The sequence below is a fragment of the Streptomyces sp. JW3 genome, assembly GCF_052216785.1.
GTDB lineage: Bacteria > Actinomycetota > Actinomycetes > Streptomycetales > Streptomycetaceae > Streptomyces.
This window is the reverse complement of sequence record NZ_JBQOUX010000044.1, coordinates 1-55734: the sequence shown is the minus strand read 5'-3', so window position 1 is coordinate 55734 and position 55734 is coordinate 1. Positions and strand designations below refer to the sequence as shown.

Here is a 55734-nt window from a genome sequence, read left to right as displayed (position 1 = left end):
CGCAGTCACCGGCTCCATCGCCACCGACCACCTCATGACCTTCCCCGGCCGCTTCGCCGACCAGCTCGTCGCGGACCAGTTGCACACGGTCTCGCTCTCCTTCCTGGTCGACAAGCTCGACGTACGCCGGGGCGGGGTCGCCGCCAACATCGCCTTCGGCATGGGCCAGCTCGGCACCCGCCCGGTCCTGGTCGGGGCGGCGGGCTCCGACTTCGACGAGTACCGCGCCTGGCTGGAGCGGCACGGCGTGGACACCGACTCGGTGCGGATCTCCGAGACCCTGCACACCGCGCGCTTCGTCTGCACCACCGACGCCGACCACAACCAGATCGGCTCCTTCTACACGGGTGCGATGAGCGAGGCCCGGCTGATCGAGCTGAAGACCGTCGCGGACCGAGTCGGCGGCCTCGACCTGGTCTCCATCGGCGCCGACGACCCGGAGGCGATGCTCCGCCACACCGAGGAGTGCCGGACGCGGAGCATCCCGTTCGCCGCCGACTTCTCCCAGCAGATCGCCCGCATGAACGGCGACGAGATCCGGATACTGCTGGACGGGGCGACGTACCTCTTCTCCAACGAGTACGAGAAGGGGCTGATCGAGTCCAAGACCGGCTGGAGCGACGAGGAGATCCTCGGCCGGGTCGGCCACCGGGTCACCACGCTGGGCGCGCGGGGCGTGCGGATCGAGCGGGCCGGCGAGCCGGTCATCGAGGTCGGCGTCCCCGACGAGGAGCGCAAGGCCGACCCCACGGGCGTCGGCGACGCGTTCCGGGCCGGCTTCCTGTCCGGTCTGGCGTGGGGCGTGGGGCTTGAGCGGGCCGCGCAGGTGGGCTGCATGCTGGCGACGCTCGTCATCGAGACGGTGGGGACGCAGGAGTACCAGCTGCGGCGGGGGCACTTCATGGAGCGGTTCACGAAGGCGTACGGGGACGAGGCGGCGGGGGAGGTTCGGGGGTACCTGGGCTGAGTCCGCCGGGCGCGGGGGGCTGGTCGCGCCCACGCGGCGGCAGCCGCATGTCGACACAGCCCCGCGCCCCTGACGTCACTTACCTGGTCCGGCGGATCAAGTAAGCCGTTCCCTTCTCCGCCGGCTCCTCGCCCACGTACTCCTGGTTTCGCATCTCGCACCACGCCGGGATGTCCAGGCGGGCCGCCTCGTCGTCCGCCAGGACGCGTACCGTGCCGCCCACCGGGACGTCGCCGATCACCTTGGCCAGTTCGATGACCGGGATCGGGCACAGCTTGCCCAGCGCGTCCACCACCAGGGCGTCCCCCTCGGTCGAGGTGGCCGGCGCGGGCGCCCCCAGCTTCTCCCGCACCCCCGCCACCGCCCCCGGCAGCACCTCAAGGAACCGTTCGACATCCGCCTCGGCCGCCCCGGACGGCAGCGACACCCGGACGTTGCCCTCGCTGAGCACCCCCATCGCCCGCAGCACATGACTCGGCGTCAGCGTGCTGCTGGTGCAGGAGGACCCGGAGGAGACCGAGAAGCCGGCCCGGTCCAGCTCGTGCAGCAAGGTCTCCCCGTCGACATAGAGACAGGAGAAGGTGACGATGCCGGGCAGCCGGCGCGCCGGATCGCCGACCACCTCCACGTCCGGCACCAGCCGCGGCACCCGGGCCCGGACGCGGTCCGTCAGTTCCCGCAGCCGCGCCGCCTCCTGGGCGGCCGCCGCGCGCACCGCCCGCAGCGAGGCGGCCGCCGCCACGATCGCCGGGAGGTTCTCGGTCTCGGCCGCCTCCGCCGGCGCGAACCGCACCCCCTTGCGCACCACCAGCAGCCCCACCCCCACGGGGCCGCCCCACTTGTGCGCACTCCCCGTCAGCAGCGACCAGCCCCCGGCCACCGGTCCCCAGGCCAGCGACTGGGCCGCGTCCACCAGCAGCGGCACCCCGGCCGCCCGGCACGCCTCCGCCACCTCGGCCACCGGCTGCTCGGTTCCCACTTCGTGATTGGCCGACTGGAGACAGGCCAGCGCGGTGTCCGCGCGCAGGGCGGCCGCGTACGCCTCCGGATCGACCGCTCCCGTCCGGTCCACGCCCACCTGGGTGACCGTCCCGCCCGCCGCCTCCAGGGCCTCACCCGCATGCAGTACCGACGAGTGTTCGACCGCTGACACGATCAGATGACGCCCCACCCGTCGCCGACCGGCCAGCGCTCCCGCCACACCCGTACGCACCGCACGCGTCCCCGACGAGGTGAACACCAGCTCGTCCACCCGGCACCCCACCGCCTCCGCCGCCGCCTCCCGAGCGGCGTCGAGCAGCATCCGCGCCCGCCGCCCTTCCCGGTACAACCGCGAAGGATCGGCCCACCCCTCATCGAGAGAGGCCAACAGAGCCTGACGCGCCACAGGATGAAGAGGAGCGGCGGAGGCAGCATCGAAGTAGGACATACGGCAACGCTAGACGCAGGCTCACCCGAACGCCGGTAAGGGGCGCGGGGAACTGCGCGATCGGCCACAACCCCACCCGCACCCGCCAAACCAGCGAACCACCCCCCTCAGTAGGCACCCCTCCCCGCGAACCCCCGGAGGGCGTCGGCTAGGGTTTGGTCCGCATAAACATCCAAACCCCTGCCCGACGCAGGGCGGCGACCGACCAGCGAGAAGGCCGCAGCCGACCGCGCGGGCGAGACTCTCGGGAAGGCGCTACGTGAGTCCCAACGGCTCCGACCTCCCCCATCGCCCGAAGGGCGTGGGCGGTACCCCCATGCCGCGACGCCCGATGCGGCGGAGGCTGTCGCAGACACTGACCGCGGGCCTGGTCCTGGCGACCGCCACCGGTTGCACCTGGGAGGACTTCCCCCGCCTTGGAATGCCCACCCCCACCACGGAAGAGGCTCCGCGGATCCTCTCCCTGTGGCAGGGGTCCTGGGCTGCCGCGCTCGCCGTCGGCGTGCTGGTGTGGGGCCTGATCCTGTGGAGTGCTTTCTTCCACCGGCGCAGCCGCACCAAGGTCGAAGTTCCTCCGCAGACCCGGTACAACATGCCCATCGAGGCGCTGTACACCGTGGTTCCGCTCGTCATCGTCTCGGTGCTGTTCTACTTCACCGCCCGGGACGAATCCGAAGTGCTCAAGCTCGACAAGAAGCCCGACGTCACCATCAACGTGGTCGGCTTCCAGTGGAGCTGGTGCTTCAACTACGTCGAGAGCGTCGACGGTTCCACCGGTGACGCCAAGACGGCCAAGGAACTGGACGCGATCCCGGACCGCTACAAGGATGCCTTCCCCGACAACGCGGGCGGCACCTACGACTGCGGCACCCCGGGCACCCGGAACGAGCAGACGAACAACCCCGGTCCCACCCTGTGGCTGCCCGAGGGCCAGCGCGTCCGCTTCGTCCTGACCTCCCGTGACGTCATCCACTCCTTCTGGGTGGTGCCGTTCCTGATGAAGCAGGACGTCATCCCGGGCCACACCAACGCCTTCGAGGTGACCCCCAACAAGGAGGGCACCTTCCTGGGCAAGTGCGCCGAGCTCTGCGGCGTCGACCACTCCCGGATGCTGTTCAACGTCAAGGTCGTCTCCCAGGAGCGCTACGAGCAGCACCTGAAGGACCTCGTGAAGAAGGGGCAGACCGGTTACGTCCCGGCTGGCATCGCCCAGACGGACCACGAGAAGAACCGGGAGACGAACAACCTGTGAGCATCCTCAACGAACCCCAGGGTGCCGCGGCAGGGTCCCATTACGCGGACGAGCTGCCGGTCCGGCGCCAGAGGCGCGGCGAAGTCGTCGTCAAGTGGCTGACCACCACCGACCACAAGACGATCGGCACGCTGTACCTGGCCACGTCCTTCGCGTTCTTCTGCATCGGCGGCGTCATGGCGCTGCTCATGCGCGCCGAGCTGGCCCGGCCGGGCCTGCAGATCGTGTCGAACGAGCAGTTCAACCAGGCGTTCACGATGCACGGCACGATCATGCTGCTGATGTTCGCGACGCCGCTGTTCTCCGGTTTCGCGAACTGGATCATGCCGCTCCAGATCGGCGCGCCCGACGTGGCGTTCCCGCGGCTGAACATGTTCGCCTACTGGCTCTACCTGTTCGGCTCGCTGATCGCGGTGGGCGGCTTCCTCACCCCGCAGGGCGCGGCCGACTTCGGCTGGTTCGCGTACTCGCCGCTGTCCGACGCGGTGCACTCGCCGGGCATCGGCGGTGACCTGTGGATCATGGGTCTGGCCTTCTCCGGCTTCGGCACGATCCTCGGCTCGGTCAACTTCATCACCACGATCATCTGCATGCGCGCGCCCGGCATGACGATGTTCCGGATGCCGATCTTCACCTGGAACGTGCTGCTGACCGGTGTGCTGGTCCTGCTCGCCTTCCCGGTCCTCGCGGCGGCCCTGTTCGCCCTGGAGGCGGACCGAAAGTTCGGCGCCCATGTCTTCGACGCGGCCAACGGTGGAGCCTTGCTATGGCAACACTTGTTCTGGTTCTTCGGGCATCCAGAGGTGTACATCATCGCGTTGCCGTTCTTCGGCATCGTCAGCGAGATCATCCCGGTCTTCTCCCGCAAGCCGATCTTCGGCTACATGGGCCTGATCGGCGCCACCATCGCCATCGCCGGTCTGTCGGTGACGGTCTGGGCGCACCACATGTACGTCACCGGCGGCGTGCTGCTCCCGTTCTTCTCCTTCATGACCTTCCTGATCGCGGTCCCGACCGGGGTGAAGTTCTTCAACTGGCTCGGCACCATGTGGAAGGGCAGTCTCTCCTTCGAGACGCCGATGCTGTGGTCCACCGGCTTCCTGATCACCTTCCTCTTCGGTGGTCTGACCGGTGTGCTGCTCGCGGCCCCGCCGCTGGACTTCCACGTCTCGGACTCGTACTTCGTCGTCGCCCACTTCCACTACGTGGTGTTCGGCACCGTCGTCTTCGCGATGTTCGCCGGCTTCCACTTCTGGTGGCCGAAGTGGACCGGCAAGATGCTGGACGAGCGGCTCGGCAAGATCACCTTCTGGACGCTGTTCATCGGCTTCCACGGCACCTTCCTGGTCCAGCACTGGCTGGGCGCCGAGGGCATGCCGCGCCGGTACGCCGACTACCTGGCGGCCGACGGGTTCACCGCCCTGAACACGGTCTCCACGATCAGCTCGTTCCTGCTCGGCATGTCGATCCTGCCGTTCTTCTACAACGTCTGGAAGACCGCCAAGTACGGCAAGCCGGTCGAGGTGGACGACCCGTGGGGCTACGGCCGCTCCCTGGAGTGGGCGACCTCCTGCCCGCCGCCGCGGCACAACTTCCTCACGCTGCCGCGCATCCGCTCCGAATCCCCGGCCTTCGACCTGCACCACCCGGAGATCTCCGCGCTGGACCAGCTGGAGAACGTCGGCCACGGTGACAAGGCCCTCGCTGGCGGCAAGGAGGCCGGCAAGTGAAGATCCAGGGCAAGATGTTCATCTGGCTGAGCTTCTTCATCCTCGTCATGGCGATCGTCTATGGCGTGTGGTCGAAGGAGCCGGCCGGTACCACGGCGCTCTTCCTGGCCTTCGGGCTGTCCATCATGATCGGCTTCTACCTCGGCTTCACGGCCAAGCGGGCCGACGCGGGCGCCATGGACGACAAGGAAGCGGACGTCGCGGACGACGCCGGCGAGGTCGGGTTCTTCAGCCCGCACAGCTGGCAGCCGCTCTCCCTGGCCATCGGTGGCGCGTTCGCGTTCACCAGCGTGGCGATCGGCTGGTGGCTGATGTACTTCTCGGCCCCGCTGCTCCTCATCGGCCTGTTCGGCTGGGTCTTCGAGTACTACCGCGGTGAGAACCGCACCCAGTAGCACACCCGGCCACCCGAAGGGCCCGGACACTCCGCCAGGAGAGTCCGGGCTCCTTCTTTTGGCCCAGCGCGCCACCCGTACGGCTTACCCACCGTGCCGCACCCGCCCAGGCTTCCTACGTTGAGGCCATGAGCCACTCCGTTCACTTCCAGGCCCGCGGGCGCACCGCCGTCGTCGGCTGCACCCTGCTGGTGATCGCCCTGGGGGCGGGCACCACCGCGTGCGGCGGCGGCGACGACGACCCGCTGGCCGCCGCGCCCTACGACGCGGCCGGCAACATCTCCTTCAACGGCCCCAAGGACGCCGGGAAGAAGGCCGACCCGGACAAGCCCCTGGAGGTCGTCGCCGAGGGCTCCGACGGGCGCATCACGGACGTCACGGCCCGGGACGCCACCGGCCGCTACCTGGCCGGCGAACTCTCCGCCGACGGGGCCCGCTGGCACAGCACCTCACCGCTGGCCGCCAACGCCTCCTACACGGTCCGGGTCAGCACCGAGAACGCCGACGGGGCGCCCGGCCGCAAGGTCCTCACCTTCGACACGGGCAAGCCGACCACCAAGAAGCGGCTGGACATCGCCTTCGGCCCGCAGGCGGGCACCTACGGCGTCGGCCAGCCCGTCACGGCCGAGCTGAGCCGGCCCATCAAGGACCCGGCCCAGCGGACGACCGTGGAGCGCGCCCTCAGGGTGGAGTCCACCCCCGCGGTGGAGGGCGCCTGGCACTGGGTGGACGACAAGGAACTGCACTACCGCCCCAAGGACTACTGGCCCGCCCACGCCACCGTCCGGGCCCGCTCCACCCTGGAGGGCATCAAGATCGGCGACCGGCTGTGGGGCGGCCGGGCCAAGGAGCTGAAACTCACCACCGGCGACCGCGTCATCGCGGTGACGGACGCCTCGTCGCACACGATGACGGTCTTCCGCAACGGCGAGGAGATCAAGCAGATCCCGGTCACCACCGGCAAGCCCGGCTTCGAGACCCGCAACGGCGTCAAGGTGGTGCTGGGCAAGGAGCCGTTCGTCCGGATGCGCAGCACCACCGTGGGCATCGCCGAGGGCTCCTCGGAGGCGTACGACCTGCCCGTGCACTGGGCCACCCGGGTGACCTGGAGCGGCGAGTACGTGCACGCCGCCCCCTGGTCGGTCGGCTCCCAGGGCTCCGCCAACGTCAGCCACGGCTGCACCGGCATGAGCACCGGCAACGCCGAGTGGTTCTTCGACAACGTCCGCGAGGGCGACGTCGTCGAGGTCGTCAACTCCTACGGCGACACGATGGAAACCTTCGGCAACGGCTTCGGCGACTGGAACCTCGACTGGGACAAGTGGCAGACGGGCAGCGCCCTGACGGGAGGCACCCAACCGAAGGACACAGCCCGCCTCAGCCCAAGCCTCTAGGGGCGCCCGCCGCCCCTCAGGCCCCCCCACCGAGCTCTCAGGCGCTCTGCAACTTCCGCTGCCGCAAGAGGGACGCCAACGCCGAGGCGAACTCCACCGGCTCCACCGGCAACGTCACCGCCGCGTCCGCCCGGCTCCAGGTCGCCAGCCACGCGTCCTGCGGACGCCCGATGAGCAGCAGCACCGGCGGACAGGCGAACACCTCGTCCTTGATCTGCCGGCACACCCCCATGCCCCCCATCGGCACCGCCTCGCCGTCCAGCACGCAGGCATCGACCCCGCCCCGGTCCAGCTCCGTCAGGACCGCGGCCGGCGTCGCGCACTCCAGGAACTCCACGACCGGCACGTCCGGAGCCGGCCTGCGCCCGGTCGCGAGCCGTACCTGCTCCCGCGTGGTGGAGTCGTCGCTGTAGACCAGCACCGTGACGGTCGGCTGCATGCTTCCTCCGAAAGGTCGTGTCCCGTTGCGCGGGATGCTACTCCCTCCCACACCCCGTCAACAGCGGGCGAAACACGGCTTCCACGGGCCATCCGATGGGCCATCCGGGCAGTCCGGACGGGGTGAACACTCCGAACGGCACCCCCGGGAGTGAGGGCGGGATAAGCGACCGACATAATGTCGGTCGTGGCGACAGCAACGACAGTAGATACCGGGCACGCGCACCCGTCGGTCAACCGGCCGAACCTCACCAGTGTCGGAACCATCATCTGGCTGAGTTCCGAGCTGATGTTCTTCGCGGCCCTCTTCGCGATGTACTTCACCCTGCGATCGGTGACGGGTCCCGATCACTGGAAGGAAATGGCGTCCGCGCTGAACCTTCCGTTCTCGGCGACGAACACCACGATCCTGGTGCTCTCCTCACTCACCTGCCAGCTCGGCGTGTTCGCCGCCGAGCGCGGTGACGTGAAGAAGCTCAGGATGTGGTTCATCGTCACGTTCATCATGGGTGCGATCTTCATCGGCGGACAGGTGTTCGAGTACACCGAACTGGTCAAGAAGGACGGCCTCTCGCTGTCCTCCGACCCGTACGGCTCGGTGTTCTACCTGACCACCGGCTTCCACGGCCTGCACGTGACGGGTGGTCTGATCGCCTTCCTGCTGGTCCTCGGCCGTACCTACGCGGCCAAGAGGTTCACCCACGAGCAGGCGACCGCCGCCATCGTCGTGTCCTACTACTGGCACTTCGTCGATGTCGTCTGGATCGGCCTCTTCGCCACGATCTATTTGATCAAGTAGGCGCGGACCGCTCCCGCGCACACATCCAGAAGCATCGACGCAGAAGATCCTGACACCGGGGTAATCCGTGAAAAAGCTCTCCGCACGACGACGCCACCCGTTGGCGGCGATCGTCGTCCTACTCCTCGCGCTGGCATGCACCGGGGGGCTCTACGCCGTGTTCGCGCCCGCGGACAAGGCGCAGGCCGATGAGACGGCCCAGTCCCTCGCCATCGACGAGGGCAAGAAGCTCTACGCCGTCGGCTGCGCCAGCTGTCACGGCACCGGTGGCGAGGGCACCACCGACGGCCCCAGCCTGGTCGGCGTGGGCGCCGCGGCCGTGGACTTCCAGGTGGGCACCGGGCGCATGCCGGCCCAGCAGCCGGGCGCGCAGGTCCCCAAGAAGAAGAACATCTACTCGCAGGCCGAGATCGACCAGCTCGCGGCCTACATCTCCTCGCTCGGCGCCGGTCCGTCCATCCCCACCGAGGAGAAGTACAGCGACGACGGCGCGGACATCGCCAAGGGCGGTGAGCTGTTCCGTACCAACTGCGCGCAGTGCCACAACTTCACCGGCAAGGGCGGCGCGCTGACGAACGGCAAGTCCGCCCCGTCGCTGGAGGGCGTCGACCCGAAGCACATCTACGAGGCCATGCTGACCGGCCCGCAGAACATGCCTTCCTTCCCCGACACCACGCTGACGGAGCAGAACAAGAAGGACATCATCGCGTACCTGAACGCGGTCAACGGGGACGAGACCGTGGACCCGGGCGGTCTTTCGCTGGGCGGCCTCGGGCCGGTCAGTGAGGGCCTCTTCGGCTGGATCTTCGGGCTCGGTACCCTCATCGCCGTCGCCGTGTGGGTTGCCGCTCGGACCGCAAAGGCCAAGAAGTCATGAGTAGCCAAGACATTCCAGAAGAGAACCTGCCCAAGGCGCAGGACCACCCGCACGGTGAGGTCGCGGACGAGAAGCACCCGTTCGCCGACCCGGGGCTGCCGCCCCACGAGCACCGCGTCCAGGACATCGACGAGAAGGCCGCGAGGCGCTCCGAGCGCGCCGTCGCCTTCCTGTTCACGCTGTCCATGCTGGCCACCATCGGCTTCATCGCCTCGTTCGTGGCGATCGACCACGACCAGTCGATCTACGTCTTCCCGATCGGCCACATCAACGCGCTGAACTTCGCCCTCGGCCTGACCCTGGGCGTGGCGCTGTTCTGCATCGGCGCGGGCGCGGTCCACTGGGCCCGCACCCTGATGTCCGACGTGGAGGTCGCCGACGAGCGGCACCCGATCGCGGCGTCCCCCGAGGTCCGTGCCAAGGTGCACGCCGACTTCAAGCAGGGCGCCAAGGAATCGGCGCTGGGCCGGCGCAAGCTGATCCGCAACACGATGTTCGGCGCGGTCGCCCTGGTGCCGCTGTCCGGAGTCGTGCTGCTGCGCGACCTCGGCCCGCTGCCCGAGGACAAGCTGCGCCACACGCTGTGGAACAAGGGCAAGCTGCTCGTCAACATGAACACCAACGAGCCGCTGCGTCCCTCCGACGTCGCGGTGGGCTCCCTCACCTTCGCCAAGCCCGAGGGCCTGGAGGAGCACGACGAGGAGTTCCAGGACGAGATCGCCAAGGCGGCCCTGATGATCGTCCGGCTCCAGCCGGACAACATCAAGGACAAGCGCGAGCTCGAGTGGTCGCACGAGGGCATCGTGGCCTACTCGAAGATCTGCACCCACGTCGGCTGCCCGATCTCGCTCTACGAGCAGCAGACGCACCACGTGCTCTGCCCCTGCCACCAGTCCACCTTCGACCTCTCCGACGGTGCCCGGGTGATCTTCGGTCCCGCCGGTCACGCCCTGCCGCAGCTGCGCATCGGCGTGAACGACGAGGGTTACCTCGAAGCGCTCGGCGACTTCGAGGAGCCTGTCGGTCCTGCATTCTGGGAGCGCGGATGAGTACTTCTGAGAGCACCACGGCCCGCTCCCGCGGGAAGGCACCGGCCGGCGAACGCGTCGCCGACTGGGCCGACGGCCGGCTGGGGATCTACTCCCTGGCCAAGGCCAACATGCGCAAGATCTTCCCCGACCACTGGTCGTTCATGCTGGGCGAAGTGTGCATGTACAGCTTCCTCATCATCATCCTCACGGGTGTGTACCTGACGCTGTTCTTCCACCCGTCGATGAACGAGGTGGAGTACCACGGCAGCTACGTCCCGCTCCAGGGGCAGCTGATGAGCGAGGCGTTCAAGTCGACGCTGGACATCAGCTTCGACGTGCGCGGTGGTCTGCTGATCCGGCAGATCCACCACTGGGCGGCGATCATCTTCCTCGCCGGCATGTTCGTGCACATGATGCGCGTCTTCTTCACCGGCGCGTTCCGCAAGCCGCGTGAGATCAACTGGCTGTTCGGCTTCCTGCTGTTCGTCCTCGGCATGTTCACCGGTTTCACCGGTTACTCGCTCCCGGACGACCTGCTCTCCGGCACCGGTGTCCGCTTCACCCAGGGCGCGATCCTGTCCGTGCCGATCGTCGGTACGTACATCTCGATGTTCCTGTTCGGCGGGGAGTTCCCGGGGCACGACTTCGTCGCCCGGTTCTACTCGATCCACATCCTGCTGCTGCCGGGCATCATGCTCGGGCTGATGGTGGGCCACCTGATCCTGGTCTTCTACCACAAGCACACCCAGTTCGCGGGTCCCGGCAAGACCAACAAGAACGTCGTCGGCATGCCGCTGCTGCCGGTGTACATGGCCAAGGCCGGCGGCTTCTTCTTCCTGGTCTTCGGGGTGATCGCGGCCCTGGCCGGCATCGCCTCCGTGAACCCGATCTGGGCGCTCGGCCCGTACCGGCCGGACCAGGTGTCGACCGGCGCCCAGCCCGACTGGTACATGGGCTTCGCCGAGGGTCTGGTCCGTGCCATGCCCGGCTGGGAGATCAACTTCTGGGGTCACACGCTCGTCCTGGGCGTGTTCGTCCCGCTGGTGGTCTTCGGGATCTTCCTCGCGGCGATCGCGATGTACCCGTTCATCGAGTCCTGGGTCACCGGGGACAAGCGCGAGCACCACATCCTGGACCGCCCGCGCAACGCCCCGACCCGTACCGCCTTCGGTGTCGCCTGGGTCACGGCGTACATGATCATGCTGGTCGGTGGTGGCAACGACATCTTCGCCACCCACTTCCATCTGTCGATCAACGCGGTCACCTGGTTCGTCCGGGTCGGCTTCTTCGTCGGTCCGGTGCTCGCCTTCGTGCTCACCAAGCGGATCTGCCTCGGCCTCCAGCGCCGGGACAAGGAGAAGGTGCTGCACGGCCGCGAGTCGGGCATCATCAAGCGGCTGCCGCACGGTGAGTTCATCGAGGTGCACGAGCCGCTCAGCCAGGAGCAGCTGTACACGCTCACCGCGCACGAGCAGTACCAGCCGGCCGAGATCGGCCCGGCCGTCGACGAGAACGGTGTCGAGCGCAAGCCCAAGAGCACCCAGAAGCTCCGGGCCAAGCTCAGCAAGTCCTACTACGGTGAGGAGTCGCAGATTCCGAAGCCGACCGTCGAGGAGTACAAGGAGATCACCAGCGGCCACGGCCATCACTGATCTCTGAGCGTCGCCACGCCACGGCGAAGGGCCCCGTCCGGTGTTCGGACGGGGCCCTTCGTCATGCCCCCGGGCTGGATAGGGTGGGACCGACTCTCCCCCGGTTCTTCTACGACATCCCAGGAGCGGCTGATGAGCGCTGTGACCCCCGCTGGAGGCGACACCGCGGCGGGCCGCTCCTGGCCCGCCCTGCTGAACGGACTGCTGGCCGGGCGGGACCTGGCGGCGGACGACACGGCATGGGCGATGGACACGATCATGCGCGGCGAGGCGACCGACGCGCAGATCGCCGGGTTCGCGGTGGCGCTGCGGGCCAAGGGCGAGACCGTGGACGAGATCGGCGGCCTGGTCCGCGCGATGTACGAGCACGCCCATGTGATCGAGGTGCCCGGCGACACGGTCGACATCGTCGGCACCGGCGGCGACGGCGCCAAGACCGTCAACATCTCCACCATGTCGGCGATCGTCATCGCCGGCACCGGGGCGAAGGTCGTCAAGCACGGCAACCGCGCGGCCTCCTCGGCCTCCGGCGCCTCCGACGTCCTGGAGAAGCTCGGCATCAACCTCCAGCTGACCCCGAAGCGGGTGGCCGAGGTCGCCGAGGAGGCCGGCATCACCTTCTGCTTCGCCGCGAAGTTCCACCCGGCGCTGCGCCATGTCGCCGCCGCCCGCGGCCAGCTCGGCATCCGCACGGTCTTCAACTTCCTGGGCCCGCTGACCAATCCGGCCAAGGTCCGCTCCCAGGCGATCGGCGTCGCCGACGCCCGGATGGCACCGATCATCGCCGGGGTGTTCGCCGAGCGCGGCAACTCCGCGCTGGTCTTCCGCGGTGACGACGGCCTGGACGAGCTGACCACCACGGCCACCTCCCGGGTGTGGGTGGTCCGGGACGGCGAGGTGACCGAGGAGGTCTTCGACCCGCGCGCGGTCGGCATCGAGATCGTGCCGGTCCAGGCGCTGCGCGGCGCCGACGCGTCGTACAACGCGGATGTGGCGCGGCGGATGCTGGCGGGTGATCCGGGCCCGGTGCGGGACGCGGTGCTGCTCAACTCGGCGGCGGCCCTGGTGGCCCTGGAGCCCGGCACCGGACCCTTGGCCGAGCAGATCCGGGCCGGCATGGCGCGGGCCGCCGAGTCGATCGACTCGGGCGCGGCCGGGCGGGCGCTGGAGCGCTGGGTGGCCGCCAGCAACGCCTGACCGGCGGCGACCGGCGGATGTGACGTGCGTCCCGCGACCCGGACCCGGGTTGCGGGACGACGATCACCTCGGTTACGTTTTCGACCAGGTCATGAGTGACAGTCATGAGGCCCCGGCCGACTGTCCGGCAACCCTCCGTCCGTGGCGGGGTGCCCCGGGTGAAGACCAGGCCGTGGACAGCAGGGTCCACGGCAAGCGCGGACCCCTCACTCGCAGATCAGGGGTCCTGGTCTCGAGGAGTGTGTCCGACGTGTCCGTCCCCACCGCTGTCTCCGCCCCGCTGGCCGTACTCGGCCGGGACATCACCGTGCCGCTGGTCACCGGCGGCGAGGTCACCTACGCCGCGCTCGACTACGCCGCCAGCGCCCCCGCCCTCCAGCGGGTCTGGGACGACGTGGCCGCCTACGCGCCGTACTACGGCAGCGTGCACCGGGGCGCCGGATACCTCTCCCAGCTCTCCACCGACCTGTTCGAGAACGCCCGCCGCACCGTGCACGACTTCCTCGGCTGCCGGGGCGACGACCAGGTGGTCTTCACCCGCTCCACCACCGACTCCCTCAACCTGCTGGCCGCCGCGCTGCCGGCCGGCTGCCGGGTCTTCGTCTTCGAGACCGAGCACCACGCCTCGCTGCTGCCCTGGCGGCACGCCGAGGTCACCTACCTCGACGCGCCGCGCACCCCCGCGCAGGCCGTCGAGACCCTGGAGCGGGCCCTCGCCGCCCGCGAGCCGCACGGCCCGGCCCTGGTCTGTGTCACCGGCGCCTCCAACGTCACCGGCGAGCTGTGGCCGGTGCGCGAACTGGCCGCCGCCGCGCACGCGCACGGCGCCCGGATCGTGCTGGACGCCGCCCAGCTCGCCCCCCACCACCCGGTCGACGTCCGTGACCTGGACGTCGACTGGGTCGCCTTCTCCGGACACAAGCTGTACGCCCCCTTCGGCTCCGGCGTGCTGGCCGGCCGCGCCGACTGGCTGGCCGAGGCCGAGCCGTACCTCGCGGGCGGCGGCGCCAGCCGCAAGGTCGCCCGGCGCGCGGACGGCGGCGTGGACGTGGAGTGGCACGACGACGCCGCCCGGCACGAGGCCGGCTCGCCCAACGTGATCGGCGCCTACGCCATCGCCGCCGCCTGCAAGGCCCTCACCGAGGCCGGGTTCGACGAACTGGTGGCCCGGGAGCGGTACCTGATCGAGAAGGTGCGGGCGGGCCTCGCCGAGGTGCCGGAGGTGCGGGTGCTGTCGCTGTTCGGCGACGACGCCCCGCGCGTCGGCGTGCTCTCCTTCGTCGTCGACGGCTGGAACAGCTCGCACTTCGCCGCCGCCCTCTCCGCCGAGTACGGCATCGGGGTGCGCGACGGCCTGTTCTGCGCCCACCCGCTGGTGCGCACCCTGCTCGGCAGCGACCCGGGGACCCAGGGCGAGTGCGGGGCGCCCGAGGCCGCGCCCGGCGAGAAGTCCCTGAACGCGGTCCGGGTCAGCTTCGGCGCGGGCACCCCGGACGAGCACGTGGCGCGGTTCGTGACGGCGGTGACGGAGCTGGTGCGGGACGGGGCCCGCTGGAACTACCGTACGGAGGAAGGGCGTTGCGTGCCGGACACCTCTGGTTCCGCCGCCGCCGCGTGACCCGGTAGCCGGGCGCCCAGCAGGATCATCCGCAGCGCCCGCTCGGTGGCGTCGGTGAGGAGTTCCGCGCCCCGGGTCAGCGCCTCCGCCAGCGCCATCGGCGCGGGCAGGATGCCGTGGCAGGCGTCCACCCCCGGCACGTCCTGCGCGCCCTCGCCGAGGGTGCCCGCCAGCGCCAGGACCGGGCGTCCGTGCAGCTTGGCGCGGCGGGCCACCTCGGCCGGGATCTTGCCGCGCGGTGTCTGGTGGTCCAGGGCGCCCTCGGCGGTCAGCACCAGGTCGGCGCGGGCCAGCCGGGCGTCGAGATCCAGGGAGTCCAGCTGGTCCAGGAACACGCCGAAGCGGGGCAGCAGCCGCGCGCCGAGCGCCGCCAGACCCGCGCCGAGGCCGCCGGAGGCGCCGGTGCCGGGGCCGGTGCGCAGGTCCGGGGCGCGGGCGCCGAGGTCGCGGGTGAGGACGTGGGCCCAGTTCTCCAGGGCGGCCGAGAGGTGCTCGGCCTGGGCCGGGGTGGCGCCCTTCTGCGGGCCGAAGACGCGGGCCACGCCGCGCTCCCCGCACAGCACGTTGAACGGGTTGCAGGCGACCAGCAGTTCGGTGTCCATCAGCCGGGGGTCGAGGCCGGACGGGTCGATCCGGGCCAGCCGGGTCAGCTCCCGGCCGCCGGGCGGCAGTTCGAAGCCGTCCGCGTCCAGCAGCCGGGCGCCGAGCGCCTGGAGGGCGCCCGCGCCCCCGTCCGAGGTGCCCGAGTCGCCGCAGCCGACCAGGACCCGGCGCACCCCGGTGTCCAGCGCGGCGCGGATCAGCTCGCCGACGCCGTAGGTGGTGGTGGCGCCGGGGTCGCGCAGGGCCCGCGGGACCAGTGAGAGACCGGCGACCGCGGCCATCTCCACCACCGCCGTGCGCCGCGTGCCGAGCAGCGCGAAGTGGGTGCCGATCCGTTCGCCGAGCGGGCCGGTCGCGGCCAGCGCCACCAGCCGGCCGCCGGTCGCCGCGGCCAGCGCGACGGCGGTGCCCTCGCCGCCGTCCACCAGCGGCACCCGGTCGATCTCCGCGGCCGGCAGCACCCGGCGGACCCCGGCCGCGATGGCGTCGGCGGCGGCCGGCGCGGACAGCGACTCCTTGAAGCCGCTCGGGGCGACGACGACACGGTTCAGGACGGGGTGCGGCATGGCGGGCTCCTCAGCGGGTCAGGGGTACGCCGAGCAGCGGCCACACCGCGGCGGCGAAGAGCAGGACGAGCGCGGCGGTCAGCGGCGCCAGCACGGCGGACAGCCGCAGCAGGTCGCGCGGGGTGTAGGTGGGCACGCCGGGCAGGTCCGCGAAGAGGGCGACCGGTTTCGCGGAGGCCGGCAGGGTGTGGCAGAAACCGGCCGCGGCGGTGGAGGCGAGGGCGGCGGCGACCGGGTTGACGCCCGCTCCCGCGGCCGCCGCGACCACCAGCGGGACCAGCACCGAGGACCGCGCCGACCGGGACTGGAGCACCAGGTGGGCGGCGGTGCTGACGACGACCACCACGGTCAGCAGGGCGGCCGGTCCGAGGTCCGCCGGCAGCCCCGACACCAGCCACTTGGCCGCGCCCGAGTCGGCCAGCGCCACGCCCATCGCCATGGTCGCCGCCATGAACAGCAGCAGCGACCAGGGGACCGTCCGCAGGGCGTCCTTCAGGCGTACGGTGCCCAGCGCGGGGGAGGCGGCGACGACCGCGCCGATCAGGGCGACGACCGCCGGTGACACCCGGTGCAGGGGCTCGCTGCACCACAGCGCCACCACCGTGGCCAGCAACAGGGCGCAGCGCTTCTCCGGCTGGGTCCAGGGACCGGTGACGGGGGACTGCGCGTACCGCTGGATCTCCTCGGGGGTGACACGTACCGGGCCCTGGCGGTCCGCCCGCCGGGTGGTGGTCAGCAGGACGGCTTCGGCGGCCAGGTGGGCGCAGGCCACCGCGAGCGGCAGGCCGAGCAGCAGCCACTCGGTGAAGCCGATCCGGTCCCCGGTCGTCTCCCACAGCACCGACACGGTGATCAGATGCGCGCCCGCACCGATCAGGGTCGCCATCGCGGACAGCAAGATCACGGTCGGGAACAGCAGCGCCAGCATCACGACCAGTCGTTTCCGGTCAGCCAGCGCCTTGGCGAGGACGAGGAAGACCGGGAGCGCGAGCGCCGCGCGGCCCGAGGTGGCCGGCACCGCGAACGCCGTGACGACCAGCGCGGCCGTGGTCAGGTGGACCAACTGCCGTACCGTGCGCGCCCCGCCGGCCAGGAACACCGCCGCGCGGCCCGCCAGGCCGGTCCGGGTCACCGCCGCCGCCAGCACGAAGGCGCAGATCAGCAGCCACACGGTCGGATCGCCGAGGGTGCCGAACAGGGTGTCGCTGCTGATCACCCCGGTGGCGGTCAGGGCCAGGCCGGCCCCCAGCGCGATGTACGTGTCGTCGACCGGGGTGCCGATCCAGGCGCAGGTGGCCAGCGCGAACACGGCGAGGGTGAGGCGGGCGTCGCCGTCCAGGGCGGGGAAGCGGGCGGGTATCGCCAGCGGCGCGCACAGCGACAGCGCCACGCACAGCGCCACCAGCAGGCGGGGAGTCGGTGTCACGGCATCGAGCGTTCCCCCGCGCGGTGAGCCGCCGATGAGCCGCGCATGAAGGAAACTTCACCGGTCCTCGCGGCAGGGCAGCCGGTACCCCATCCCGCGCACCGTCTCCACCGCCTGCGCGCCCAGCTTCTTGCGCAGCGCCCGGACATAGACGTCCACGATGTTGGAGCCGGGGTCGAAGTCGTAGCCCCAGACGTGGGAGAGGATCTGCTCGCGGGACAGCACCTGCCCCGGGTGCCGCAGGAACAGCTCCAGGAGCACGAACTCACGGGCCGTCAGATCGACCGTCCGGTCCCCGGACCGGGCCCGCCGGGTGCGCAGGTCCAGGCCGAGCGAGCCGGACCGCAGCACCGTCACCTCCGGCGCCCGGGCCGCCGTACGCAGCCGGAGCCGGATGCGGGCGAGGAGTTCCTCGAAGCGGAACGGCTTGGTCATCCAGTCGTCGGCGCCGCCCTCCAGGCCGGCCACCGTGTCCCGGACCGAGTCCCGCGCGGTGAGCACGATCACCGGGGTGGTCACCCGGGCCTCGCGCAGTTCGCGCAGCACGGTGAAGCCGTCCCGGCCGGGCAGCCCGATGTCCAGGACGACCAGGTCGAAGCCGCCGGTCAGGGCGTAGTCGTAGCCCGCCTCGCCGTCGGCCGCCACGGTGGTGGTGAAGCCGTTGGCGCGCAGGCCCTTGCGGACGAAGGAGGCGATGCGTTCCTCGTCCTCGACGATGAGGATGCGGTTCAAGGGTGTGCCTCTTCCAGAGTGGTGAGCGTGCCCAGGGTGAGGACGAAGGTGGCGCCGCCGCCCTCGGTGGCGGACAGCCGGACCCGGCCGCCGTGGCCCTCCGCGATCGCCTTGACGATCGACAGGCCGAGCCCGGCGCCCGAGCCGCGCGCGCCGCGCCGGGCGGTGCCGCGCCGGAACCGTTCGAAGATGACGTCGGCGTCCTCGGGCCGCACGCCGGTGCCGGAGTCGGCGACGTACAGCTCCAGCTGTCCGTGCCGGACCCGGGAGCCGACCCGCACGGTCTGGCCGGGGGCGGTGTGCTGCACGGCGTTCTGCGCGAGCTGGACCATGGCCTGGGTGATCCGCTGCGGGTCCAGCGGGGCCTCCCCCTCGGCGACTTCGGCCAGCACCCAGTCCCGCTCGCCGAGGGTGCGGGCCTTGACGTAGACGTCGGCGGTGAGTTCGGCGAGCTGGACCGGCTCAGGGGTGACGAAGTCGGGGCGTTCGGCCTTGGCGAGCAGCAGCAGGTCCTCCACGATCCGGCTCATCCGGTCCAGTTCGTCGGTGACCAGGCGTAGGGTCTCCTCGCGTTCGGCCGGCTCGTCGCCCATCAGCTCCAGATGGCCGCGGACGATGGTGATCGGGGTGCGCAGCTCGTGCCCGGCGTCGTCGACGAACTCCCGCTGCGCGGCGAAGGCCCGCTCAAGGCGGTCCAGCATCGCGTTGAACGTCTCGGCGAGGGCGGCCACGTCGTCGTGGCCGTGCACCGGGATACGGCGGGTCAGGTCCTGCTCGGTGAGCTGGGCGGCGGTGGCCCGCACCAGGCGGACGGGTTTGAGGATGCGGCCGGCCACCACCCAGGCGATGCCGGTGGTCATCAGCAGGGCCACCCCGGAGATGGCGAGCAGCACCCGGAACACCTCGTCGGCGCGGGCCTGCTCCCGGCCGGGGTGGAAGGCGACCACGAACGCGGCGGCCGGTTCGCCGCCGTACCGGGCCACGGTGACCTTGGCCCAGTGGATCTTGCCCTCCGGGCGGTGCAGGGTGCCGGTGGGGTGCGGGGCGGCGAAGATGCGGCGGCGGGCGGCGGCGTCCCGGTGCAGCGGCCGGGCGACCGGGATGTCGCGCTGCTGGATGATCTGGGCGGGGGCGGCGCCCGGGGTGCCGACCAGGCCGACCAGTTCCTCGTCGAGGTCGGCGTACTGGCGTTGCAGGAAGACCCGCAGCAGCCGGTCCGGTTCGGTGAAGGGGCGGCCGGTGGCCGGATCGATGCCCTGTTCCTCGAAGTTGGCGAACTCCCCGGCCTCCTGGGCCAGCAGGTTGTTGATCCGCTGCCCGGTGTCGCGCAGCAGGATCGACCGGGTGGTCGCGGCCACCGAGGCGAGCGCCACCGCCATCACCAGCAGCAGCCAGAGCAGGATGCGGACCCGGGCGGAGATCCGCCGGCGCTCCCGGTCAGCCGTCGTCACCGGCGCCGACGCCGTCGTCGGCGTCCTCGCTTCCGTCGTCGGCACCGCGGCCGGGCTCGTCGTCATCGTCGTCGTCCGGGGGGCGGTCGGTCACGGGAGGCCGGGACACCACCTGGTCGCTGGGCGTCGGGTCGGGCGTCGACGGCGGGGTGGACGCCGGAGCGGACGCCGGAGCGGACGTGCGGGCCGGTGCCGGGGAGCCGCTCTCCAGCTCCACCCCGGCCGGCACCTCGGGCCGCGCGGGGCTGTCGGTGAGCGCGAAGCTGGTCGCGGCGATGCCGAGCGGGATCAGGACGACGGCCGCGAGCGCGGCCATCCGGCGGGAGAAGACCATGCGCCCGATGCTGCGCCCGGCACCCGGCGGCCTGGATGAGCCGCGGATGAGGAACCCTTCATCCAGGACCCGGCGGCCTCAGTTCTCCAGCCCGATGGCGAACGCCGCCTCCAGGTCGTGCTGCGAGTACGTACGGAACGCCACGTGCGTGTCGGTGCCCTCCACCCCGGGGATCTTGCTGATCCGGCCCGGGATGACCTCCGCCAGGTCCTCGTGCTCGCGCACCCGCACCATCGCGATCAGGTCGTAGGTGCCGGTGACCGAGAAGACCTCGCTGACGCCTTCCAGCGCGGCGATCCGCTCGGCGATCTCGGGGATCCGGTCCACGCTGGTCTTGATGAGGACGATCGCGGTGATCACGGCTGGTTCTCTCCCTCGGAGGCGGGCGCTGGGGCGGTCTTCACTCTAGCCCGCCGCCCGAAACGCACCCACGCGTACAGAAAGCCCAGACCGAAGCCGACCAGGTGGGCCAGGTACGCCACCCCCGGGCCGTCCCCGGCCCGCCACGCCGACAGCCACTGGAGGGCCGCCCAGAAGGGCAGTACCAGCCAGGCCGGGAAGCGCAGCGGCATGAACAACAGGAACGGCAGAAGACTGGTCACCCGCGCCCGGGGGAACAGGTACAGGAACGCGCCGAGCACCGCCGAGATCGCCCCGGAGGCGCCGACCAGGGACTGCCGGGAGGCGTCGTTGGCGATCGCGTACCCGAGCAGGGCCAGATAGCCGCAGCCGAGGAAGAACAGCAGGAACCGGACGTGGCCCATCCGCTCCTCGGTCAGCACCCCGAAGACATAGAGGAACAGCATGTTGCCGAGCAGATGCACCCAGCTGCCGTGCACGAACAGGGCCGTGGCCGGGGTCAGCAGGGCCCGCGGCGACCCGTCGAACAGGTCCGCCGGGATCACGCCCCAGCGGTGGAAGTAGGCGCGCTGCGCGGCGAGCAGCCCGTCGCCGGAGCCGTGCGACGGGTCGAGTCCCGCCGCCGGGGAGATCAGGAACAGCAGACAGCACAGCACGATCAGGCCGTGGGTCACGGGCGCCGCGCCCCGGACCGCGGGACGGCGGGATCCAGCCGTCCGCAGCGCGCGCAGCAGCCGGCCGCCGGCCGGGCTCCAGTTGCGGATCATGGGTACAGAGCATGACGTAACGGGGCACAGTCGGACAGGCCGCCTCGCCGCCGTGGACGGACGGGCGGCCGGTACCCGCCAGGCCGTAGGGTTACGAGCCACACGTACCGGGGAGGCCGGTGCGTCGCGCGACACTGGAAGAGAGCGAACAGCCACGATGACGGTTCCCCTGCCGACCGGCACGACGCGGTGGCGCTGCACCCTCTGCGGCAACCTCACCCGCTTCGACGTGACCCGCGCCTCGAAGGTCGTGGAGTACGTCCACCTCGATCTGGCCGGCGAGCCGACGGTCGAGGAGCGCGAGGTGCTCAGTGAGACCATCGAGTCGGTGCGGTGCCGCTGGTGCAACGCCGTGGACCAGGTGGAGCTCGTGGACAGGCCGGGTGCCGGCTCCTGAGGGAGCGGGCCCCGCACAGGCATTGGGGTGACGGATGGCGGAGACACACGGCGGGGGGCCGGGCGACGGCGCCGCTGAGGTGCTCGACCGTCCGCTGCCCGACGGGGTGCGCCGCAAGGTGGTGCAGATCGCCGCGGACGGCTTCGGCGGGCTGACCCTCACGGAACTGCCCGCGCAGCTGCGCCAGTACGCCCGGTTCACGCCGAGCCGGCGGGCCAAGTTCGCGGGCAACGCGATGGCCGCCGCGCTGGAGACGGACGCGCTGTTCCGCCAGCGCATCGGCGAGAAGCTCAGGGAGACCCAGCCGGAGCTGACCGGCGCCCTCGACTCCGGTGCGCCGCCCCCGGCCGCGGACCCGCTGGACGTGGCGGCCGCGGCCTACGTACTGCGCCCGGCCGGCTGGGTGAAGCTGGTGGCCGCGGCCGGCGAGGAGGCCCAGCGGGCCGACGCCGAACGCGCCGACGAGGAGACCCGCGCCGAGCTGGACCGGCTCCGTGCCGAGCTGGAGCGGGCCCGGGAGCACGGCCGGGGCGAGACCGAGCGGCTGCGCGGCGAGCTGGACGCCGCGAAGAAGGAGGCGGAGTCGCTGCACCGCAAGCTGCGCGGCGCGCTCAGCGACGTCAAGCGCGGCGAGGCGGCGGTCCGCAAGATCCGCGCCGAGCTGGACGCCGTACGCACCGAGGGGCAGACCCGGGTGTCCGCCGCCGAGAGCGAGACCCGGCGGCTCAAGGCCCGGCTCGGTGAGGCGGAGGCCGCCCTTGAGGCCACCCGCAAGGCCGCCCGCGAGGGCCGCAGCGTCGAGGACATGCGGGTACGGCTGCTCCTGGACACCCTGCTGGACGCCACCCAGGGGCTGCGCCGGGAACTGGCGCTGCCGCCGGTCTCGGTGCGCCCCGCCGAGACCGTGGAGGCCGTGGAGCCCGGCCGGATGACCCCGAAGGACATCGCGGCCCGCGCGCTGTCCGAGCACGACCCGGCGGTCCTGGACCAGTTGCTCGCGCTGCCCCAGGCCCATCTGGTCGTCGACGGCTACAACGTCACCAAGACCGGCTATCCGCAGATGCCCCTGGAGAAGCAGCGGCTGCGGCTGCTCGGCCAGCTCTCCCAGCTCGCCGCGCAGACCGGCGCCGAGGTGACCTGCGTCTTCGACGGGGCCGAGCTGGCCGCGCCGGTGCTGCTCGCGCCGCCGCGCGGGGTCCGGGTGCTGTTCTCCAAGCCCGGCGTCACCGCCGACGAGCTGATCCGGCAGCTGGTGCGGGCCGAGCCGCCGGGCCGGCCGGTCATCGTCGCCTCCACCGACCGCGAGGTCGCCGACGGGGTGGCCCGCGCGGGTGCCCGGCCGGTGGCCTCGGCGATGCTGCTGAAGCGGCTTTCCTGACCCGTTGGTTGACACAGGGTCAACCTGGCGTCACCGCTGGTGAGTCCGAGGTAAAAGATGCAGTCGGTGAGCGGGTTTTTCCCGTGAAGGATTTGAACTGATCACGGATGGGTCACTAGGGTCTCGCTTCGAACCCTAGAACGGGTGATCACTCACACGAAGGAGTTCGCCTCCCGTGGCGTCCCACCGTCGACCCAAGCAGCCCAGCCGCGCGCGCGTCACCGTGCTCACCACCGCGGCCGCCGCCGCTGTCGTGCTCAGCTCGCAGGCAGCCAACGCCGCTCCCAGCGAGAAGCAGAGCAAGGACGAGGTCCAGTCCAAGGTCGACAAGCTCTACGAAGAGGCGGAGCAGGCCACCGAGAAGTACAACGGGGCCAAGGAGAAGCAGGAGAAGCTCCAGAAGGAGATCTCCACCATCCAGGACAACGTCGCCCGCGGCCAGGAGGAGCTCAACGAGCTGCGCGACGGCCTCGGTTCGATGGCCAGCGCCCAGTACCGCTCCGGCGGCATCGATCCCTCCGTGCAGCTGTTCCTCTCCGCGGACCCGGACGACTACCTCGACAAGGCGTCCACCCTGGACCAGTTGAGCGCCCAGCAGGTGGACTCCCTCAAGGAGATCCAGGAGAAGCAGCGCGACCTCGCCCAGCAGAAGGACGAGGCCGCCGAGAAGCTCAAGGACCTCTCCTCGACCCGCACCGAGCTGAAGAACAAGAAGGAAGAGGTCCAGAGCAAGCTCGCCACCGCGCAGAAGCTGCTCAACAGCCTCACCGCCGCCGAGAAGCAGGCCCTCCAGGACGAGCAGGAGCGCTCCACCCGCAGTAGCGAGCGCGAGGTCCTCACCTCCACCGCCTCCGCCTCCGGCCGGGCCGGCGCCGCCTTCTCCGCCGCCCAGAGCGTGATCGGCACCCCCTACGTCTACGGTGCCACCGGCCCGTCCTCCTTCGACTGCTCCGGCCTGACCTCCTGGGCCTACGCCCAGGCCGGCGTCTCCATACCCCGGACCTCCGAGGCCCAGTCACAGATCGGCACCCGCATCACCAGCCAGAGCGACCTCCAGGTCGGCGACCTGGTCTTCTTCTTCAACGACCTGCACCACGTCGGCCTCTACGCCGGCAACGGCCAGGTGCTGCACGCCCCGCGCACCGGCACCGTCGTGCGGTACGAGTCGATGAGCACCATCGGCGGCCCCTTCATGTGGGGCGTCCGCGTCTGATCCCAGGATCTCAAGGGTCCGTCCGGATCAACCCGACATGCCGCCCGAACGGGCGAATCATGTTCACCCGTTGTGACCCCGCGCCCCGCCGCTGACCTGCGTCAGCGGCGGGGCGTCGGGCCGCGCGGGTGCCGAGGTCGTTGGTGACCGCCCCGCCACGGGGCTACTGTCTGCCGCGTTTCCCGTCCGCCAGCGGAAGGAGTGCGGCTTCCCGTGGGGTCCCATCGCCGCCTTGCACCAACCGGGTTCGACCGGGGCGCCGCCGCCGTGGCCGGCCTGCTGTCCGCCGCCGCAGCCGTCCTGGGCGCCGCCGTACCGGCCGCCGCCGCACCGCACGACGACACCCGTGCCGAGGTGGACCGCCTGCACGAACAGGCCGAGCAGGCGACCGAGGCCTACAACGAGGCCGACGAGCGCACCGACGCCCTGCGCGCGCAGGTCACCGCCGTCCAGGACCGGATCGCCCGGCAGCAGCAGCGCATCAACACCATGCGGGACGCGCTCGGTTCACTGGCCGGCGCCCAGTACCGCACCGGCGGCCTCGACCCGACCGTCGCCCTGCTGCTCTCCGCCGACCCGGACGACTACCTCGACAAGGCCGCCGCCCTCGACCGGATCGGCGCCCACCAGGCGGGCGAACTGCGGCGGCTGCAGGGCGCCATGCGCCATCTCGCCCAGGACCGCGCCGAGGCCGGCCGGACCCTGGCGAAGCTGGACCGCAGCCGCGCGGCCGTCGCCGCCCACAAACGGACCGTGGAGCGCAAGCTCGCCGCGGCCCGGCGGCTGCTCAACTCCCGCACCGACGCCGAACGCGAGGCCGACCGGGCCTCCCGCTCCGGCCGCGGCGACCTGCCCGACCTGTCCGGCGCCGCTCCCGCCTCGGGCCGCGCGGCGTCCGCCCTGGCCGCCGCGCGGTCCGCCCTCGGCAAGCCGTACGTCTGGGGCGCCAACGGGCCCGCCGGCTTCGACTGCTCGGGCCTGACCCAGTGGTCCTACGCGCAGGCCGGCATCGCCCTGCCGCGCACCTCGCAGGCGCAGGCCGGCGCCGGGCGGCGGGTCTCCCTGGACCAGGCCCGCCCCGGCGACCTGGTCGCCTACCGCGGCGACGCCAGCCACATCGGGATGTACGCGGGCGGCGGCCAGGTCATCCACGCGCCGCACCCCGGCGCCCCGGTGCGCTACGACCCGGTCGGCATGATGCCCATCTCCTCGATCACCCGGCCCTGACCCGGCCGGCCCGCCGCCCCGTACCCTCGGGAAGGTGGCTGGTCGCGGGCGGGTGTCGGGGTTCTCGGTGGTGCTGCTGTGCCTGCTGCTGGTCGCCCTGGCGGGGTGCGGCGGCCGGTCCGCGGCCGACTCCGTCCGGGCCGAGGTGCAGGGGGTACTGGACCGGCGGGCGGCGGCGCTCCTGGACCGGGACCGGGCCGGCTACACGGCGACCGGCGTCCGCACCGGGTTCAACCGGACCGGCGCGCTGCCGCTGGCCGACTGGTCCTACCGGGTCGGCACGGTACGGCGCACCGGCGACACGGCCACCGCCGCCGTCGAACTGAGCTACCGCCTCGACGGCTACGACACCGGCCCGGTCACCGCCGCCCGCACCGTGCGCCTCGACCGGACCGCCGGGACCTGGCGGGTCGCCGCCGACCGGCCCGCGCGGAAGTCCGGTCAGCAGCCCTGGGACCAGGGCACGGTGCGCGTCGTACGCGGGGCGCACAGCCTGGTCCTCGGCGTCGGCCAGTCCGACCGGGCGCTGCGCGGCTACGCCGCTCTCGCCGACCACGCGGTGCCGGCCGTGTCGGCCGCCTGGGACGGCGCCTGGGCCGGACGGGTCGTCGTGGTCGTGCCCGGGTCCCTGGCGGACATGGCCGGGCTGCTCGGCTCGCCGGCCTCCTCCTACCGCGGCATCGCGGCGGTCACCACCGGCGAGACGGGCGCCCCGGCCACCGCCCCCGCGGACCGGATCGTGGTCAACCCGGAGGCGTACGGACTGCTCGGCTCGCTCGGCAGGCAGGTGGTCCTCACCCACGAGACCGCCCACGTCGCCACCCGGGCCCACACCACCGCCGCGACCCCGCTGTGGCTGTCCGAGGGATACGCCGACTGGGCCGGCTACCGCGACACCGGCCGCACCCCCGGCCAGGCCGCCCCCGAACTGTCCCGCGCGGTCGCCGCGGGCCGGGTGCCCGCCGCCCTCCCCGCCGACGACGACTTCGGCTTCACCGACGACGCGACGGAACTGGCCCAGGCGTACGAGGGCGGCTGGATGGCGTGCCGCCTCATCGCCGAGGAGTGGGGCGAGGACCGGCTCGACGCGTTCTACCGCGCGGTGGGCGCGCACGAGGAACGGGACGGGGCGGTGGAGGACGCGATGAAACGGGTGCTCGGGACGACGCCGGGGGAGTTCACGGTGCGGTGGGGGGAGTATCTGCGGGGGGAGTTCGGGTAAGGCGGGAGTTCGGGACCGGTGCGGGCGGTACCGGGCCGCCGCGGGTTTGGCCGGGCGTCAGGTGGCGACCGGGGTCTCGTCCGCGTGGGTGGGACGCGGGGAGGCGGGGACCGGCGCCGGACGGGGGACCGTCCCGCGCCACAGTACCCGGGCCGCCCAGACCGTCGCCGCCACCAGCAGGCCGTTGCGGACGAACATCAGCGTGACGCCGAGCGGGTCACTGGCCACCACGTGCGCGAACCACAGCGGGAACTCCAGCACCGTCACCGCGCTCGCCGCCAGCACCAGCGCCACCGGCATCGCCATCCGCGAGGCCCGGAAGCACAGGCACACCGCGCCGAGCCCGATCAGCCACACCAGGTACTGGGGACTGATCACCCGGCTGGTCACCGTGAACATCAGCACCGCGACGAACGCCGCGTCCGCCGCCGTGTGCGCCGCGAACCGCGCGGCCCGCAGCCGCCACAGCAGCAGCCAGCCGAACGCCATCCCGGTCAGCGTCAGCGCGGCCGTGCTCACCCAGTCCACCCACGGGCCGAGGAACTCCACGCTGCCGTAGTTGAGCAGCACCTGCCCGTCCCAGCCGTGGCTCCGGGCGACGTGGAAGACCAGCGCGCCCAGCGACTCCACCTCGGTGCCGCGATCCCGCTGGAAGGTGAGGAACGCGAACGCCCCCGGCATGGCCAGCGCGAACGTCCCCGCCAGCACCACGCCGGTGAGCACCGCGGCGACCCAGGAGGACCGCCGCCGGATGCCGAGCAGCACCAGCGCCGGCCACACCTTCAGCAGCGCGCCCAGTGCCGCCAGCGCCCCCGCCACCCGGGGGTGCCGGGCGGCGGCGGCCAGCGCGGCCACCGCGACCGCGGTGACCATCAGGTCGTAGCGCGCGTACACCGTCGGACCGAGCAGCGGTACGCCCGCCACCCACACCCAGGGCCCGCGCAGCGTGCCGCCCGGTCGCAGCCCCATCCGCAGCAGCACGCCGAGCACCGCCAGGTCGGCCACGCAGACCAGCACGAAGAACGCCGTCGCGTAGTCCAGGAAGGGCAGCAGGGCGGGGGAGAGGATCGCCACCGCCGCCGCGGGCGGGTACTGCCAGGTGACGTCGTCCAGCGGAAACGTTCCGGTACGCAGCACGTCGGACCAGCCCTGGTAGATCACCGACACGTCGCTGGTGACGTCCGGGCCGGGGAAGACCCACACCTTCAGCACCCACAGCAGCAGCACCAGCCGGGTCGCGCACCAGGCCACCGGAAGCCATGCCAGGGACCGCCCGGCGCTCGTCGTCTCCACGAATTCCCTGCCCGCCCGTTCGGTGCCGTCCGACGTTTTCATGATGTCCCGAACTGCTGTGTGCCTGCCACACGTACCACCGGAGGCTGCTGTGAACGGGGGCTTCGGTAGGGTCTCGGGCGATGCACAAGACCTTGATCGTGACGAACGACTTCCCGCCCCGCCCCGGCGGCATCCAGGCGTTCCTGCACAACATGGCCCTGCGCCTGGACCCGGAGCGGATCGTCGTCTACGCCTCCACCTGGAAGCGCGGCCGCGAGGGCATGGAGGCGACCGCCGCCTTCGACGCCGAGCAGCCCTTCACCGTCGTACGGGACCGTACGACGATGCTGCTGCCGACGCCGGGGGCGACCCGGCGGGCGGTCGGACTGCTGCGGGAGCACGGCTGCACGTCGGTGTGGTTCGGAGCGGCGGCACCGCTCGGACTGATGGCCCCGGCCCTGCGCAGGGCCGGCGCCGAACGGATCGTCGCCACCACCCACGGGCACGAGGCCGGCTGGGCCCAGCTCCCGGCGGCCCGCCAACTGCTGCGCCGGATCGGCGAGGCGACGGACACCCTCACCTACCTCGGGGAGTACACCCGCTCCCGCGTCGCGGCCGCGCTGACCCCGGCCGCCGCCGCCCGCATGGTCCAGCTCCCGCCCGGCGTCGACGAGAAGACCTTCCACCCCGGCAGCGGCGGGGACGCGGTCCGCGCCCGGCTCGGCCTGACCGACCGCCCGGTCGTGGTCTGCGTCTCCCGGCTGGTCCCGCGCAAGGGCCAGGACACCCTGATCAAGGCGCTGCCGCGCATCCTGGCCGCCGAGCCCGACGCCGTACTGCTGATCGTCGGCGGCGGCCCCTACGAGCGGGACCTGCGCCGCCTGGCGGAGGAGACCGGCGTCGCCGCGGCGGTCCGCTTCACCGGCTCCGTCCCCTGGTCCGAGCTGCCCGCCCACTACGGCGCCGGCGACGTCTTCGCCATGCCCTGCCGGACCCGGCGCGGCGGCCTGGACGTCGAGGGCCTCGGCATCGTCTACCTGGAGGCGTCCGCGACGGGCCTGCCGGTCGTCGCCGGCGACTCCGGCGGCGCGCCGGACGCGGTCCTGGACGGCGAGACGGGCTGGGTCGTACGGGGTACGTCGACGGCGGAGACCGCCGACCGCGTCACCACCCTCCTCGCCGACCCCGAACTGCGCCGCAGGATGGGCGAACGGGGCAGACAGTGGGTGGAGGAGAGGTGGCGCTGGGACCTGCTGGCGGAGCAGCTGAGAACGTTGCTGTAGCCGACCAGGGGCGCGGGGCTGTGTCATATGCGGCTCCGCCGCGTGGGCGCGAGCAACCACACACAACGGAAAGCCGACGATCTACCCCTACTTCGCGTAAATCGCCTCGATCTCCCCGGCATAGTCCCGCGCGACAACATTCCGCTTCAGCTTCAACGACGGAGTCAAATGCCCCGACTCCTCCGTGAACTGCCCCCCGAGCACCCGGAACTTCCGCACCGACTCCGCCTTCGACACCGCCGCGTTCCCGTCGTCCACCGCCGACTGGATCTCCGCCAGCAGTCCGGCATCGTCCCGCAGGGACTCCACCGTCGTCCCGGCCGGCTTCCCGTGCTCCGCGCACCACCGCTCCAGGAACTCCTCGTCGAGAGTGATCAGCGCGCCCACGAACGGCCGTCCGTCCCCGACCACCATGCACTCCGCGACCAGCGCGTGCGCCCGGATCCGGTCCTCGATCACCGCCGGCGCGACGTTCTTGCCGCCCGCGGTCACCAGGATCTCCTTCTTGCGGCCGGTGATCCGCAGATACCCGTCCTCGTCGAGGGTGCCGATGTCGCCGGTGTGGAACCAGCCGTCGGCCAGCGCCTCCTCGGTGGCGCCCGGGTTGTTCCAGTACTCCTTGAACAGGTGCTCCCCGTGCAGCAGCACCTCCCCGTCGTCGGCGATCCGGATCACCGAGCCCGGCAGCGGCTGCCCGACCGTGCCGATCTTCTGCCGGTCCCAGGGATTGAACGCGGTGGCCGCGCAGGACTCGGTCAGCCCGTAGCCCTCCAGGACGGTGAAGCCGATGCCGCGGAAGAAGTGGCCGAGCCGCTCGCCCAGCGGGGCGCCGCCGGAGATGGCGTACTCGCCGCGCCCGCCGAGCACCGCGCGGAGCCTGCTGTAGACCAGCTTGTCGAAGACCTTGTGCCTGATCTTCAGGCCCAGCGACGGTCCGGCCGCGGTGTCCAGGGCCCGGCTGTAGGCGATCGCGGTGTCCGCCGCCTTGTCGAAGATCTTGCCCTTGCCGTCGGCCTGCGCCTTGGCCCGCGCCGAGTTGTACACCTTCTCGAAGACCCGGGGGACGCCCAGGATCAGCGTCGGCCGGAAGGACGCCAGTTCGTCGGTGAGGTTCTTGATGTCCGGCAGACAGCCCAGCTTGATCGGCGCCAGCATCGGCGCGACCTGCACCAGCCGCCCGAAGACGTGCGCGAGGGGAAGGAAGAGGAGGACGCTGCACTCGCCGGTGCGGAACAGCGGGCGCAGCCGCTCCACGACATTGCCGCACTCGGCGAAGAACGAGCGGTGGGTGAGCACACAGCCCTTGGGGCGGCCGGTGGTGCCGGAGGTGTAGACGATGGTCGCCGGGTCGTCGGCCTTCGCGACCGAGCCGCGCTCCTCGACCGTCGCGTCCGTGACGCCCTGGCCGAGCCGGCCCAGCTCCTCCACGGCCCCGGCGTCGATGCCCCAGACGTGCTTGAGGGCGGGCAGCCCCTCGCGCACCGACTCCACGACCCCGGCGTGCCCGGCGGTCTCCACCACGCACGCGGTGGCCCCGGAGTCGCCGAGTATCCACCGCACCTGCTCCGGTGAACTGGTCTCGTACACCGGCACGGTGACCGCGCCCGCGCTCCAGATCGCGAAGTCCAGCAGCGTCCACTCGTACCGGGTCCGCGACATCAGGGCGACCCGGTCGCCCGGCTCGACGCCCGCGGCGATCAGGCCCTTGGCGGCGGTGTGCACCTCGGCGAGGAAGGCACGCGCGGTCACGTCCTGCCAGCCGCCGTCCGTCCGGCGGGAAATGACGGCGACATCGGGATGCTGCGCGGCGTTTCTGCGGACGATGTCGGTCAGGTTGCCGTCCGCGGGGACCTCGTACAAAGCGGGAAGGCTGAACTCGCGCAAGACTGCTGCTCCTCATAGGGCGCCGGCGCCACGACGTTGTGTGATGCGACGGTGCGGTCCATGGCTGGGGCGGGTGCTCGGGGACCTGTGACACGGGTACGGGATTCCTGAGCACGACTGGACTGCCTGGACGTTACCCGCCGGTATGGCGTCTTTGACAGGGGGGCCCGGCGAGATGTTCGCTGCGTCACACAGCTGCTGTTCTCTCGGCGCACAGTAGTCGACACGTCCACCGACCAGCCAGTAACCGCAGGTCCGACCGCCACTGTTCACAGCGGACGCGCTGCTCCTACCCTTGATCACCATGACTTCCACACCGGCCTCGAACACGCCCCGCACCAAGACCCGTGTCCATGTCGTCAGCGATGTGCACGGCAACGCCCGGGACCTGGCCCGGGCCGGTGCCGGGGCGGACGCGCTGGTCTGCCTCGGGGACCTGATCCTCTTCCTCGACTACGCCGACCACTCCCGCGGCATCTTCCCCGACCTGTTCGGCGAGGAGAACGCGGACCGCATCGTCGAGCTGCGCACCGCCCGCCGGTTCGCCGAGGCCAAGGAGTTCGGGGCCCGGCTGTGGGCGGGCGTCGACGGGGACCGGGACGCGGTGATGGAGCGGGCGGTGCGCAAGCAGTACGCCGAGCTGTTCGCGGCGTTCCCCACCCCTACGTACGCCACCTACGGCAACGTCGACGTGCCGCCCCTGTGGCGGGAGTACGCCCGTCCCGGCACCACCGTCCTGGACGGCGAGCGGGCCGAGATCGGCGGCCGGGTCTTCGGCTTCGTCGGCGGCGGCCTGCGCACCCCGATGCGCACCCCGTTCGAGATCAGCGACGAGGAGTACGCCGCCAAGATCGAGGCGGTCGGCGAGGTCGACGTACTGTGCACGCACATCCCGCCCGAGGTGCCGGAACTGGTCTACGACACGGTGGCGCGGCGCTTCGAACGGGGCAGCCGGGCACTGCTCGACGCGATCCGGCGCACCCGGCCGCGGTACGCCCTCTTCGGGCACGTGCACCAGCCGCTGGTGCCGCGCACCCGGATCGGGACGACCGAGTGCGTGAACGTCGGGCACTTCGCGTCGACCGGCCGGCCCTGGGTGCTGGAGTGGTAGCGGTGCAGGTAGGTAGGGGTGACGGCGGGGCCCGGGCCGCGCGGTAGCCTTCACACCGCACGTACACACCGCACGCACGCGTGCGCGACGACTTTCCTACCGGCCCGCATCTGGAGGAGCCCCCGCGATGGCGGAACACACCAGCTCGAGCATCACGATCGAGGCGGCACCGGCCGACGTCATGGCGGTGATCGCCGACTTCGCCCGCTATCCGGACTGGACCGGAGAGGTGAAGGAGGCCGAGGTGCTCGCCACCGACGGGCAGGGCCGCGCCGAGCAGGTCCGGCTGGTCATGGACGCCGGGGCGATCAAGGACGACCAGACCCTCGCGTACACCTGGGCCGGTGCGAACGAGGTCTCCTGGACGCTGGTGAAGTCCCAGATGCTGCGTTCCCTGGACGGCTCCTATCTGCTGCGCCCCGCGGGCACCGGCACCGAGGTCACCTACCGGCTCACCGTCGACGTCAAGATCCCCATGCTCGGCATGATCAAGCGCAAGGCCGAGAAGGTCATCACCGACCGCGCGCTGGCGGGACTGAAGAAGCGGGTGGAGTCCGGCGCCGCTTAGGGCTGCTCCGGCGCAGGTACCGTTCACCCCCATGCGCACCCTCCTGATCATGGGCCCGGGCGGCAGCGGCCGGACGACGCTCGCCGCCGCCACCGCGCTCACCGCCGCCCGCTCCGGCACCCGCACCCTGCTGCTGGGCGCCGATGCCGAGGACACCCTCGGCGCCGCGCTCGGCGTGCCCACCGGCCCCGCCCCGGCCGCCGTCGAGGCGAACCTCACCGCCTGGCGGCCCGACCCGGCCCAGGGGTTCCGGGACGGCCTCGCCGCCCTCCAGGACCGTGCCGCCGCCGCCCTCGACCTGCTCGGTGCCGCCCGCCTCGACCCCGAGGAGCTCACCCCGCTGCCCGGCGCCGCGGAACTGGCCCTGCTGCGCGCCCTGCGCGACGCCGCCCTCGCCGAGGGGGCACCTCCCAGGCCTTTCGGGCACTGGGGGAGGTACGACCTGCTCGTCGTCGACCTGCCGCCCGCCCCGGGGGCCCTGGCGCTGCTCGCCCTGCCCGAGGAACTGCGCCGCTGCCTGCGCCGCCTGCTGCCGCCCGAACGGCAGGCCGCCCGCGCCCTGCGCCCCGTCCTCGGCCGCCTGGCCGGCGTCCCCATGCCCACCGAGGCGCTCTACGAGCACGCCGCCCGCTGGGACCTGGAACTCGCCGCCGCCGAAGCCGTGCTGGCCGACCGGAACACCGTCGTCCGGCTGGTCGCCGAACCCGGCCCGGCCGGCACCGACGCCGTCCGCGCCACCACCCTCGGCCTGGCCCTGCGCGGCCTGCCGGTGGAGGCGCTCGCCGCCAACCGGGTACTGCCCGAGGACACCCCCGCCGACAGCTGGCTGGCCGGCCCGGTCGCCCAGCAGCGCAAGGCGCTGGCGGAGTGGCAGGGCGGCTACGCCGTCCACCCCGTGCCCCACCTGGGCCGCGACCCGCGCGGCACCGACGACCTCGCCGCCTTGGCCGCGCCCGCCGTCAACCCGAACACAGTCCCCGTCGAGTGGCCGGTCACCGACGCGCTCGCCGACGACGGCGTCCTGATCTGGCACCTCCCGCTGCCCGGCGCCGTCCGCGACGACCTCGACCTGGTCCGGCGCGGCGACGAACTCGTGGTCGCCGCGGGCCCGTTCCGGCGCATCGTCCCGCTGCCGTCCGCGCTGCGCCGCTGCACCGTGGCCGGGGCCGCCCTGCGGGACGGCCGGCTGAGCGTGCGGTTCACGCCGGACCCGCGACTGTGGCCGCGCGGCCGGTGAACCGGCCAGGGCCGTTCGGGTAACGTCGTAAGGACGAACCGTAGTCAGGAGTCCGTCATGAGCGAAGAGCTCCCGCCGCCCGGCGCGGCCGACAAGGAACGGGCGGCCGACGCCGACGCCTGGGCGACGGCCACCGCCGAGGACCTGGCGGCGGAGAAGGAGCGCCGCCGCGCCGAGTACGGCCCGCCGCCCGGCTCCGCCGCCGAGGAACTGCGCCGCCTCGTGGACACCGTCGCCGACAAGCTGTCCGGCCTCCAGGCACCCCTGCTCGGCCCGGTCGCCGGGACCGCCGCCCAGCAGGTGGTCCGGCAGGTCGTCCAGCAGGCCAAGGCCGCCGTCGAACCGGTCATCGAGCGCAACCCGGACGTCTTCGACCACCTCGCGGCGGCCGGCGGCGAACTGCTCGCCGCCTACCGCTCCGCCGTCCAGCAGCAGGAACAGCGCTGGACCAGCAAGGCCGACGCGCCCCGCGACGCCCGCGCCACCGGCGACCAGGACACCTCCGACGACGAGGACGGCCCGGACGCCGGTCCGGGCCAGCGCATCGACCTGGACTGACGGTCCTCGGTGACGGCGCCTCGGGTACGGTTGGCCATAGCGGGGCTCGACCGAAACTGAGGGATTCATGGGACTCACCATCGGCGTCGACATCGGCGGCACGAAGATCGCGGCCGGCGTGGTCGACGAGGAAGGCAACATCCTCTCGACCTTCAAGGTGCCGACTCCCACCACGCCCGAGGCCATCGTGGACGCCATCGCCTCGGCGGTGGAGGGAGCGCGCGCCGGGCACGAGATCGTCGGCGTGGGCATCGGCGCGGCCGGGTACGTCAACCGCCAGCGCTCCGAGGTCTACTTCGCGCCGAACATCGACTGGCGCAACGAGCCGCTGAAGGCGAAGGTCGAGGCCCGCGTGGGCCTCCCGGTCGTCGTGGAGAACGACGCCAACGCGGCCGCCTGGGGCGAGTACAGGTTCGGCGCGGGCAAGGGCCACCGCAACGTCATCTGCATCACGCTGGGCACCGGCCTCGGCGGCGGCATCATCATCGGCAACAAGCTGCGCCGCGGCCACTTCGGCGTGGCCGCCGAGTTCGGCCACATCCGGATGGTGCCGGACGGCCTGCTGTGCGGCTGCGGCTCGCAGGGCTGCTGGGAGCAGTACGCCTCCGGCCGCGCCCTGGTGCGGTACGCCAAGCAGCGCGCGGCCGCCACCCCCGAGCGCGCCGAGGCACTCCTCGGCCTCGGCGACGGCACCCCCGACGGCATCGAGGGCAAGCACATCTCGATGGCCGCCCGGCAGGGCGACCCGGTCGCCGTCGACTCCTACCGCGAACTGGCCCGCTGGGCCGGCGCGGGCCTGGCCGACCTGGCCTCGCTCTTCGACCCGTCCGCGTTCATCGTCGGCGGCGGCCTCTCGGACGAGGGCGACCTGGTCCTCGACCCGATCCGCAAGTCGTACAAGCGCTGGCTGGTGGGCGCCCACTGGCGCCCGGTGGCCGACGTGATCGCGGCCCAGCTGGGCAACAAGGCGGGGCTCGTGGGAGCAGCCGACCTGGCTCGCGAACCCGACCCGATCATGTGAACAAGCGGTAGGGCAACGCCTTCAGGGGCGCGGGGAACGGCGCGACAAGCCACAACGAACCGGCACTCGCGCACGCACCCCCGCGCCCCACCCCGGTGGGCGTACATTGATCGACATGCCGCAGTTCCCCAACTCCCGCACCGAACCCGACGGTTCCGCCGTCATCCGCGTCCTGAGCTACAACATCCGCTCACTGCGCGACGACACCGACGCCCTCGCCCGCGTGATCCGGGCCTGCGCCCCCGACCTGGTCCTGCTCCAGGAAGCCCCCCGCTTCTTCCGCTGGCGCAAGAAGCTGGCCCGCCTCGCGGCCGCCTCCGGGCAGGTGATCCTCTCCGGCGGCGGCACCGCCGCCGGCCCCGCGCTGCTCTGCTCGCTGCGCGCCACCGTCGAGCGCACCGAGGACGTCCTGCTCCCGCTCACCCCCGGCCTGCACCGCCGCGGTTTCGCCACCGCCGTGGTCCGCTTCGGCACCGCCCGCCTCGGCGTGCTCAGCTGCCACCTGTCCCTCCAGAAGGACGAGCGGTACGAGCAGAGCGGCCTGCTCCTCGACCGGCTGGCCGGCCTCGGCGCCCCGCACGCCATCGCGGGCGGCGACCTCAACGAGCGCCCCGACGGTCCCGCCTTCCGGCGGATCGCCAAGGACCTCCAGGACTGCTGGGCCACCGCCCCCCGGGGCGACGAGCACACCTCGACCCCCGCCGACCCGCACCAGCGCATCGACGCGATCTTCGCGACCCCCGGCGTCGAGATCCTCGGCTGCGGAGTCCCGCGCGGCCTGCCCGGCGTCACCGAGGACGACCTGAGGGCGGCCACGGACCATCTTCCGGTGCTGGCCGCCCTGCGCATCCCCGCGGGCACCTGAGCGCCCCTGGGGCGTCAGACCACCGCGCCCCGCCCGGGATCGTCGTCCTCGTCGTCGTCCGTGCGCATCCGCATCACCAGCGTGGCGAAGCCGCCGAGGAAACCGCCGACGCACACGGTCGTCAGCCACCAGGTCATGTCCCAGCCCAGCAGGATCGCCACCAGCAGCAGCAGCGGACCGCCGAGCACCCCGAGCCAGGCGAACCTGGCGGTGACGTCGCCCTCCGGCAGCGGCGGCGGCTCGGGCGGCACGAAGTGGCCCTCGTCGTCCTCGCCCAGGTCGTCCTCGGCGGGCTCGGCCGGGCTGTGGTCGCGCGGACCGACGCCCGGCGCGAAGGCGACCGAACTGCCCAGCGGCCCGGCCGGAGCCGGCTCCCCGGGAGGCTTCGCCGCCCCGGCGTCGTCCTGGCCGGCGTCGTTGGTCTCCGGCTCCAGCAGCGCCAGGTCCTCGACCGACTTGAACGGCTTCGAGCCCGGCGGGTCCGGCGGCTCCTCGCCGTACCCGGCGACGATCGCGGCCCAGGCGGCCTCCTCGTCGAAGGGCACGTGCTGCTCCGGCGGGGCCGTCGGGTCCAGGCCCCCGCGATCCCCCCGCTCGTCGCGTTTCTCGCGGTCCTCGCGGTTCTCACGGTCCTCACGGTCGGAGTCGTGCTCAGCCACCTGCGGCCGTCCCTTCCTTGCCGAGACCGGGCTCCGGCTCCTTGACGAGACCGGGGGCGAGCCGGGCGACGAAGGAGACGCTCTCCGTGTGGATCCGGTCCGCGTCGTGGTCCAACGTCGCCACGTGGTAGCTCTGTTCCAGCAGGATCTCGGTGACGTCTGTGGACGACACCCGGCCCAGGACGCGGGCCGAGTCGGCGGGCGGCACCACATGGTCGCGCGGGCTGCGCATCAGCAGCAACGGCTGGGTCACCTGCGGCAGTTCCCGGTCGACGGTCCGGAAGAAGGCGCGCAGGGAGTACGCCGCGTGCAGCGGCACCCGGTCGTACCCCAGTTCGGTACTGGTCGGCTTGGCGATGTCGCTGGCGATGCCCTTGGTGGCGGGCACCAGGTGGCGCAGCACCGGCAGGGCGTGCTGTGCCACGCCGTGCATGCGGTTGGCCGGGTTGACCACCATGACGCCGTCCACCGCGTCGCCGTGCCGGGCCGCCAGCCGCAGCGCCAGCGCGCCGCCCATCGACAGCCCGGCCACGAACACCCGGGCGCACCGCTCGCGCAGCGCGCGCAGCTCCCGGTCCACCTCCGCGTACCAGTCGGGCCAGCCGGTGACCTGCATGTCCTGCCAGCGGGTGCCGTGTCCGGGCAGCAGCGGCAGCGCGACCGTAAGACCGTGGCCGGCGAGGTGCTGGGCCCAGGGGCGCAGCGACTGCGGGGAACCGGTGAAACCGTGACAGAGGAGGACGCCGGCCTCCCCGCCCTCATGGCGGAACGGCTCGGCTCCGGGAAGGACCGGCACGCTACGGACTCCTGTTCGTCAAGGGGGCTGGCACGCGCGGGTGCAGGTACTTCACCGTACGCGACCGCACGGACACCGACCAGGGCCGTAGGCCCCTTTGCCGGTGCCCCGGGTTATGGTCTGTGCGACACACACAGGAGGCACTCGGTTGTTGTACGGCGCGATGAAGGTCACCGTCGGCGGTTCGCTGAAACTTGCCTTCCGGCCCTGGGTGGAGGGCCTGGAACACGTCCCCGCCACCGGGCCCGCCATCCTGGCCAGCAACCACCTGTCGTTCTCCGACTCGTTCTTCCTGCCGGCCGTCCTCGACCGCAAGGTCACCTTCATCGCCAAGGCGGAGTACTTCAACACGCCGGGCGTCAAGGGACGGCTGACGGCGGCGTTCTTCAAGGGCGTCGGCCAGCTCCCGGTGGACCGCTCCGGGGCGCGCGGCGCCGGCGAGGCCGCGATCAAGAGCGGCATAGAGGTCCTGGAGCGCGGCGAGCTGTTCGGCATCTACCCCGAGGGCACCCGGTCGCCCGACGGCCGGCTCTACCGGGGCAAGCCCGGCGGCCTGGCCCGGGTGGCGCTCGCCACCGGCGCGCCCGTCCTGCCGGTCGCCATGATCGACACCGAGAAGATCCAGCCGCCGGGCACGGTGATGCCCAAGCTGATGCGCCCCGGCATCCGGATCGGCAAGCCGCTGGACTTCAGCCGCTACCAGGGCATGGAGCACGACCGGTTCGTGCTCCGCGCGGTGACCGACGAGGTCATGTACGAGATCATGAAGCTCTCCGGCCAGGAGTACGTCGACATGTACGCGACCGCCATGAAGCGGCAGCTCGCGGACGCGGCGAAGGCGGAGAAGGAAGCGGAGAAGGAGGCGGCCAGGGAGGCCAAGGAGGCCAAGGCCGCCCTCGCCCGCGCGGAGAAGGAACAGGCCGACAAGGAGCGCGCCGCCGAGCCGCGCGACGGGGACGACAGCCCCGGGTCCTGACCGGACCCGGACGGGGGTGGGGGAGATGGCCAAGCGCGAGCGGGTCATGCGGATGTCGGTCGAGCAGCCGCTGTGGCGCGCCCTGACCGCCTACCGCGTCCTCACCATGGTCTACGCGATCGGCCTGTTCGGCACCGCCTACGAGCACTTCACCCGCCCCTGGCTGGCCGTCGGCTACTACGCCGTGCTGGTCGCCTGGACGCTCGCCACCCTCCCCAGGGTCGCGAACGCCGCCGCCTGCACCAAGCGGTTCCTGGCCCTCGACCTCACCGTCGCCCTCACCGGCATCCTGCTCACCCCGCTCGCCGACGATCCCGACCGGATCGCGTCCGGTGGCCCGACCCTGCCGTCGATATGGACCGCCGGCGCCGTGCTGGCCTTCGCGGTCAAGGGCGGCTGGCGCTGGGCCGCCGTCGCCTCCACCCTGGTGGCCGTCGCCAACCTGGTCGAGCGCGGCAGCCCGGCCCGCGACACCGTGCACAACGTGCTGCTGGTCTGGGTCGCCGCCATCGCCATCGGCTACGTCGTCGAGGTCGCCCGCGCCTCCGAGCGCACCCTCGCCCGCGCTCTGGAGATCGAGGCCGCCACCAGGGAGCGCGAGCGGCTGGCCCGGGACATCCACGACAGCGTGCTCCAGGTGCTCGCCATGGTGCAGCGGCGTGGCGCCGTGCTCGGCGGCGAGGCGGCCGAGCTGGGCCGGATGGCCGGCGAGCAGGAGATCGCCCTGCGCACCCTGGTCTCCGGCGGCCTGGTCCCGGTCTCCCGAGCCTCCGAGGACGCCGCCCAGGGCGCCGTCGTCCGCGCGGTGGACGAACCCGAGACCCCCGACCCCGGCCCGGCCGACCTGCGTACCCTGCTCGCCCCGTACGCCGGCGCCCGGACCAGCCTCGCCGAACCCGGGGCGCCGGTGGAGCTGGCGCCCGCCGCCGCCCGGGAGGTCGCGGCGGCCGTCGGCGCGGCCCTGGACAACGTCCGCGCGCACGCCGGTGAGCGGGCCCGCGCGTGGATTCTCGTCGAGGACGAGCCCGACGAGGTGATCGTCACCGTCCGCGACGACGGCCCCGGCATCCCCGAGGGCCGCCTCGCCGAGGCCGAGGGCGAGGGACGGCTGGGGGTGGCCCTGTCGATCCGGGGCCGGCTGCGCGACCTCGGCGGCTCGGCCGAACTGATCTCGGTGCCGGGCCAGGGCACCGAGGTCGAGCTGAAGGTACCGAAGGACGCGACGGGCGTGACACGCACGCGGGGGAAGGCGGCAGGACATGACTGAACAGCGGGAGCCGATCAAGGAGAGCAAGGAGATCAAGGTCATGGTGGTCGACGACCACCCCATGTGGCGCGACGCGGTCGCCCGGGACCTGGCCGAGTCCGGCTTCGCGGTGGTCGCCACCGCCGGCGACGGCGACCAGGCGGTGCGCCGGGCCCGCGCCGCCGCCCCCGACGTGCTCGTCCTGGACCTGAACCTGCCCGGCAAGCCCGGCGTCCAGGTCTGCAAGGAGGTGGTCGGCGCCGACCCGCGGGTCCGCGTCCTGGTGCTGTCCGCGAGCGGCGAGCACGCCGACGTCCTGGAGGCCGTCAAGTCCGGCGCCACCGGCTACCTGCTGAAGTCCGCCTCGACCGGGGAACTCCAGGACGCGGTCCGCCGCACCGCCGCCGGCGACCCCGTCTTCACCCCGGGCCTGGCCGGCCTCGTCCTCGGCGAGTACCGCCGCCTGGCCGCCGAACCGGCCCCCGCCCCGGACACCGACGCCCCCGGCGCGCCCCGCCTCACCGACCGCGAGACCGAGGTGCTGCGCCTGGTCGCCAAGGGCCTGAGCTACAAGCAGATCGCCGAACGCCTGGTCATCTCGCACCGCACGGTGCAGAACCACGTCCAGAACACCCTCGGCAAGCTCCAGTTGCACAACCGCGTGGAACTCGTGCGGTACGCGATAGAACGGGGTCTGGACGACGCCTGACCCGCGCGGGACAGTGGCCTGACCCACCCACCGTGACGAAGGGGTTGCGCGATGAGGGTCGGAGTACTGACCGGCGGCGGTGACTGCCCCGGGCTCAACGCCGTCATCCGGGCCGTGGTCCGCAAGGGCGTCCAGGAGTACGGCTACGACTTCGTCGGCTTCCGGGACGGCTGGCGCGGCCCGCTGGAGGGCGCCACCGTCCGCCTCGACATCCCGGCCGTGCGCGGCATCCTGCCCCGCGGCGGCACCGTCCTCGGCTCCTCGCGGACCAATCCGCTCCAGCACGAGAACGGCATCCAGCGGGTCAAGGACACCCTCGGCCGGCTGGACGTCTCGGCGCTGATCACCATCGGCGGCGAGGACACCCTCGGCGTGGCCGGCCGCCTCGCCGACGAGTACGGCGTGCCCTGCGTCGGCGTACCGAAGACCATCGACAACGACCTGTCCGCCACCGACTACACCTTCGGCTTCGACACGGCGGTCGGCATCGCCACCGAGGCCATCGACCGGCTGCACACCACCGCCGAGTCGCACATGCGGGTCCTGGTCGTCGAGGTCATGGGCCGGCACGCCGGCTGGATCGCCCTGCACTCGGGCCTGGCCGGCGGCGCCAACGTCATCCTCATCCCCGAGCAGCGCTTCGACACCGAGCAGGTCTGCGCCTGGGTGACCTCCCGGTTCCGGGCGTCGTACGCGCCGATCGTGGTGGTCGCCGAGGGCGCCATGCCCCGGGACGGCGAGCTGGTGCTCAAGGACCAGTCGCTGGACTCCTTCGGCCACGTACGGCTGTCCGGGGTGGGCGAGTGGCTGGCCAAGCAGATCGAGAAACGGACCGGCAAGGAGGCCCGCACCACGGTCCTCGGCCACGTCCAGCGCGGCGGCACCCCGAGCGCCTTCGACCGCTGGCTGGCCACCCGGTTCGGGCTGCACGCCATCGACTGCGTGCGCGACGGCGACTTCGGCACGATGGTCGCGCTGCGCGGCACGGACATCGTCCGGGTCCCCATCGCCGAGGCCACCGCCCGACTGAAGACCGTCGACCCGAAGCTGTACGACGAGGTCGGGGTGTTCTTCGGCTGAGCGGCGGGCCCGGATCGCGCGCCCTATATTCGGGTGCACCAGCCGATGGACCGGCCGAGCGAACCGGGAGTGCCCGCCGTGGAGATCCTCGCCTTCGGAGTGCAGGCCGACGAGCAGCCCTTGATCGAGCGGGCCTTCGCGGGCCGGGCCGAGGTGCGCTGCCTGGACGTCTTCCTCAACGCGGACACCGCCCCCGTCGCGGCCGGCCACGAGATCGTCTCCACCTCCGTCAACGCCGACCTCGGCGCCGGCGTCCTGGAGATCCTCGGCGCCGGCGGCACCCGGATGGTCGCCCAGCGCTCCACCGGCTTCAACAACGTCGACCTGGAGACCGCCGAGCGCCTCGGCCTGACCGTGGCCCGGGTCTCGTCCTACTCGCCGTACTCGGTCGCGGAGTTCGCCTGGGCGCTCGCCATGGCCGTCAACCGCCGGATCGTGCGCGCCTCCAACCGCACCCGCGACTTCGACTTCCGCCTCGACGGCCTGATGGGCCGCGACCTGCACGGCCGCACCGCCGGCGTGCTCGGCACCGGCAGGATCGGCGAGGCGTTCGCCCGCATCGCCCACGGCTTCGGCATGCGGCTGCTCGGCTGGGACGTCACCGAGAACCCGGCCTGCCTGGACCTGGGCATGCGCTACGTCGCCAAGGAGGAACTCCTCGCCGACTCCGACCTGATCACCCTGCACGTCCCGCTGATGCCCGAGACCCGGCACCTGATCGACGCACGGGCCCTGAAGGCCATGCGCGACGACGCGATCCTGGTCAACTCCAGCCGCGGCGGCCTCGTCGACACCGCCGCCCTGGTCGGCGAACTGCGCGCGGGCCGCTTCACCGGCGTCGGCCTGGACGTCTACGAGGCGGAGGCGGGCCTGTTCTTCCTCGACAAGTCACTGACCGCCGTCGAGGACGACACCCTGGCCCGCCTCGTCACCTTCCCCAACGTCCTGGTCACCTCGCACCAGGCGTACTACACCGTGGACGCCGTCGGCCAGATCGTCGACGCCACGGTGAAGAACGTCCAGGACTACCGGGCCGGCCGCCGCTCCGAGAACGTGCTCGTGCCGCGCAGCTGACCCACCAGCTCCCGCACGATCGCCGCGCCGTCCAGCGACAGCACCGACTCCGGATGGAACTGCACGGACGCGAACCCCGGCCCGCGCAGCGCGTGCACCTCTCCCTGCGCCGACCGGCTGACCTCGACCCCGTGCGCGGCCAGCGCCGCGCCGCTCTCCTCGTCGCAGCGCGCCACGAAGCTGTTGTAGAACCCGACGGCCGTCCGCCGCCCGAACAGCTCGATCTCCGTCTGCGCCCCCTGGTACGGCACTTCCTTCCGTACGATGTCCAGCCCCAGCTCCGCCGCGATCAGCTCGTGCCCGAGGCAGACGCCGAGCACCTCGTGCCGGCGGCCGCGCAGCACATCGGCGGTGAGCGAGCGCAGCAGCCGCATCCTGGGATCGGTGAGGTCGGACGGGTCGCCCGGCCCCGGCCCCAGCACCACCGGCCCGCCCGGGTGCCCGAGCACCGCCGCTCGCAGCCCCGGTTCGTCGTACCGCCGCACGGTGACGTCCAGGCCGCCCGAGCGCAGCACGTGCGCCAGCATCGCCGTGAAGGTGTCCTCCCCGTCGACGACCAGCGCGTGCCCGGTCAGTTCCCCGGACCGCTCCTGCATCCGCAGCCAGAACGGCGCCAGCGAGGACCGGCGCCCGTCCAGCGCGGCCCGCACCCGGGGATCGTCGGCGAGCCGGGGCCGCGCGGCCTGTGCCCGGGGCCGGCCGGGCCGTACGCCCAGCGCGGCCAGCACCCCGGCCGCCTTGGCGTGCGTCTCCGCCACCTCGCCGGCCGGGTCGGAGCCCCGTACCAGCGTCGCCCCGACCGGCACCCGCAGCCGCCCGTCCGCGCCGATGTCGGCGGTCCGGATCAGGATCGGCGAGTCGAGGGTCTGCGCCCCGCCCTCGTCCCGCCCGATCAGCGCCAGCGCGCCCGCGTAGTAGCCGCGCCCGCCGCTCTCGTGCCGCTCGATGACCCGGCAGGCGTTCTGCACCGGCGAGCCGGTCACCGTCGCCGCGAACATGGTCTCCCTCAGCACCTCCCGCACATCCAGCGAGGACTTGCCGCGCAGCTCGTACTCGGTGTGCGCGAGGTGCGCCATCTCCTTCAGCCGCGGCCCGACGACGACCCCGCCCATGTCGCCGACGGTGCACATCATCTTCAGTTCCTCGTCGACCACCATCGACAGCTCCTCGATCTCCTTGGCGTCGGCGAGGAAGCGCAGCAGGTGCTCGGGGGTCGGGCCCTCGGCGGGATAGCGGTACGTGCCGCTGATCGGGTTCATCACGACCGTGCCGCCGCTCATCCGCACATGCACCTCGGGGCTGGCCCCGACCAGCGTCCGGTCCCCCGTGTGCACGACGAACGTCCAGTACGCGCCCCGCTCGCCGGCCAGCAGCCGCCGGAACAGCGCCAGCGCGTCGGCCCGCCCGAACCCGTCGATCCGCCCCCGGTAGGTCCGCCGGATCACGAAGTTGGCGCCCTCGCCCCGCCCGATCTCCTCGTCCAGCACCCGCCCGACGATCTCCGCGTACTCCGCGTCCCCGACGTCGAAGCCACCGCCCTCGACTTGGACCTCGTGCGCGGGGAGCTGGGCCAGGGCGACGGCGAGCGGGATCTCGTACCGCTCCTCGGGGGTGAGCGCCAGCAGCGGGGTGCCGTCGTCGCGGACGTCGAAGCCGCGCTCGCGGATCTGCCGGAAGGGGACGAGGGCCAGGCAGTCGGCGGGCAGGTCGGCCAGGCACGGGTACTCCGTCACCGGCCCGCGCAGCAGTTCCACCGTCTCCTGGTCATGACCGGGGGTGCGGCGGCGCAGCAGGGCGAAGGGGCGCGGATCGTCGAGAAGATCGAGCAGGTGTTCCATCGGTGGTCGGGTTCCTTCTGGGAAGGAGAGACGGACCCGGAGCCGGAAACACCGAAGGCCGCCTCTCGGGCGGCCTTCGCGAAGTCTTGAGTACGCGCAGTCAGCGGGCCGCCGAAGGAGCGGTCCACCACCAGTTCTGGGTCAGTTGCGCGAACATGCCCGGCACCCTACCCCAGGTCCGCGGTGTCCCATACTTTGAGCGGTGTGGCGGACTCCCGGCAACCAACCCGTAACCTGAGTGCGTGACCGCTAACGCTTCCTCTGTTGCAGTGAACACCTGGCGAGACCTCCCCGCGGCCCAGCAGCCGGAGTATCCGGACCAGGCGGCCCTTAACGAGGTCGTCGCCGAACTGGAGAGCTTTCCGCCGCTCGTCTTCGCGGGCGAGTGCGACCAGCTGCGTGCCCGGCTGGCGGCCGTCGCCGAGGGAGAGGCGTTCCTCCTCCAGGGCGGCGACTGCGCCGAGGCGTTCGACGGGGTGTCCGCCGACCACATCCGGAACAAACTCAAAACCCTCCTCCAGATGGGCGCCGTCCTCACCTACGCCGCCTCCGTGCCGGTGGTGAAGGTCGGCCGGATCGCCGGCCAGTACTCCAAGCCGCGGTCCAAGCCGACCGAGACCCGCGACGGCGTGACGCTGCCCACCTACCGGGGCGACTCGGTCAACGGCTTCGCCTTCACCGAGGCGGACCGGATCCCGGACCCCGAGCGGCTCAAGCGGATGTACCACGCCTCCGCCTCCACGCTGAACCTGGTGCGCGCCTTCACCACCGGCGGCTACGCCGACCTGCGCCAGGTGCACGCCTGGAACCAGGACTTCGTGAAGTCCTCGCCCTCCGGCCAGCGCTACGAGCAGCTCGCCCGGGAGATCGACAACGCGCTGAACTTCATGCGGGCCTGCGGCACCGACCCGGAGGAGTTCAAGACCGTCGAGTTCTACGCCTCCCACGAGGCGCTGCTGCTCGACTACGAGTCCGCGCTGACCCGGGTCGACTCCCGCACCGGGCAGCTGTACGACGTCTCCGGGCACATGGTGTGGATCGGTGAGCGCACCCGGCAGCTGGACCACGCGCACATCGAGTTCGCCTCCAAGATCCGCAACCCGATCGGCATCAAGCTCGGCCCGTCCACCACGGCCGAGGAGGCGCTCCAGTACATCGAGCGGCTCGACCCGGAGCGCGAGCCGGGCCGGCTGACGTTCATCGTCCGGATGGGCGCCGACAAGGTCCGCGACAAGCTGCCCGAGCTGATCGAGAAGGTCACCGCGTCCGGCGCGACCGTCGCCTGGATCACCGACCCGATGCACGGCAACACCTACGAGGCCGCCTCCGGCCACAAGACCCGCCGCTTCGACGACGTGCTCGACGAGGTCAAGGGCTTCTTCGAGGTGCACAAGGCGCTCGGCACCCACCCGGGCGGCATCCACGTGGAGCTGACCGGCGACGACGTCACCGAGTGCGTGGGCGGCGGCGACGAGATCTTCGTCGACGACCTGCACCAGCGCTACGAGACGGCCTGCGACCCCCGGCTCAACCGCAGCCAGTCGCTGGACCTGGCGTTCCTGGTCGCGGAGATGTACCGGGACCAGTAGAGACGTTTTACGGAAGTACCAGTAGAGACGCTTTACGGAAGTAAATGGGGCGCGGGTCACACAGGATCCGCGCCCCCTCCACTTTTGCCGCACCTACGGGATGGGTAAGGTTAGGTTTGCCTCACCGGCGCAGTTCGGTACGGCACGACCATGACCCCGCCCGGGAGGTGAACCGCGTGTTCGTCTGCTCTTGCTTCGGTGTGACCGAGGAACAGGTGAAGGCCCACGCGGACGCCGGTGCCTGCACCCCCCGGCAGATCGCCTCCGCCTGCAAGGCGGGCACCGACTGCGGCGGCTGCGTACGGCGCATCCAGGCCCTGCTGGGCCGGGGCGCCTGCCCCCGCCGCGAGCTGATCGACCAGGGTGCGCCGGCCCCGCTGACGGCGCGGCTTCCCGAAGCCGCCTAGTAGCTCTGCGTTCCCGGGCCGGAGGCGTCCGGCTGGGACTGCTCGATCACCGTCGACAGGTACAGCGGCTCGCCCAGCTTCTCGATCAGTTCCAGCTGGGTGTCCAGGTAGTCGATGTGGTGCTCCTCGTCGGCGAGGATCGCCTCGAAGATGTTCGCGGACGTGATGTCGTTCTTGTTCCGCATCACCTCGACGCCCCGGCGCAGCCGGTCGATGGCCTCGACCTCGATCTCCCGGTCCGCCTGGAACATCTCGGTGATCGTCTGGCCGACCCGGACGTGGAAGAGCCGCTGGTAGTTCGGCAGTCCGTCCAGCAGCAGGATGCGGTCGGTGAGGATCTCCGCGTGCCGCATCTCGTCGAAGGACTCGTGCCGCGTGTACTTGGCGAGCTTCGTCCAGCCCTTGTGATCCTGGAGTTTCGAGTGCAGGAAGTACTGGTTGATCGCGGTCAGCTCGGCGGTCAGCTGCTCGTTGAGGAATTCGATGACCTCGGGGTCGCCCTGCATCGCAGAGGCTCCTTCCACACGGGAACTGGCAGGTTGCGCCGCATGATTGCATTGGTTTCGAAGATCGTCCAGTAAGTCTTCACTTAGTAAGTAAGTCCTGGCTTAGTCCATTTTGTTGGCTATTGCTCGGCTTTAAGGCTGACTTTAAATAGGCCCGTTCCTGGACAACGGCCCCGGTCTGTCAGGATGGAGTCATGGGTCAGCCGGTGGGAGACGAGTCGGGGGAGCTGCCGCCGGGGCAGCGGCTCCAGCGCGGCTGGCCGGTCACCCACTACGGGCCGGTGCCCAAGTTCCGGCCCGAGCGCTGGGAGTTCCGGGTCTTCGGCGCCACCGCCGACGGCGAGAAGCACTGCTGGAACCACGAGGAGTTCACCGCCCTGCCGTACACCACGGTGGTGGGCGATCTGCACTGCGTGACGAAGTTCAGCATGCTCGGCGCCGAGTGGGGCGGCATCCCCGCCCGTACCCTCCTCGGCATCGCCCCGCCCGCCCCCGCCGTCACCCATGTGATGGTCTGGGCGGAGTACGGCTACAGCGCCAATGTGCGGCTGGCGGACTTCGCCGACGAGCGCACCCTCTTCGCCACCCACAAGGACGGCGAACTGCTCACCGCCGAGCACGGCTTCCCGCTCCGGCTGATCGTCCCGCACCTGTACGCCTGGAAGGGCCCCAAATGGGTCCGCGGCATCGAGTACATGACCGCGGACCGGCGCGGCTTCTGGGAGGAACGCGGCTACCACAACCTCGGCGACCCCTGGCGCGAGCAGCGCTACTCCTACCAGGAGGAACCGGGGGACGGCCCCGAGCTCTAGGGCCGCGGTCCTTTCGGGCTCAGCCGTCCCGGAGCTTCTTCAGCCGTTCCACGTCGGCCGCGTGGCCCTCCTTGCCGCCGGGGGTCTCGATGATGAGAGGGACACCCGCCGTCGCCGGGTGGGTCATCAGCTCCCGGAACGGGTCCTCGCCGATGTGACCGGCGCCGATGTTGGCGTGCCGGTCCTTGTGGGCGCCCACCACGTCCTTGGAGTCGTTGGCGTGGATCAGCTTCAGCCGGCCCGCGCCGACGGTGTCCACCAGCAGATCGAGGGTCTGGTGCATACCGGCCGGTCCGGCCAGGTCGTGCCCGGCGGCGAAGATGTGGCAGGTGTCCAGGCAGACGCCCAGCTTCGGATGGGCGTCCAGCGCCTCGAAGTACGGCCCGAAGTCCCAGGTCCGGGCGCACAGCGAGGCGCCCTGGCCGGCCGTCGACTCCAGCAGCAGATACGGGTCGTCGTCGTGGGTCAGCTCGTCCAGCAGCGGCAGCAGCCGCTCCCGTACCTGCGCGAGGGCCACCGCCCGGTCCCGGCCGCCGGTCGCGCTGCCGGTGTGCACCACCACGCCGAGCGCGCCGATCTCCCGGCCCCGGCGCAGCGAGTGCCGCAGCGACTCCACCGACTTCGCCGCGGTCGCCTCGGTGTGCGAACCGAAGTTGATCAGGTACGGGGCGTGCACATAGGCGGGGACCGACTCCGCCGCGCAGGCCGCGCGGAACGCCTCGTCCTGCTTCGGATTGCCGGCCGGGGTGGCCCAGCCGCGCGGATTGGCGACGAAGACCTGGATGGCCTCCGCCTTCAGGTCACGGGCGTACGGCAGGCCCACGGAGTGCAGGCCGCCGGCGACCGGGACGTGGGCGCCGACGGGGTTGCGGCGGGCGGGGGAGGGCGACGGCGAGGGCGAGTGTGTTGTGCTCATGTCCCGATCCAGGATGCCAGGTGCCAGGTGCCAGGTGCCAGGTGCCGGGCGCCGACCGCCGGCGGCCCGGGTGCCGGCGGATCACCGTCAGCGGATCACCGCCGGCAGATCACCGTGAGCGGGCGTCAGCGGGCCGCCAGCGAGCCGCCAGCGGCTCGTCAGCGGATCGTCAGGGTGATCTTGGAACCCTTCGGGGCGGTGTCGCCGCCCTCGACGGACTGGCTCTTGACCGTGTCGCCGAACAGACCGAGCAGCCCGCGGTCCTCCTCGACCTCGAAGCCGGCGTCCTCCAGCTCCTGCCGGGCGTCGTCGACGTCGGCACCGACCACGTCCGGCACCTCGATCTGCTCCGGCCCCTTGGAGACCGTCAGCGTCACCGTGGCGCCCTCGGCGACCTGCTCGCCGTCGCCCGGCGACTGCCGCGCCACCTCGCCCGCCGCGTAGTCGTCGGAGGTCACCTTCGCCGCCGCGACCTCCACCTTCAGACCGGCCTCGGTCAGCTCGGCGCGGGCGTCCTCCAGGTCGTCGCCGGTGACGTCCGGGACGTCGACCGCGCGGCCCTTGCTGACGGTGAGCGCGACCGCCGAACCGGCCCGCACCGTGGTGCCCGACCCCGGCTCGGTGGAGATCACGAAACCCTTGGGGACGTCGTCGCTGAACGCGCGGGTGACCATGCCGGGCTCCAGCCCGTCCTGCTTCAGCACCGACCTGGCCCGGTCCAGGCGGTAACCCGCCACATCGGCCAGCTTCACCGTCTCGGGGCCGTCGGAGACGGTGAACGACACCGAGTCGTTGTTCCGGATCCGGGTGCCCGCCGTCGGATCGGTGCTGATCACCGCGCCGCGGTCCACCGTGTCGCTGTACGCGTGCTTGACGTCGCCGACGTCCAGACCGGCCTGCTCCAGCCGGTCCTCGGCCTGCGCCTCGGTCTTCTCCAGCAGCGGCGGGACCTCGGTGAACTGGCCCGAGTTGATGTACCAGACGCCCGCGCCGACGCCGAGCGCCAGCAGCACGGCGACGACGATCGCGAGCGGGCCGCGGCGCAGACCGGGGCCGCGCCGGGGCGGGGGCGGCGGGGTGTCCAGCCGGCTGGTGCGGTCGTAGCCGTCCGCGCCGTCGTCGTTGACGGGCAGCGGACGGATCATGGTCAGCGCGCGCGGGATGACGCTCGTACGGTCGTCGGCGTTGTCATGGCCGCCGGCCCCGTCGGACAGCGCCTGCGGCGGTACGGCGTCCAGCTGGCCGGCGGTGAGCGTCCCGCGCGCCTCGCGGGCCCGGCCGAGCAGCGCCACCGCGTCGTGCGGACGGATCTCGGGGTTGCGCGCGGTCGCCGTCGCGACCAGGTCGTCCAGCTCGAACGCCAGGCCCGGCACGGCGGCCGACGGGGGCGGCACGTCCTCGTTGAGGTGCTGGTAGAGCACCTGGGCGGGGGAGTCGCCATGGTGCGGCTTGGCGCCGGTCAGCATCTCGTACAGGACCACCCCGCAGGCGTAGACGTCCACCCGCGGGTCGGCGGTGCCGTGCTCGATCTGCTCGGGCGCCAGGTAGGAGACGGTGCCCAGCACCGCGCCGGTGGTGCTGGTGACCGTGTTCACGGCCCGGACCAGGCCGAAGTCGGCGACCTTGACCCGGCCGTCGTCCCCGATCAGCACGTTCTCCGGCTTCATGTCGCGGTGCACGAACCCCGCGCGGTGCGCGGCGCCGAGCGCGGCCAGCACCGGCTCCAGGATGTCCAGGGCCGCGCGCGGCTGGAGCGCCCCGCGCTCGCGCAGCACGTCGCGCAGGGTGCAGCCGGAGACGTACTCCATCGCCAGGTAGACGTAGTCCCCGTCGGTGCCCTGGTCGAAGACCTGCACCACGTTGGGGTGGGCCAGCCGGGCGACCGACTTGGCCTCCCGGATGAACCGCTCCACGAACGTGCCGTCGGCCGCGAGCGCCGGGTGCATCACCTTCAGCGCGAGCACACGGTCCAGGCGGGTGTCCACGGCCCGGTAGACCGTGGCCATCCCGCCGACCGCGATCCGCGCGTCGACGCGGTACCGGCCGTCGAGCAGCTGCCCGACCAGAGGGTCCTGAAGGGTCGTGTCCACGCAGGTGAGTGTACGAGCCGTCGCTGACAGACGGCTGTGGACGGCCGCAGCCGGGGCACGACTGGGGCCGACCTGTGACGCGACCCACGAGGTGCGGCCCGGGTCAGAACGCCGGCCGCTCCGGGTCCAGCGCCGCCATGCCGTCCACCGGGGAGGACGCCGCGGCGAAGTGCCGGCGCGGGATGCGCCCCGCCCGCCGGGCCAGCCGGCCGCCCTCCACCGCGTGCCGCATCGCCTCCGCCATCAGCACCGGCTGCTGCGCCCGGGTCACCGCCGAGGCGAGCATCACGCCCGCGCAGCCCAGCTCCATCGCCAGCGCCGCGTCCGACGCCGTACCGGCCCCGGCGTCCAGGATCACCGGTACGCGTGCGTGCTCGACGATCAGCTGGAAGTTGTGCGGGTTGCGGATGCCGAGCCCGGACCCGATCGGCGAGCCCAGCGGCATGACCGCCGCGCAGCCGACGTCCTCCAGCTTCCGCGCCAGCACCGGGTCGTCGTTGGTGTACGGCAGCACCGTGAAACCGTCGTCGACCAGCGTCTCGGCCGCGTCCAGCAGCTCGACCGGGTCCGGCAGCAGGGTGCGCTCGTCGGCGATGACCTCCAGTTTGACCAGGTCGGTGCCGAGGGCCTCGCGCGCCAGGCGGGCGGTCAGGACCGCCTCCCCGGCGGTGAAGCAGCCCGCCGTGTTGGGCAGCACCCGGATGCCGAGCCGGTCCAGCACCGACAGCACGGAGCCGTGCGCGGACGGGTCCACCCGCCGCATGGCGACCGTGGTCAGCTCGGTCCCGGACGCCACCAGGGACCGCTCCAGCACGTCCAGGCTGGGCGCCCCGCCGGTGCCCATGATCAGCCGGGACGCGAAGGACGTACCGCCGAGGACGAAGGGATCGTCGGCCATGTGGGGTCAGCCTCCTTGGACGGCGGTGAGTACTTCGACGCGGTCGCCGTCGGACAGCGCGGTGGCCGCCCACCGCGCGCGCGGGACGACGGTCTCGTTGAGGGCGGCGGCCACTCCGGACGGCGCCCGGGTGAGGGTCCGGACGAGGGCGTCCAGCGCCGTGCCGGGGGCCACCTGGCGCGGCTCCCCGTTGACCGAGATGCGCAGGCTCATACGGGCTGCTCCGTGGGTGCGGGGGCGGCGGCGAACCGCCCGGGGGCGAAGGGGCGGGCCTCCTCGGGCAGCTCACCGGTGGTCAGGACGTGCGCCATGACGTCGCCGGTGACCGGGGTGAGCAGCACCCCGTTGCGGAAGTGCCCGGTGGCCAGCAGCAGGCCGGCCAGGGCGGTCGGGCCGAGCAGCGGCGCGTTGTCCGGGGAGCCGGGGCGCAGGCCCGCCAGGGTCTCCGTCAGGGGCAGCTCGGTGATGCCCGGGACCAGCTCGTGGGCGTCGCGCAGCAGCTCGTAGACGCCGCCCGCGGTGACCGTGGTGTCCCAGCCCAGCTCCTCGCTGGTGGCGCCGACGACGAGTTCGCCGCCGGTGCGGGGCACCAGGTAGAGCGGGTTGCCGCGCACCACCGCGCGGACGGTGCGGTGCAGCAGCGGCGGCCGTCCGGCGGGCATGGTCAGCCGCAGCACCTGGCCCTTCACCGGCCGGACCGGCGGCAGCACACCGTCCGGGACGCCCTTCAGCCGGCCGCTGAGGCTGCCGGCCGCCAGCACCACCCGCCCGGCCGCGAGCGGGGCGCCCTCGGCCGTCAAGACGCCCGTGGCGCGCTCCTGGGCGACGGTGAGCCGCTCGGCCGTGCTCCGGTGGAAGACCACGCCGGCCCGCTCGCAGGCGGCCAGCAGCGCCGCCGCCAGCCGCCGGGGGTCGATCTGATGGTCGCCGTCCACCCGCAGCCCACCGCGCACGCCCGGCGCGAGCATCGGCTCCAGGCGCCGGCAGTCCCGCCCCGACAGCCACTCGGCCGCCAGGCCCGACCGCTGCTGGAAGGCGTGCAGGTCCCGCAGGTGCGCCCGGTCGTCGGCGTCGAGCGCGACGGCCAGCGTGCCGCACCGGCGGTAGCCCAGGTCGTGCCCGGTCGCGTCGGTCAGTTCGGCGGCGAACTCCGGATAGCGGCGGGCCGACGCCAGGTTCAGCGCCAGCAGGGTCTGCTCGCCGTAGTGCAGCTCGGTGACGGGGGCCAGCATCCCGGCCGCCACCCGCGCGGCGCCGCCGCCCGGCGCCGGGTCCAGCACCGCCGTGACCAGCCCGCGCTGCGCGGCCCGCCACGCGGTGACCAGCCCGATGATCCCGCCCCCGACGACCAGCACGTCGGATGTGCCTGACATGGCTGACATAGGCGTCCAGCCCCTCCCTTCGCCGGCATGACCCGGATCAGGTTCGTACGGTCGGAGGCCGCCAGCCTCCCTCTCAGCCCGGTGCGTCCGGGCTCCCGCGAGTGCCTTACGTTGGCCACCCTAACTGTTCGATATCAGCCTCTGTAAGGGAGCGTCCCGCCCGTGGTCCGTTCGCTCGACGGTCTCGTGTTCGCCCCGGTCGCCGACCAGGCACCCGGCCAGGTCGGCACCCGCACCCGCTTCACCTACCACGAGCAGGACGGCACGGTGTGGGCCGAGTACGCCGGCGGCGACGTCGTCCGCGGCCACCTGGTGGGCACCCGCGCGGGGGACCGGCTCGACTTCCGCTACGTACAGCTGCGCACCGACGGCAGCACCGCCTGCGGACACTGCGTGTCGACCGCCGTCGCCCTGCCGGACGGGCGGGTGCGGCTGGCGGAGACCTGGCAGTGGGAGTCGCGGTCCGGCAGCGGCACCAGCGTGGTGGAACAGGTCGCCGACTGTGCAGCAGCTCACTGAACGTGCCCCCTGACCGACACTGCGTCAGCTGACTAAGGTGATCAGGTGAGCGAGCAGACGCAGCAGCGGGGCGGCCCCGCGCGGCGCGTGGTCGTCGTGGGCGCGGGCATGGCCGGCGTACAGACGGCGGTCGCCCTGCGCGAACAGGGCTTCACCGGCACCGTGACCCTGATCGGTGCCGAACCGCACCAGCCGTACGACCGCCCCCCGCTGTCCAAGGCCGTCCTCCTGGGCACCGCCGAGGGATCCGCCTTCGACATCGACTTCGAGGCGCTCGGCATCGAGCTCCGGCTCGGCCAGGAGGCCGTGGGCGTCCGCCCCGGTGAGCACCTGCTGGACACCGCCGCGGGACCCGTGCCGTACGACGCCCTGGTCCTGGCGACCGGCGCCGAGCCCCTCCGGCTGCCCGGCGCCGACGGGGTCCCCGGCGTCCACCTGCTGCGCACCCTGGACGACGCCGAACGGCTGCGCCCGGTGCTGGACCGGCAGCACGACGTGGTGGTGGTCGGCGCGGGCTGGATCGGCGCCGAGTTCGCCACCGCCGCGCGGGAGGCCGGCTGCGCGGTGACCGTCGTGGAGGCCGCCGACCGGCCGCTCGCCGGCGCGCTGCCCGCCGAGGTCGCCGCCCCCATGACCGACTGGTACGCCGACGCCGGCGCCGTACTGCGCACCCACGCGCGCGTGCACCGCGTCGAGCCCGGCGCGGTGCTCCTGGACGACGGCACGCGGGTGCCCGCCGGCGCGGTCGTCGTCGGCATCGGCGCCCGGCCCGCCACCGGCTGGCTGGCCGGTTCCGAAATCGCCCTCGGCGCCCACGGCGAGATCCTGGCCGACGACCGCCTGCGCACCTGCGCACCGGACGTGCACGCCGTCGGCGACTGCGCGTCCTTCCCCTCCGGCCGCTACGGCGAGCGGCTGCTCGTGCACCACTGGGACAACGCCCTCCAGGGCCCGCGCACGGTGGCCGCGGACATCATCGGCGCCGCCGCCGGGGAGCCCGCGGCGGTCTACGACCCGGTGCCGTACTTCTGGTCCGAGCAGTTCGGCCGCTTCGTCCAGTACGCCGGACACCACCCGGCCGGCGACACCACCCTGTGGCGCGGCGACCCCGCCTCACCCGCCTGGACCGTGTGCTGGCTGCGCGAGAACCGGCTCGTGGCGCTCCTGGCGGTGGGCCGCCCCAGAGACCTGGCCCAGGGCCGCCGCCTGATCGAGACGGGCACGCCGATGAACCCCCGCCTGCTGACGGACCCCGCCAGACCACTGAAGTCGGCGACGGCCTGACCCGTACCACCAGTCCGACCGTGATGGGGCCGCCCGCGGCGGGAAGGGGACGGGGTGGGGGGTGTCCGCCCGCAGCGGTTGGCGCGTCAACCCGTTCCACCCCCGGAGCAGACCGATTCCGCGCCGTTCCGAGGACGGACACCCCCCCCACCCCGGCCCCGACCCACCACCAAACCGGGGGGCGCAACGCGCACCCCCACCGGACCCGCGCAGGCCGCCGCAGCCATACGCACCCCCGACGGCCCAGGTCACAGGGCCCCCGCTTCCGCGTGTCAGTGGCAGATGGCAGGCTTGAGGGGTGACCGAGATTGACGCAAAGATCGATGCTCTCGTCCCTGCCTGGCTCACCCTGCCCGACATCGCGGAGATGTTCGACATCGAGGTGACCCGGGTCCGGCAGCTGGTCAAGGACGGCCAGCTCATCGCCGTGCGCCGCGGTGAGAACCGCGCGCTGCACGTCCCCGCGGCCTTCATCGACGGCGACAAGGTCGTCAAGGGCCTGTCCGGGACGCTGACGCTGCTGCGGGACGACGGCTTCACGGACGAGGAGATGCTGGAGTGGCTCTTCACGCCGGACGACAGCCTGCCCGGTACGCCGGCCCAGGCGCTGAGTGAGAACCGCGGCACGGAGGTGAAGCGCCGCGCCCAGGCGCTGGCGGTCTGACCGACCTGCCCGGGTGCGGGCCGGAACACCGG

The 55734-nt window shown here is 72.3% G+C and carries 54 protein-coding genes and 2 riboswitches (1 of these 56 only partly in view); of the genes, 34 read left to right on the top strand and 20 right to left on the bottom strand.

What is annotated here, in order from left to right; all coding sequences use genetic code 11:
• On the top strand, positions 1 to 967 hold the 3' portion of the coding sequence (locus ACTT8P_RS19560) for a carbohydrate kinase family protein (protein WP_442832949.1). 8 nt of this gene lie to the left of the window's left edge; 967 of the gene's 975 nt are visible here — the last part of the coding sequence; its start codon lies beyond the left edge, outside the window; it ends in the stop codon at positions 965 to 967.
• A 79-nt stretch (positions 968 to 1046) separates the two neighbouring features.
• Here ACTT8P_RS19560 and ACTT8P_RS19555 read toward each other — a convergent pair whose 3' ends face one another.
• Positions 1047 to 2396 (bottom strand): cysteine desulfurase/sulfurtransferase TusA family protein, encoded by a 1350-nt coding sequence (locus ACTT8P_RS19555; protein WP_442832948.1) that lies wholly within the window; start codon positions 2394 to 2396, stop codon positions 1047 to 1049.
• Positions 2397 to 2655: 259 nt separating this feature from the next.
• On the opposite strand from ACTT8P_RS19555, the gene ctaC reads away from it, so the two are divergent.
• The 4 genes from ctaC (at position 2656) to ACTT8P_RS19535 (ending at position 7167) form a co-directional block, all read left to right on the top strand.
• On the top strand, positions 2656 to 3648 hold the full coding sequence (gene ctaC, locus ACTT8P_RS19550; RefSeq protein WP_442832947.1) for an aa3-type cytochrome oxidase subunit II: 993 nt from the start codon (positions 2656 to 2658) through the stop codon (positions 3646 to 3648).
• A complete protein-coding gene (ctaD, locus tag ACTT8P_RS19545; RefSeq protein WP_442832946.1) occupies positions 3645 to 5378 on the top strand; it encodes an aa3-type cytochrome oxidase subunit I in 1734 nt (577 codons plus the stop codon). The genes ctaC and ctaD overlap by 4 nt, the downstream gene beginning before the upstream one ends.
• Positions 5375 to 5773 carry a cytochrome c oxidase subunit 4 gene (locus tag ACTT8P_RS19540; protein WP_442832945.1) on the top strand — a complete coding sequence of 133 codons (399 nt, stop codon included), beginning with the start codon at positions 5375 to 5377 and terminating at the stop codon, positions 5771 to 5773. The genes ctaD and ACTT8P_RS19540 overlap by 4 nt, the downstream gene beginning before the upstream one ends.
• 128 nt (positions 5774 to 5901) lie before the next feature.
• Positions 5902 to 7167: an Ig-like domain-containing protein gene (locus tag ACTT8P_RS19535; protein WP_442832944.1), complete on the top strand. Its 1266-nt coding sequence runs from the start codon at positions 5902 to 5904 to the stop codon at positions 7165 to 7167.
• Positions 7168 to 7204: 37 nt separating this feature from the next.
• Here the strand turns inward: ACTT8P_RS19535 and ACTT8P_RS19530 are convergent, their stop codons facing one another.
• Complete coding sequence (locus ACTT8P_RS19530) at positions 7205 to 7606, bottom strand: hypothetical protein (protein WP_442832943.1); 402 nt, start codon at positions 7604 to 7606, stop codon at positions 7205 to 7207.
• 177 nt (positions 7607 to 7783) lie between these two features.
• Here ACTT8P_RS19530 and ctaE point away from each other — a divergent pair, with 177 nt between their 5' ends.
• The 6 genes from ctaE to ACTT8P_RS19500 all read left to right on the top strand — a co-directional run bounded on the left by ctaE (position 7784) and on the right by ACTT8P_RS19500 (position 14779).
• Positions 7784 to 8404: an aa3-type cytochrome oxidase subunit III gene (ctaE, locus tag ACTT8P_RS19525; protein ID WP_361170286.1), complete on the top strand. Its 621-nt coding sequence runs from the start codon at positions 7784 to 7786 to the stop codon at positions 8402 to 8404.
• Positions 8405 to 8471: 67 nt separating this feature from the next.
• Complete coding sequence (gene qcrC, locus ACTT8P_RS19520; protein WP_442832942.1) at positions 8472 to 9281, top strand: cytochrome bc1 complex diheme cytochrome c subunit; 810 nt, start codon at positions 8472 to 8474, stop codon at positions 9279 to 9281.
• On the top strand, positions 9278 to 10330 hold the full coding sequence (qcrA, locus tag ACTT8P_RS19515; RefSeq protein WP_442832941.1) for a cytochrome bc1 complex Rieske iron-sulfur subunit: 1053 nt from the start codon (positions 9278 to 9280) through the stop codon (positions 10328 to 10330). Before qcrC ends, qcrA begins: the two co-directional genes overlap by 4 nt.
• On the top strand, positions 10327 to 11964 hold the full coding sequence (gene qcrB, locus ACTT8P_RS19510; RefSeq protein ID WP_442832940.1) for a cytochrome bc1 complex cytochrome b subunit: 1638 nt from the start codon (positions 10327 to 10329) through the stop codon (positions 11962 to 11964). Before qcrA ends, qcrB begins: the two co-directional genes overlap by 4 nt.
• Before the next feature lie 132 nt (positions 11965 to 12096).
• On the top strand, positions 12097 to 13161 hold the full coding sequence (gene trpD / locus ACTT8P_RS19505; protein ID WP_442832939.1) for an anthranilate phosphoribosyltransferase: 1065 nt from the start codon (positions 12097 to 12099) through the stop codon (positions 13159 to 13161).
• A gap of 87 nt (positions 13162 to 13248) precedes the next feature.
• Positions 13249 to 13365, top strand: a riboswitch (SAM riboswitch).
• A gap of 46 nt (positions 13366 to 13411) precedes the next feature.
• A complete protein-coding gene (locus tag ACTT8P_RS19500) occupies positions 13412 to 14779 on the top strand; it encodes an aminotransferase class V-fold PLP-dependent enzyme (protein ID WP_442832938.1) in 1368 nt (455 codons plus the stop codon).
• Here ACTT8P_RS19500 and ACTT8P_RS19495 read toward each other — a convergent pair.
• From ACTT8P_RS19495 to ACTT8P_RS19465, 7 genes are all read right to left on the bottom strand, one after another.
• Positions 14719 to 15948: a glycerate kinase gene (locus tag ACTT8P_RS19495; RefSeq protein WP_442832937.1), complete on the bottom strand. Its 1230-nt coding sequence runs from the start codon at positions 15946 to 15948 to the stop codon at positions 14719 to 14721. The genes ACTT8P_RS19500 and ACTT8P_RS19495 overlap by 61 nt on opposite strands.
• A gap of 10 nt (positions 15949 to 15958) precedes the next feature.
• Positions 15959 to 17374, bottom strand: coding sequence for an SLC13 family permease (locus ACTT8P_RS19490; RefSeq protein ID WP_442832936.1), 1416 nt, complete (start codon positions 17372 to 17374; stop codon positions 15959 to 15961).
• Positions 17375 to 17431: 57 nt separating this feature from the next.
• Positions 17432 to 18106: a response regulator transcription factor gene (locus ACTT8P_RS19485; RefSeq protein WP_442832935.1), complete on the bottom strand. Its 675-nt coding sequence runs from the start codon at positions 18104 to 18106 to the stop codon at positions 17432 to 17434.
• A complete protein-coding gene (locus tag ACTT8P_RS19480) occupies positions 18103 to 19557 on the bottom strand; it encodes an ATP-binding protein (RefSeq protein ID WP_442832934.1) in 1455 nt (484 codons plus the stop codon). Before ACTT8P_RS19480 ends, ACTT8P_RS19485 begins: the two co-directional genes overlap by 4 nt.
• On the bottom strand, positions 19544 to 19891 hold the full coding sequence (locus ACTT8P_RS19475; RefSeq protein ID WP_442832933.1) for a small secreted hydrophilic protein: 348 nt from the start codon (positions 19889 to 19891) through the stop codon (positions 19544 to 19546). Before ACTT8P_RS19475 ends, ACTT8P_RS19480 begins: the two co-directional genes overlap by 14 nt.
• A gap of 78 nt (positions 19892 to 19969) precedes the next feature.
• Positions 19970 to 20251 (bottom strand): Lrp/AsnC family transcriptional regulator, encoded by a 282-nt coding sequence (locus tag ACTT8P_RS19470; protein ID WP_361170313.1) that lies wholly within the window; start codon positions 20249 to 20251, stop codon positions 19970 to 19972.
• Complete coding sequence (locus ACTT8P_RS19465) at positions 20248 to 21018, bottom strand: rhomboid family intramembrane serine protease (RefSeq protein WP_442832932.1); 771 nt, start codon at positions 21016 to 21018, stop codon at positions 20248 to 20250. The genes ACTT8P_RS19470 and ACTT8P_RS19465 overlap by 4 nt, the downstream gene beginning before the upstream one ends.
• Positions 21019 to 21175: 157 nt before the next feature.
• Between ACTT8P_RS19465 and ACTT8P_RS19460 the strand changes: the two genes are divergently transcribed.
• From ACTT8P_RS19460 to ACTT8P_RS19440, 5 genes are all read left to right on the top strand, one after another.
• The gene (locus ACTT8P_RS19460) at positions 21176 to 21415 is read left to right on the top strand and encodes a hypothetical protein (RefSeq protein ID WP_442832931.1); all 240 of its coding nucleotides are present in this window, start codon (positions 21176 to 21178) and stop codon (positions 21413 to 21415) included.
• A 34-nt stretch (positions 21416 to 21449) separates the two neighbouring features.
• The gene (locus ACTT8P_RS19455; protein ID WP_442832930.1) at positions 21450 to 22793 is read left to right on the top strand and encodes an NYN domain-containing protein; all 1344 of its coding nucleotides are present in this window, start codon (positions 21450 to 21452) and stop codon (positions 22791 to 22793) included.
• A 175-nt stretch (positions 22794 to 22968) separates the two neighbouring features.
• The gene (locus ACTT8P_RS19450) at positions 22969 to 24006 is read left to right on the top strand and encodes an NlpC/P60 family protein (RefSeq protein WP_442832929.1); all 1038 of its coding nucleotides are present in this window, start codon (positions 22969 to 22971) and stop codon (positions 24004 to 24006) included.
• 213 nt (positions 24007 to 24219) lie between these two features.
• Positions 24220 to 25233 carry an NlpC/P60 family protein gene (locus ACTT8P_RS19445; RefSeq protein ID WP_442832928.1) on the top strand — a complete coding sequence of 338 codons (1014 nt, stop codon included), beginning with the start codon at positions 24220 to 24222 and terminating at the stop codon, positions 25231 to 25233.
• 34 nt (positions 25234 to 25267) lie between these two features.
• The gene (locus tag ACTT8P_RS19440; RefSeq protein ID WP_442832927.1) at positions 25268 to 26455 is read left to right on the top strand and encodes a hypothetical protein; all 1188 of its coding nucleotides are present in this window, start codon (positions 25268 to 25270) and stop codon (positions 26453 to 26455) included.
• 57 nt (positions 26456 to 26512) lie between these two features.
• On the opposite strand, the gene ACTT8P_RS19435 is transcribed toward ACTT8P_RS19440, so the two are convergent.
• Entirely contained in the window at positions 26513 to 27748 is a 1236-nt protein-coding gene (locus ACTT8P_RS19435) for a glycosyltransferase 87 family protein (RefSeq protein WP_442832956.1), read from the bottom strand.
• A gap of 122 nt (positions 27749 to 27870) precedes the next feature.
• Here ACTT8P_RS19435 and ACTT8P_RS19430 point away from each other — a divergent pair, with 122 nt between their 5' ends.
• On the top strand, positions 27871 to 29013 hold the full coding sequence (locus ACTT8P_RS19430) for a glycosyltransferase family 4 protein (RefSeq protein WP_442832926.1): 1143 nt from the start codon (positions 27871 to 27873) through the stop codon (positions 29011 to 29013).
• Between the two features lie 87 nt (positions 29014 to 29100).
• Here the strand turns inward: ACTT8P_RS19430 and ACTT8P_RS19425 are convergent, their stop codons facing one another.
• Positions 29101 to 30897: an AMP-dependent synthetase/ligase gene (locus ACTT8P_RS19425; RefSeq protein ID WP_442832925.1), complete on the bottom strand. Its 1797-nt coding sequence runs from the start codon at positions 30895 to 30897 to the stop codon at positions 29101 to 29103.
• A 304-nt stretch (positions 30898 to 31201) separates the two neighbouring features.
• Here ACTT8P_RS19425 and ACTT8P_RS19420 point away from each other — a divergent pair, with 304 nt between their 5' ends.
• From ACTT8P_RS19420 to ACTT8P_RS19395, 6 genes are all read left to right on the top strand, one after another.
• Entirely contained in the window at positions 31202 to 32008 is an 807-nt protein-coding gene (locus ACTT8P_RS19420) for a metallophosphoesterase family protein (protein WP_442832924.1), read from the top strand.
• A 127-nt stretch (positions 32009 to 32135) separates the two neighbouring features.
• Positions 32136 to 32576 (top strand): SRPBCC family protein, encoded by a 441-nt coding sequence (locus ACTT8P_RS19415; protein ID WP_361170344.1) that lies wholly within the window; start codon positions 32136 to 32138, stop codon positions 32574 to 32576.
• 31 nt (positions 32577 to 32607) lie between these two features.
• A complete protein-coding gene (locus tag ACTT8P_RS19410; protein WP_442832923.1) occupies positions 32608 to 33813 on the top strand; it encodes an ArsA-related P-loop ATPase in 1206 nt (401 codons plus the stop codon).
• Between the two features lie 57 nt (positions 33814 to 33870).
• On the top strand, positions 33871 to 34371 hold the full coding sequence (locus tag ACTT8P_RS19405) for a DUF5304 domain-containing protein (protein WP_442832922.1): 501 nt from the start codon (positions 33871 to 33873) through the stop codon (positions 34369 to 34371).
• 67 nt (positions 34372 to 34438) lie between these two features.
• The gene (locus ACTT8P_RS19400; protein ID WP_442832921.1) at positions 34439 to 35392 is read left to right on the top strand and encodes an ROK family glucokinase; all 954 of its coding nucleotides are present in this window, start codon (positions 34439 to 34441) and stop codon (positions 35390 to 35392) included.
• A 115-nt stretch (positions 35393 to 35507) separates the two neighbouring features.
• Positions 35508 to 36257, top strand: coding sequence for an endonuclease/exonuclease/phosphatase family protein (locus ACTT8P_RS19395; RefSeq protein ID WP_442832920.1), 750 nt, complete (start codon positions 35508 to 35510; stop codon positions 36255 to 36257).
• A 14-nt stretch (positions 36258 to 36271) separates the two neighbouring features.
• Here the strand turns inward: ACTT8P_RS19395 and ACTT8P_RS19390 are convergent, their stop codons facing one another.
• Both ACTT8P_RS19390 and ACTT8P_RS19385 read right to left on the bottom strand, forming a co-directional pair.
• Entirely contained in the window at positions 36272 to 36916 is a 645-nt protein-coding gene (locus ACTT8P_RS19390) for a hypothetical protein (protein WP_442832919.1), read from the bottom strand.
• A complete protein-coding gene (locus tag ACTT8P_RS19385; RefSeq protein WP_442832918.1) occupies positions 36909 to 37712 on the bottom strand; it encodes an alpha/beta hydrolase in 804 nt (267 codons plus the stop codon). The genes ACTT8P_RS19390 and ACTT8P_RS19385 overlap by 8 nt, the downstream gene beginning before the upstream one ends.
• Positions 37713 to 37875: 163 nt before the next feature.
• Between ACTT8P_RS19385 and ACTT8P_RS19380 the strand changes: the two genes are divergently transcribed.
• The 5 genes from ACTT8P_RS19380 (at position 37876) to ACTT8P_RS19360 (ending at position 42797) form a co-directional block, all read left to right on the top strand.
• On the top strand, positions 37876 to 38688 hold the full coding sequence (locus tag ACTT8P_RS19380; protein ID WP_442832955.1) for a lysophospholipid acyltransferase family protein: 813 nt from the start codon (positions 37876 to 37878) through the stop codon (positions 38686 to 38688).
• Positions 38689 to 38713: 25 nt separating this feature from the next.
• A complete protein-coding gene (gene macS / locus ACTT8P_RS19375; protein WP_442832917.1) occupies positions 38714 to 39955 on the top strand; it encodes a MacS family sensor histidine kinase in 1242 nt (413 codons plus the stop codon).
• Positions 39948 to 40643, top strand: coding sequence for a response regulator (locus ACTT8P_RS19370; protein ID WP_442832916.1), 696 nt, complete (start codon positions 39948 to 39950; stop codon positions 40641 to 40643). Before macS ends, ACTT8P_RS19370 begins: the two co-directional genes overlap by 8 nt.
• Before the next feature lie 51 nt (positions 40644 to 40694).
• The gene (locus tag ACTT8P_RS19365; RefSeq protein ID WP_442832915.1) at positions 40695 to 41723 is read left to right on the top strand and encodes a 6-phosphofructokinase; all 1029 of its coding nucleotides are present in this window, start codon (positions 40695 to 40697) and stop codon (positions 41721 to 41723) included.
• 78 nt (positions 41724 to 41801) lie between these two features.
• Positions 41802 to 42797: a 2-hydroxyacid dehydrogenase gene (locus tag ACTT8P_RS19360; RefSeq protein WP_442832954.1), complete on the top strand. Its 996-nt coding sequence runs from the start codon at positions 41802 to 41804 to the stop codon at positions 42795 to 42797.
• Here the strand turns inward: ACTT8P_RS19360 and ACTT8P_RS19355 are convergent.
• Positions 42749 to 44635 (bottom strand): anthranilate synthase family protein, encoded by a 1887-nt coding sequence (locus tag ACTT8P_RS19355; RefSeq protein WP_442832914.1) that lies wholly within the window; start codon positions 44633 to 44635, stop codon positions 42749 to 42751. The two genes, ACTT8P_RS19360 and ACTT8P_RS19355, sit on opposite strands and share 49 nt — an antisense overlap.
• A 242-nt stretch (positions 44636 to 44877) precedes the next feature.
• Here ACTT8P_RS19355 and ACTT8P_RS19350 point away from each other — a divergent pair, with 242 nt between their 5' ends.
• Positions 44878 to 46224 (top strand): class II 3-deoxy-7-phosphoheptulonate synthase, encoded by a 1347-nt coding sequence (locus ACTT8P_RS19350; protein WP_442832913.1) that lies wholly within the window; start codon positions 44878 to 44880, stop codon positions 46222 to 46224.
• 176 nt (positions 46225 to 46400) lie between these two features.
• Positions 46401 to 46631, top strand: coding sequence for a (2Fe-2S)-binding protein (locus tag ACTT8P_RS19345; protein WP_442832912.1), 231 nt, complete (start codon positions 46401 to 46403; stop codon positions 46629 to 46631).
• Here ACTT8P_RS19345 and bfr read toward each other — a convergent pair.
• A complete protein-coding gene (gene bfr / locus ACTT8P_RS19340; protein ID WP_442832911.1) occupies positions 46628 to 47137 on the bottom strand; it encodes a bacterioferritin in 510 nt (169 codons plus the stop codon). The genes ACTT8P_RS19345 and bfr overlap by 4 nt on opposite strands.
• A 194-nt stretch (positions 47138 to 47331) precedes the next feature.
• Between bfr and ACTT8P_RS19335 the strand changes: the two genes are divergently transcribed.
• On the top strand, positions 47332 to 47949 hold the full coding sequence (locus tag ACTT8P_RS19335) for a sulfite oxidase-like oxidoreductase (protein WP_442832910.1): 618 nt from the start codon (positions 47332 to 47334) through the stop codon (positions 47947 to 47949).
• A 19-nt stretch (positions 47950 to 47968) separates the two neighbouring features.
• Here the strand turns inward: ACTT8P_RS19335 and ACTT8P_RS19330 are convergent, their stop codons facing one another.
• The 5 genes from ACTT8P_RS19330 to thiO form a co-directional block, all read right to left on the bottom strand.
• On the bottom strand, positions 47969 to 48865 hold the full coding sequence (locus tag ACTT8P_RS19330; protein ID WP_442832909.1) for a deoxyribonuclease IV: 897 nt from the start codon (positions 48863 to 48865) through the stop codon (positions 47969 to 47971).
• Positions 48866 to 49023: 158 nt separating this feature from the next.
• Positions 49024 to 50955, bottom strand: coding sequence for a Stk1 family PASTA domain-containing Ser/Thr kinase (gene pknB, locus ACTT8P_RS19325; protein WP_442832908.1), 1932 nt, complete (start codon positions 50953 to 50955; stop codon positions 49024 to 49026).
• Positions 50956 to 51058: 103 nt separating this feature from the next.
• Entirely contained in the window at positions 51059 to 51853 is a 795-nt protein-coding gene (locus ACTT8P_RS19320) for a thiazole synthase (RefSeq protein WP_442832907.1), read from the bottom strand.
• Positions 51854 to 51859: 6 nt separating this feature from the next.
• Entirely contained in the window at positions 51860 to 52060 is a 201-nt protein-coding gene (gene thiS / locus ACTT8P_RS19315; protein ID WP_442832953.1) for a sulfur carrier protein ThiS, read from the bottom strand.
• 2 nt (positions 52061 to 52062) lie between these two features.
• On the bottom strand, positions 52063 to 53226 hold the full coding sequence (thiO, locus tag ACTT8P_RS19310) for a glycine oxidase ThiO (RefSeq protein WP_442832906.1): 1164 nt from the start codon (positions 53224 to 53226) through the stop codon (positions 52063 to 52065).
• Positions 53227 to 53232: 6 nt separating this feature from the next.
• Positions 53233 to 53344, bottom strand: a riboswitch (TPP riboswitch).
• 53 nt (positions 53345 to 53397) lie between these two features.
• On the opposite strand from thiO, the gene ACTT8P_RS19305 reads away from it, so the two are divergent.
• The 3 genes from ACTT8P_RS19305 (at position 53398) to ACTT8P_RS19295 (ending at position 55702) form a co-directional block, all read left to right on the top strand.
• The gene (locus ACTT8P_RS19305) at positions 53398 to 53754 is read left to right on the top strand and encodes a hypothetical protein (protein ID WP_442832905.1); all 357 of its coding nucleotides are present in this window, start codon (positions 53398 to 53400) and stop codon (positions 53752 to 53754) included.
• Between the two features lie 45 nt (positions 53755 to 53799).
• A complete protein-coding gene (locus ACTT8P_RS19300; RefSeq protein ID WP_442832904.1) occupies positions 53800 to 55038 on the top strand; it encodes an NAD(P)/FAD-dependent oxidoreductase in 1239 nt (412 codons plus the stop codon).
• 298 nt (positions 55039 to 55336) lie between these two features.
• A complete protein-coding gene (locus tag ACTT8P_RS19295; protein WP_442832903.1) occupies positions 55337 to 55702 on the top strand; it encodes an Rv2175c family DNA-binding protein in 366 nt (121 codons plus the stop codon).
• Positions 55703 to 55734 lie beyond the last annotated feature (32 nt).

Excerpts from the sequence above, each read along its gene's own strand:
- ACTT8P_RS19555 (WP_442832948.1), bottom strand. The coding sequence starts at position 2,396 with ATGTCCTACTTCGATGCTGCCTCCGCCGCTCCTCTTCATCCTGTGGCG.
- ACTT8P_RS19535 (WP_442832944.1), top strand. The coding sequence starts at position 5,902 with ATGAGCCACTCCGTTCACTTCCAGGCCCGCGGGCGCACCGCCGTCGTC.
- ACTT8P_RS19530 (WP_442832943.1), bottom strand. The coding sequence starts at position 7,606 with ATGCAGCCGACCGTCACGGTGCTGGTCTACAGCGACGACTCCACCACG.
- ctaE (WP_361170286.1), top strand. The coding sequence starts at position 7,784 with ATGTCGGTCGTGGCGACAGCAACGACAGTAGATACCGGGCACGCGCAC.
- qcrA (WP_442832941.1), top strand. The coding sequence starts at position 9,278 with ATGAGTAGCCAAGACATTCCAGAAGAGAACCTGCCCAAGGCGCAGGAC.
- qcrB (WP_442832940.1), top strand. The coding sequence starts at position 10,327 with ATGAGTACTTCTGAGAGCACCACGGCCCGCTCCCGCGGGAAGGCACCG.
- trpD (WP_442832939.1), top strand. The coding sequence starts at position 12,097 with ATGAGCGCTGTGACCCCCGCTGGAGGCGACACCGCGGCGGGCCGCTCC.
- ACTT8P_RS19495 (WP_442832937.1), bottom strand. The coding sequence starts at position 15,948 with ATGCCGCACCCCGTCCTGAACCGTGTCGTCGTCGCCCCGAGCGGCTTC.
- ACTT8P_RS19475 (WP_442832933.1), bottom strand. The coding sequence starts at position 19,891 with ATGGTCTTCTCCCGCCGGATGGCCGCGCTCGCGGCCGTCGTCCTGATC.
- ACTT8P_RS19465 (WP_442832932.1), bottom strand. The coding sequence starts at position 21,018 with ATGATCCGCAACTGGAGCCCGGCCGGCGGCCGGCTGCTGCGCGCGCTG.
- ACTT8P_RS19460 (WP_442832931.1), top strand. The coding sequence starts at position 21,176 with ATGACGGTTCCCCTGCCGACCGGCACGACGCGGTGGCGCTGCACCCTC.
- ACTT8P_RS19455 (WP_442832930.1), top strand. The coding sequence starts at position 21,450 with ATGGCGGAGACACACGGCGGGGGGCCGGGCGACGGCGCCGCTGAGGTG.
- ACTT8P_RS19430 (WP_442832926.1), top strand. The coding sequence starts at position 27,871 with ATGCACAAGACCTTGATCGTGACGAACGACTTCCCGCCCCGCCCCGGC.
- ACTT8P_RS19420 (WP_442832924.1), top strand. The coding sequence starts at position 31,202 with ATGACTTCCACACCGGCCTCGAACACGCCCCGCACCAAGACCCGTGTC.
- ACTT8P_RS19415 (WP_361170344.1), top strand. The coding sequence starts at position 32,136 with ATGGCGGAACACACCAGCTCGAGCATCACGATCGAGGCGGCACCGGCC.
- ACTT8P_RS19410 (WP_442832923.1), top strand. The coding sequence starts at position 32,608 with ATGCGCACCCTCCTGATCATGGGCCCGGGCGGCAGCGGCCGGACGACG.
- ACTT8P_RS19405 (WP_442832922.1), top strand. The coding sequence starts at position 33,871 with ATGAGCGAAGAGCTCCCGCCGCCCGGCGCGGCCGACAAGGAACGGGCG.
- ACTT8P_RS19400 (WP_442832921.1), top strand. The coding sequence starts at position 34,439 with ATGGGACTCACCATCGGCGTCGACATCGGCGGCACGAAGATCGCGGCC.
- ACTT8P_RS19395 (WP_442832920.1), top strand. The coding sequence starts at position 35,508 with ATGCCGCAGTTCCCCAACTCCCGCACCGAACCCGACGGTTCCGCCGTC.
- ACTT8P_RS19380 (WP_442832955.1), top strand. The coding sequence starts at position 37,876 with ATGAAGGTCACCGTCGGCGGTTCGCTGAAACTTGCCTTCCGGCCCTGG.
- macS (WP_442832917.1), top strand. The coding sequence starts at position 38,714 with ATGGCCAAGCGCGAGCGGGTCATGCGGATGTCGGTCGAGCAGCCGCTG.
- ACTT8P_RS19370 (WP_442832916.1), top strand. The coding sequence starts at position 39,948 with ATGACTGAACAGCGGGAGCCGATCAAGGAGAGCAAGGAGATCAAGGTC.
- ACTT8P_RS19365 (WP_442832915.1), top strand. The coding sequence starts at position 40,695 with ATGAGGGTCGGAGTACTGACCGGCGGCGGTGACTGCCCCGGGCTCAAC.
- ACTT8P_RS19355 (WP_442832914.1), bottom strand. The coding sequence starts at position 44,635 with ATGGAACACCTGCTCGATCTTCTCGACGATCCGCGCCCCTTCGCCCTG.
- bfr (WP_442832911.1), bottom strand. The coding sequence starts at position 47,137 with ATGCAGGGCGACCCCGAGGTCATCGAATTCCTCAACGAGCAGCTGACC.
- ACTT8P_RS19335 (WP_442832910.1), top strand. The coding sequence starts at position 47,332 with ATGGGTCAGCCGGTGGGAGACGAGTCGGGGGAGCTGCCGCCGGGGCAG.
- ACTT8P_RS19330 (WP_442832909.1), bottom strand. The coding sequence starts at position 48,865 with ATGAGCACAACACACTCGCCCTCGCCGTCGCCCTCCCCCGCCCGCCGC.
- ACTT8P_RS19320 (WP_442832907.1), bottom strand. The coding sequence starts at position 51,853 with ATGGCCGACGATCCCTTCGTCCTCGGCGGTACGTCCTTCGCGTCCCGG.
- thiO (WP_442832906.1), bottom strand. The coding sequence starts at position 53,226 with ATGTCAGGCACATCCGACGTGCTGGTCGTCGGGGGCGGGATCATCGGG.